The following is a 57,188-nucleotide window of genomic DNA, read 5'->3' as shown; positions in this document are numbered from 1 at the left end:
CGCCTTCACCCAGCAGCTGTTGATGCTGGAGGGCGCCATCGCCGTGCATATCGATGCCAAGGCGGTGCGGCTGCGTGAGGGCGATTGCCTGGATTTCGACGTGATGCGCGCCGTGATCTTCGAGAACGAAACCAAGCAGGACGCGCGCTACGTCATCATCACGCGGCGCGGCGCCTCCTATGGCAAGATGTGAGACCAGGAGATCCTGATGATGCAGATCCGCACCGGCGACACCCATGATCCGCGCGTCATCGCGCTGCTCGATCATCACGTTGCGGCCGCGCGGGCGCAGACCGCGCCGGGCAGCGCCCATGCGCTCGATCTCGCGGGGCTTCGCGCGCCCGAGATCGCGTTCTGGACCGGCTGGGATGGCGAGACGCTGGTCGCCACCGGTGCGTTGAAGACGCTCTCGGCTGACCACGGCGAGGTGAAGTCGATGCACACGCTTCAGACTACGCGGCGACGGGGCTTCGGCGGCCAGATGCTCCGCCACATCATGACTGAGGCTCGTGCACGCGGCATCAGGCGTCTCAGCCTCGAGACCGGCTCGTGGGACTATTTCAAGCCGGCGCACGCGCTCTATCAGGCGCACGGCTTCATCGCCTGCGGCCCGTTCGACGGCTATGTCGAGGATCCCAACAGTCTGTTCCTGACGCTTGACCTGTCGGCGCCGGCGCGCCGGTAGATCAGGAGCCGTCTCCTCGATCTCGTCGAGCGCGCGCTCGGGGGCGATGTCCCGGGCGGCTTCCTCCAGATCGCGGGCCCGGTCGAGGAGCTGTTCCTCAAGGTGGCGGCGACCGGGGATGGCCGACGCTAAATGAGTTGCGCACCTCAAAACACCTCTGCTAGCCTTCAGCCATGGCCGAGACTCTCACCCCGTCTGCGCTGACGCTGAAGGACATCGCCCGCGAGGCCGGCGTCAGTCTCGCGACGGTTGACCGCGTCCTGCACAACAGGCCGGGGGTGCGCCCGGATACGGTCCGCCGCGTCAAGGAAGCCATTGAGCGCAATTCGTTCCAGCCGCATGTGGCCGCCGCCGAGCTCGCCCGCGGCCGCGCCCGCCGCTTCGCCTTCGTGATGCCGTCGGGGCCGAACCCGTTCATGCAGCAGATCGAAGCCTATCTCGGCGAGATGGCGGCCTGGCTCTCGGCCCGCCGCCTCAGCGTCGAGATGGTCCCGACCGACGTGTTCGATCCTTCCGTGCTCGCCGCTTCGCTGGAGGCGCTGTCGGGCCCATATGACGGCGTTGCCGTGGTGGCGCTGGACCATCCCGGTGTCCGCGCCGCGATCAACGACCTCGTCGATGCCGGTGCCAAGGTGGTGACGCTGGTTTCCGACGTGCCGTCCTCGCGCCGCCACCATTATGTCGGGATCGACAACATCGCTGCGGGCCGCACCGCCGGCGCGCTGATCGGGCGCCTGGTCGGCGGGCGGTCCGGCAAGGTCGCGATCGTCGCGGGCTCGCAGGGCCTGCGCGACCACGCCGAGCGCATCTTCGGCTTCAACCAGGTGATGGCGTCTGAATTCCCCGGCCTCGACGTGCTGCCGGTGCTGGAAGGGCGCGACGAGGACGACCGCTCGGAACAGCTGCTGGCACAGCTGCTCGGCAGGCATGCCGACATCGTCGGCCTTTATAACGTCGGCGCCGGCACGCAGGGCGTTGCCAAAGCGCTGAACGACAGGGCGTTGAACGAGGCTGGTCGCGACAAGCTGGTGTTCGTCGGGCACGACGTCACCGCGTTGACGCGCCGATTGCTGCTGCAGGGCGTGATGGACGCCGCGATCTCGCAGAACCCCGGACATGAGGCGCGCGCCGCCGTGCGCGTGCTGCTGGCGCTCGCCCGCGGCGAGCCGATCTTGCGCGAACAGGAGAAGATCAGGATCGACATCGTGATGCGGGACAATCTGCCTTAGCGGCAGGTGGATTTCGAAAAGGCCCGCTGCGGGGCAAGGCGACGCAAGATCGCGCGCCGCAGCATGCGAAAGGGAGGGTGACGTGTATCTCGGAATCGACATCGGCACATCCGGTGTGAAAGCGGTGCTCGTGAGCGAAGCCGGCGCGGTTGTCGCGACGGCGCCGCGCGAGCTTGCGCTGTCGCACCCCGCGCCGCTGTGGTCCGAGCAGGACCCCGATGCCTGGGTCGATGCGACGATCGGCGCAATCGACGATCTCGCCGCGCGCCATTCGCGCGAGGTTGCGCAGGTTCGCGGCATCGGGCTGTCAGGTCAGATGCACGGCGCGACGCTGCTTGGCGAGGACGGCCAGCCGCTGCGTCCGGCCATCCTCTGGAATGACGGTCGCTCGCAGGCCGAATGCGCAGCTCTGGAGCGGCGCTGTCCCTCGCTGCATGCGATCGCCGGCAATCTCGCGATGCCGGGCTTCACCGCGCCGAAGCTGCTGTGGGTGGCGCGGCATGAGCCGGAGATATTCGACCGCGTGGCAAAGGTGCTGCTGCCGAAAGCCTATGTGCGCTATCGCCTTACCGGCGAGATGGTCGAGGATATGTCGGATGCTGCCGGCACGCTGTGGCTCGACGTCGGCCTGCGCCGCTGGTCCGCGTTGCTGCTGCATGCCACCGGGCTCGACCTGCACCACATGCCCCGCCTCGTCGAGGGCAGCGCGGTGAGCGCATTGCTCGCGCCGGACTACGCGCGGCGCTGGGGCATGACCGGGAATGTCGTGGTCGCGGGCGGCGCCGGCGATAATGCGGCCAGCGCGATCGGACTCGGCGCCATTGCGCCGGGCGATGCTTTCCTGTCGCTGGGAACGTCGGGTGTCCTGTTCCGCGTCACCGATCGCTTCGCCGCCGCGCCGACATCGGCCGTGCATGCTTTCTGTCACGCGCTGCCCGGCCTGTGGCATCAGATGGGCGTGATGCTGTCGGCGGCGGCTTCGCTCGCGTGGCTGTCTGGCGTGATGGAGACGCCGGCCACAACGCTATTGGCGCCGCTCGGCGAGCGCGTCGATGCCCCGAGCCCGATCAAATTCCTGCCCTATCTCGACGGCGAGCGCACGCCGCACAACGATGCCGCCGCCAGCGGCGCCTTCATCGGCTTGCGCGGCGCGACCGGCCGGAGCCAGATCGTGCAGGCCGTGCTGGAAGGCGTCGCCTTTGCCGCGCGCGACAATCTGGCGGCGCTGAGCGCAGCGAGCGGGCCGATTGCCGAGGTCGATCTCGTCGGCGGCGGCTCGCGCTCGCCGCTGTGGGCGCAGATCTGCGCCGACGTGCTCGGCATTCCCGTCCACCGGGTCGAGGAAGGCGAGGTCGGCGCCGCGCTCGGCGCCGCGCGGCTCGGACGGCTCGCCGTAACCGGCGAAGATCCCGCGGACGTCTGCACCCGTCCGCGGCGGCTTGCGAGCTTCACGCCCCGTGCATCTGTAACTGCGGCCTATGACGAGGCCTATCGTCGCTGGCGCGCGCTTTATCCCGCATTGAAGGAGCCTGTTTAAGTGAACGTGTCAGCCAAATTCTTCGATGCAAGCGCACCCATAGCCTTCGCTGGCAAGGATGCGGAAAGCGCGCCCGCCTTCCGCTGGTACGACAAGGATCGCCTCGTACATGGTCGCAAGCTCGAGGATCATTTGCGCTTTGCGGTCTGTTACTGGCATTCGTTCTGCTGGCCCGGCGGCGATCCCTTCGGCGGTGAGACCTTTTTGCGGCCCTGGCATCACGGCACCGATCCGATGGCGATGGCGCGGGCCAAGGCCGATATCGCCTTCGAGCTGTTCCGCCTGCTGGACGTACCCTTCTTCACCTTCCACGACGTCGACGCCGCGCCGGAAGGCGCTTCGCTCAGCGAGTCCGTTGCCAATCTCAACGCGATCGCCGATATCTTCGAAGCGAAGATGGCCGCGGCAAAGGTCCGCCTGCTCTGGGGTACCGCGAACCTGTTCACGCATCGCCGTTACATGGCGGGCGCAGCGACCAATCCGGACCCCGACATCTTCACCTATGCCGCCGGCCAGGTCCGGGCCGCACTGGAGGTGACGCACCGGCTCGGCGGCCAGAACTATGTGTTGTGGGGCGGACGTGAGGGCTACGAGACGCTGCTCAACACCGATCTCGAGCGCGAGCTCGACCAGCTCGGCCGTTTCGTCTCCCTCGTCGTCGAGCACAAGCACAAGATCGGTTTCAAGGGCCCGATCCTGATCGAGCCGAAGCCGAAGGAGCCGACCAAGCATCAGTATGATTTCGACGTCGCCACCTGCTACGGCTTTCTCGAACGTTTCGATCTCCTCAACGATGTCAAGCTCAACATCGAGCAGAACCACGCCATCCTCGCCGGCCACTCCTTCCATCATGAGGTCGCGCTGGCCGAGGCGCTCGGCGTGTTCGGCTCGCTCGACATCAACCGCGGCGACGATCTTCTCGGCTGGGACACCGACCAGTTTGCGATGAACGTGCCGGAACTCGCCTTGGTGTTCCACGAGATCCTGAACCGCGGCGGCTTCACCACGGGCGGGCTCAACTTCGACGCCAAGATCCGCCGCCAGTCGATCGACCCCGATGATCTCATCCACGCCCATGTCGGCTCGATGGATGCCTGCGCGCGTGCCTTCCTCGCCGCCGCCGACATGCTCGACGCCGGCGTGCTCACCACACCGCTTGCCAGGCGCTATGAGGGCTGGGCTGGGCCTGAGGGCAGGGCCATTCTCGGCGGTCAGCGTTCGCTCGCCGATCTCGCCGACCGTGCGATGTCTCCCGGCTTCGATCCGCAGCCCCGCTCCGGCCGGCAGGAATATCTGGAATCCCTGGTCAACCGCTATGTCTGAGGAAGGCCGCTGATGACGAGAGCTGACGCGACACCGGTCCTCGAACTCACCGGCATCGGCAAGGAGTTCGGCGCGATCCGCGCGCTGCACGACGTCGACATGCAGGTGTTCCCCGGCGAGGTGGTCGGCCTGATGGGCGACAACGGCGCCGGCAAGTCGACGCTGGTCAAGATCATCGCCGGCAATTTCCGCCCCACTCACGGCGAGATCCGCTTTACGGGCAGCGCGGTCCACTTCAACCGCCCGGTCGATGCCCGCGCCGTCGGCATCGAGGTCGTCTACCAGGATCTCGCGCTCGCCGACAATCTGACCGCCGCCGCCAACGTCTTCCTCGGCCGCGAGCTGAAGCGCAAGTTCGGACCCATCGCGCTGCTCGACCACAAGGCGATGGCGGCGCGGGCACTGGAGCTGTTCGGCGAACTGCGCTCCGAGACGCGCCCCGACGATCTCGTCAAGCAGATGTCGGGCGGCCAGCGCCAGGCGGTCGCGATCGCGCGGACACGGCTCTCCAACGCGCGGCTGGTGATGATGGACGAGCCGACCGCGGCGATCTCGGTGCGCCAGGTCGAGCAGGTGCTCGGCCTGATCCACCGGCTGAAGGAGCAGGGGGTCGCCGTCATGCTGATCTCGCACCGCATGCCCGACGTGTTCGCGGTCTGCGATCGCGTCGTCGTCATGCGCCGCGGCGAGAAGCGGGCCGACAAGCCGATCCACGAGACCTCACCGGAGGAAGTCACCGCCCTCATCACCGGCGCGAAGGAGGCGGCGTGATGGCCGTGCCCTTGGAATCACCGATCAGTTTCACCAATGTCGGCCGGATCAGATGGTGGCAGCGCGGCATCTTCGCCTCCCAGACCGGCTATGTCCTGATCGCGCTGGCGGTGCTGCTGGTGATCATGCATTTCGCCAGCCCTTATTTCTTCACCGAAGGCAACATGCAGAACGTGGCGAAGAATTTTTCCTTCATCGCCATCGCCACGCTCGGCGTCACCTTCGTGATCATCACCGGCGGCATCGACCTCTCGGTCGGCTCGATGATGTGCTTCTCCGCCATGATCACCTCGATGGTCATGACCGAGCTGTCGACGCCCGGCGGGCTCGGCGCCTCGCTGTTCGTGCACATGGCCGCCGACGGCAAGACGGTGGTCGCTAACGTACCCGGTCTGATCCTGTTGATCTCCGTGGCTGCGGGCCTCGGCGTTGCGCTGATTGCGGGTCTCGTCAACGGCTTCTGCATCGCCGTGCTGGGCCTGTCGCCCTTCGTCACCACGCTCGGCATGCTCTCGATCGTGCGCGGGCTCGGCTATGTCGTTTCCAATGGTCGCGGCAGTTTTCCGGGCGGCCCGGACGCCGACTACTTCTACGGGCTCACCTCGGGCGACGTGCTCGGCGTGCCCATGCCCTTCATCTATCTCGTGATCCTCGCGCTGGCGATGGCGGTGGTGCTCCATCACACCTCGTTCGGCCGCCATGTCTTCGCGCTCGGCGGCAACGAGAAGGCGGCGGAGCTCACCGGCATTCCGGTCGTACGGGTGAAGATCGAGGTCTATGTGATCTGCGCGCTCGCCGCGGGCTTGCAGGGCATCATCATCTCCGGTTGGCTGGGATCGGCGCCGGCCAACATGGCGACGTCCTACGAGCTCAACGTGATCGCTGCGGCCGTGATCGGCGGCGCCAACCTTGCCGGCGGCATCGGCGGCCCACTTGGCGCCATCGTCGGCTGCGTGCTGCTGGAAGTGATCCGCAACGGTCTCGTGCTGGCACAGGTCTCCTCCTACTGGCAGCAGACGCTGGTGGGCGTGATCATCATTCTGGCCGTGCTGGTCGACCGGATCCGTTCGCGGATGAGCTGACGTCATGTCATCCCGGGAAGGCAACCAAATGCCGCCTGTCCGCTTCCCGGGCACTTTCGAGGGGATGGGCACCAAACGAGGGTGGAGGAGATAATGAGGAAACTTCTGCTTGCGGGAATCGCCGTTGCGCTGATGGCGACGCCGGCATTTGCTGCGAACTACCGCTTCGTCATCGTGCCCAAGGCGATGAACAATCCGTTCTTCGACTTCGCGCGCGATGGCTGCCAGAAGCGCGCCAAGGAGCTCGGCAACATCGAGTGCATCTATAAGGGACCGGTGGAGCATGAGCCGGCGACGCAGGCCCAGATCATCCAGGACTTCATCACCCAGAAGGTCGACGGCCTCGCGATCTCGGTCGCCGACGTCGCGGCCATGACCAAGTCGATCGAGGCGGCAACCGCCGCCGGCATTCCTGTCATCACTTTTGATGCGGATGCCCCAGGCTCCAAGCGGATCGCCTATATCGGCACCAACAACAAGGAGTTCGGCTTGGCCCTCGGCAAGCAACTGCTGAAGATGCGGCCCGACGGTGGAAAGTACGCCATGGTCTCCGGTGGTCCCGGCGCCAAGAACCTCGCCGAGCGCGTCGAGGGCGTTCGCGAGGCGCTGAAGGGTTCGAAATGGACCGAAGTCGCGGGCTCCCCGACGTTCTGCAACGACGATCCCGCGCTGGCGGTCCAGCAGATGACGGACATGCGCACGGCAACGCCCGACCTCGCCGCGATCGTTCCCATCGGCGGCTGGCCGATGTTCGCCCCCGAAGGCTTCAAGGCCTTCGCTTCCCGCAACAAGAAGGACATCGATTCCGGCAAGTTCACGCTGGTCGTCGCCGACACGCTGAAGATGCAGCTCGAGCTGTTGCGTGACGGCTATGCCAATGCGCTGGTCGGCCAGCGTCCGTTCGAGATGGGCGAGAAGGCGATGGACACGCTGCTCGCGATCAAGAAGGGCGAGAAGGTGCCGGAGATCGTCTACACCGGCCTCGACCTCGTGACCAAGGACAATGTCGCGCAGATGCTGAAGTAGGAGCTCCGCCAGCCCCGTGCTCCTGCGTGCCTCCCCCGCTTGCGGTTCCCGCGAGCGGGGGAGATGATTTGGCGGTTGGAAGAAGACTCCTGGAAGGCAATGGGAATGAAAAGGTCACGGCTCGGCGCTCTCGATGTCACCTCGATCGGCCTCGGTTCCGCCCCGCTCGGCGGACTGTTCGCACCAGTCAGTGACGCCGACGCGGAGGCAACGATCGCGCGCGCCTGGTCTGCCGGCGTCCGCTTTTTCGATACCGCGCCCCTCTACGGTTTCGGCCTCGCGGAGCGGCGGCTCGGTGGATTCCTGCGGCAACAGAAGCGGGACACCTACGCCATCTCGACAAAAGTCGGCCGTCTGCTGCGCGCCCCCGATGATGGCGCCGCCGAGGATGAGCACTACAAGGGCACGCCGCGCGAGCGGCCGGTGTTCGATTTCAGCCATGACGGCGTGATGCGATCGGTTGAGGAGAGCCTGGAGCGGCTTGGGCTCGACCGCGTCGACGTCCTGCTGGTGCATGACCCCGACGACCATTATGACGAGGCCGTCGCCGGTGCCTTCCGCGCGCTGCAGCGCCTGCGCAGTGAGGGCACAGTCAAGGCGATCGGCGCCGGCATGAACCAATCGGAGATGCTGGTTCGCTTCGCCGAGGTCGTGCCGGTCGACTGCTTCCTGCTCGCCGGGCGCTACACGCTGCTCGATCAGGGCGCGCTGGAGGCGCTGTTTCCGCTCTGCCAGGCCAGGAACATCGGCATCCTGCTCGGCGGCATCTACAACAGCGGCATTCTGGCCAATCCGCGAACTGGCGCCAAGTTCAACTATCAGGATGCCGATGCGGCGCTCGTCGCGCGTGCGCTGGAGCTCGATGAACTCTGCCGCAGGCACGGCACGGAGCTGAAAGCCGCCGCGCTGCGGTTCTGCATGGCGCATCCGGCGGTGACGGTCGCCGTGCTGGGGGCGCGCAACGCCGCGGAAGTCGCCGACAACATCGCGATGTCGGAGAGGGCGGTGCCCGCCGCGTTCTGGCAGGAGTTGCGTGCACGAAAGCTCGTCGATGCGCGGGCGCCACTTCCCGGCGGGGCGTAGGACATGATCATCGACGGCCACCAGCATTTCTGGGATCCGGCGCGCGCCGATTATCCGTGGATGGCGGCGGACGAGCTGGCGCCGATCCGTCGCGCTTTCGGTCCTGCCGATCTCGCGCCATTGCTGAAAGCAAACGGCGTCGACGCCAGTATCGTGGTGCAGTGCCGCTCCGCGCTGGGGGAGACCGAGGAATTCTTGCGCATCGCGCATGTGACGCCGTCTGTGGTTGGTGTCGTCGGCTGGGCCGATCTGACCGATGGCGACCTCGGCGAAACGCTCGACGGGCTGCGCGCCTTGCCGGGCGGCGGCAAGCTGGTCGGTATCCGCCACCAGGTCCACGACGAGACCGATCCCGACTGGCTGCTCCGCGAGGACGTCCAGCGCGGCCTCACGGCCGTATTCGCCCGCGAGCTCGCTTACGATTTCCTCGTTCGTGCCCGCGAGCTGCCGGCGGCGATCGCAACCGCGCAGGCCTTTCCGCACGCGCGCTTCGTGCTCGACCACGCCGCCAAGCCACCGATCGCGGACGGTGGAAGCGACGAATGGGCCGACCGCATTGCCGCGTTAGCTGCTTGCGGCAATGTCTGGTGCAAGATCTCAGGGCTCGCGACCGAAGCGGTCTGGAGTGACTGGGATGCGGAACGGCTGTTTCCGTTCGTCGACCACTCCGCAAAATGTTTCGGCGAGGACAGGCTGATCTTCGGCTCCGACTGGCCGGTGTGCCTGCTTGCGGGAAGCTATGGCGAGATCAAGACCGCGCTGGAGGCCTGCCTGGCGCGGCTTGGCCCGCAGGTGCGGGACAAGGCGTTTGGTGTGAATGCGGCGCGGGCATATCGGCTGGTCTCGCGCGTTTAGCGCCTGAGCGCGCGCCTCGTCCCTCGAGACGGCGCTGACGCGCCTCCTCAGGATGAGGCTAAGCGGCATCCGTGTCCCGGAAGCAACCACCGCGCACCCCGTTCCTCATCCTGAGGAGCCCGCCCAAAGCGGGCGTCTCGAAAGATGGCCGCAGGGAATCCTATCTCAAATATGATCGCCCTGCGGGGAACGAGGAGGTAAGGGGCAGCGGAATTCGCCGACCCTACTCCGACATCGGCTTGTCGGAGATATCCCAGTCCTTGCCGGTGAAGGTGGAGATGAACAGCGTCTTCATCGGCGTGTAGTTCTCGGGCGTGTAGCTGTAGGTGACGCCATCGAGGAAATAGGGCGAGTGGAAACCCGCGAGCGTCGATGCCTGCTTCAGCACGTTGGCGCGGGTGAGCTCGTCGCCGCAGCGGCGCAGGATCTCGCCCATGGTCACGGCTTGGCCGTAGCCGGCGAAGGCGATGGTATTGTCGGGGTCGATGCTCGGCAGGTACTTCTTGCGCAGCTCTTCGAACGCCATCACGTCAGGGTCCTTCTCCCATTTCGGCAGGCCGACCTCCTTGTTGTAGCGGATGGCGACGATGCCGGTGCAGTTCTCCAGCCCCGCGGCATTGAGGATCGAGCGTCCAGTCGAGCCGGCCGACAACAACTGCAGTGGCTTCCAGCCGAGCTCGGCGACTTTACGAATCGACTGCGACGACGCCTTGCCGGTGGAGATGTTGTAGAAGACGTCGGCGCCCGATTTCGAGAGATTGATGAGCTGGGAATCGACGGTCGGATCGGTGAGATCGTAGGTCTGCTCCATGATCACCTGCGCGGTGCCGCCGGCATCGGCCAACACCTTCTTGAACGGCCCCAGGAAGTCGCGGCCGAAATCGTCGTTCTGGTAGAGGATGCCGATCTTCGCATTCGGCTTCACGCTGACGACGTGCCGGGCCAGGATGCGCGCCTCGGTCGGATAGAGCGGCAGGCCCGCCATCGTCCATTTGAACTCTTTCGGATTGTTCCACTTCGAGGCGCCGGTGTTGAGCAACAGCTGCGGCACGCCCTTGGAGTTCAGGTATTTGTGCACGGCGGTCTGCGGTGCGGTGCCGAGCGAGCCGTAGAGCGCCAGCACCTCCTCCTGCTCGACCAGCCGCCGCGTCGCCTCGACGCATTTCGGCGCGCTGTAGGCATCGTCCATGGTGAGAAACTTGACCTTGCGTCCGTTGATGCCGCCCTTCTCGTTCAGCATCTGGAAATAGGCCTCGCCGATGCGGCCGAGCACGCCGTAGAGCGAGCCGGGGCCGGAATGCGGCACAGTCTGCCCGATCTTGATCTCGGTGTCGCTGGCGCCCGCGTCGTATTTCTTCTCCGCAGCCCAGACGTAAGGCGCCGGCAATGCGGATGCGGCGATGGTGGCGAGCGCAGCGGCGCTGAAATCGCGCCGCGATGGATTCTTCGTCATTATTTGTTTCTCCCTAGCGAGCGCATTGTGCTGGCATCGCAGCTCGGCTCGCAAGTGGGAAGTCGCAGCTTTGCGACGCAATGACGCTCGAAATCGCTAGGCGCCAGCGCCTAGACTCAAGTTTTCTCGGCAACGACGACGAGGCCGCGCACCGGCTCGTTGTTCTCGTTGCGCGGCGAGGCCGGCTCCAAAGTCAGCAGCTTGAGATCCGCCTTGGCGATGGCACCGCGCACATATTCCGCGGAATGGGCATAGCGCAGGCCTTCGCCAAGCACGACGCCACTGCCGTCATGCGTCTCCAGCGTGAAGGCGAGCACGCCGCCTGACACGAGCACGCGCCTGGCCTCGCTCAGCACCGGTGCGAGATCGGAGAGATAGACGAACGCATCCGCGGCGACGACGAGGTTCGCGCTTGCGTCGGCCTTGCCGCGCAGCCCCTCGATCATGTCGGCGAGTTCGAGCTCGGCATAGAGGTTCGTCGCGCGCGCCTCCTTGATCATGCCGGGCGACAGGTCGATGCCGATGAAATGGTCGACCTGCTTGGCGAACGCGGCGGCCGCAAGACCCGTGCCGCAGCCGAGATCGATGGTGCGCTTGAAGTAGGCGGGCTTTTTGGCGGCGACGCGCGCAGCCAGCACCGCCTTGAAGATCAGCGCGGGCGCGCGATAGCCGAGATCGTTGATCAGCGCGTGCTCGAAGCGCGGCGCGTATTGATCGAACAGCGCCTGCACATAGGCCTTCGGCATCTCCGCCATCTCCGCATCGCCGAGCCGTATCAGGTGCAGGCCGGCGCCGTGCTGGTCTTCGGGATCGGTTCGGCGCGCTTCACGGAAGGCCGCGATGGCCTTGTCGCGCTCGCCGAGCTGCTGACGGATCTCGCCAAGCGTGAACCAGGCCGAGGTGAAATCAGACGCGAGCTCGATCGCCTGCTCCAGGAGATCCGCGGCGGCGGGCAGGTCGCCCTTGAGCTGCAGGTCGCGCGCGAACTCGAAACGGCGGTCGGCCATGAGATCGCCGGAGGTCAGGAACAGGCGCAGGGGCATGGAACTACTCGTCATTGCCGGGCTTGACCCGGCAATCCATCAATAAGAGAACTCTTTAGGAAGATGGATGCGCGGGTCCCGCCCTCACCAAGTGGTTTCGGCGAGCTTGTACATCACCGGGCCGGCGAAGCCTAGCGGAGACGGCAAGCCCGCGCATGACCGCTTAATTTGGAGCGGCCCGTTCCTATATCACTCACATGCGTCCGCAAGACATCCTGCTGCCAACTGCTGCCGGCCTATGCTGCAAGCCCGGCGCCTTCCATATCGACCCAGTCCGTCCCGTGGAGCGGGCCGTGATCACCCACGGGCATTCCGACCATGCCCGCGCCGGCCATGGCGCGGTGCTGGCGACGCAGGAAACGCTCGATATGATGCGCCTACGTTATGGTGAGAATTTTGCCGGATCGACCCAAGCGGTCCGCTATGGCGAGGAGATCCGGCTCGGCGGCGTCACCGTCAAGTTTCACCCGGCCGGCCATGTGCTGGGATCGGCGCAGGTCGCGGTGACGGCTAAGGACACCTGCGTCGTTGCCTCCGGTGACTACAAGGATGCGCCTGATCCGACCTGCACGCCCTTCGAGCTGGTGCCCTGCGACGTCTTCATCACCGAGGCGACGTTCGGGCTGCCGGTGTTCCGGCACGGCGATGCGAGCGACGAGGTGAAGAAGCTGCTCGCCTCGGTCGCATTGTTTCCGGAGCGCGCACACCTTGTCGGTGCCTATTCGCTCGGCAAGGCACAGCGGGTTATCGCGCTGCTCCGTGCGGCCGGCTATGACGCGCCGATCTACCTGCATGGCGCGATGGAGACGATCACGCATTACTATCAGAGCCGCGGCATCGAACTTGGCGAGTTGCGGCCGGCGAAGGGCGTGAAGAAGGCGGCGCTCGCCGGCACCATTACACTGGCGCCACCATCGGCAACGTCCGATCTCTGGACGCGCCGCTTTCCCGATCCCGTCACGGCGTTCGCCTCGGGCTGGATGCGCGTGCGTGCCCGGGCGCGGCAGCGCGGCGTGGAATTGCCGCTGGTGATCTCCGACCACGCCGATTGGGACGGCCTTACCGCGACCATCGCCGCAACTGGCGCCGGCGAGATCTGGGTCACCCACGGCCAGGAAGATGCGCTGGTGCATTGGTGCCAGAGCAAGGGCCTGAAAGCGCGGCCGCTCGATCTCGTCGGCTATGGCGACGAGGAGGAGAGCGAGACGCCCATTCAAGGCGAGGCCGAAGCATGAACCGCTTCGCCGAGCTGCTGGACCGCCTCGCCTACGAGCCCGGCCGCAACAACAAGCTGCGGCTGATCACCGGCTATTTCCGCGAAGTCGGCGATCCCGACCGCGGCTATGCGCTGGCGGCGCTGACCGGCGCACTCAGCTTCAAGCATGCCAAGCCTGGGCTGATCCGCGATCTGATCGCGGCGCGCGCCGATCCGGTGCTGTTCGGATTGAGTTACGACTATGTTGGCGATCTCTCGGAGACGGTGGCGCTGATGTGGCCGAAGGCCGCGCTGGCGGCACACAACAATCCGCCGCCTCCGACACTGACCGAAGTCGTCACCACACTGCGCACGCTCGGCAAGACCGAAATGCCGGCACAGCTGGCGCGCTGGCTCGACGAGCTCGACGAGACCGGCCGCTGGGCGCTGCTCAAGCTCGTCACTGGCGCGATGCGCATCGGCATCTCGGCGCGGCTGGCCAAGACCGCGGCCGCCGCGCTCGGCGACAAGGACCCGCACGATATCGAGCTGATCTGGCCCGGCCTTAGTCCCCCCTATCTCGACCTGTTCGCCTGGCTGGAGGGACGCGGCGAAAAACCCGTCAATCGCGATCCCGCGCCGTTCCGGCCCGTGATGCTCGCGCATGCGATCGAGGAAGGCGATTTCGCCGCGCTCGATCCCGCCGACTACATCGCCGAATGGAAATGGGACGGCATCCGCGTGCAGGCGGTCGCCGGCCGCGACGATCGGGGGCACATCACAGCGCGGCTCTATTCGCGCACCGGCGAGGACATCACCGGCAGCTTTCCGGATCTCGTGCCGTCGCTGCACCTGCCGGGCGCCATCGATGGCGAGCTTCTGATCCTGCGCGAGGGCCGCGTGCAGAGTTTCAACGTCCTGCAACAGCGGCTCAACCGCAAGGTCGTCTCGCCGAAACTGATCAAGGAGTTTCCGATTCACTTGCGCGCCTATGATCTGCTCGGCGACGACGAGGACGATCTGCGCGAGCTGCCTTTCGCGGAGCGGCGCGAACGGCTGGAGACCTTCGTCGCGAAGCTCGACGATGCCCGTATCGATCTGTCGCCCACCGTTCCCTTCGCAAGCTGGGACGCGCTCACCGCCGCACGTGCCAATCCCGCGAGCGCCGGTGCCGGCGAGGATGCCGACGCTATCGAGGGCGTCATGCTGAAGCGGCGCGATGCGCCTTATCTGCCGGGACGGCCGAAGGGGCAGTGGTGGAAGTGGAAGCGCGATCCGCACATCATCGACGCCGTGCTGATGTATGCGCAGCGCGGCCACGGTAAGCGCTCGTCCTATTATTCCGATTACACCTTCGGCGTTTGGACCGAGACCGAGAATGGCGAGGAACTGGTCCCGGTCGGAAAAGCCTATTTCGGCTTCACCGACGAGGAGCTGCTCCAGATCGACCGCTTCGTCCGCCGCAACACCACCGAAAAATTCGGTCCCGTCCGCCACGTCGTGCACGAGGGCGACAAGGGTCTGGTGCTGGAAGTCGCTTTCGAGGGATTGCAGCGCTCGCCCAGGCACAAATCCGGCGTCGCCATGCGTTTCCCCCGCATCAGCCGCCTGCGCTGGGACAAGCCGCCGCGCGAGGCCGACCGGCTGGAGACGCTGGAGCGGATGCTGAAGGCGGAGCCGGAGGAGATTGAGATATGAAACTGTGCTGGGCCGGGACTCGTTTCTCACCCGGTCGGTTGCGCCCCTTGTCCTGCTACCCCGCACTCCGTCCTCATCCTAGGAGCCCGCCTAAAACGGGCGTCTCGAAGAATGGCCGCAGGGAAACACTCGCAATCGCCCCGCGGAGAGGTGGCCCGGCGCACTGCCCGAATTAAACTCCCGTAACCCGATTGACGCCCGGTTGCGGGTTCCCCATGTGCCTCGCCGTGCCTTATAATGGGGTCGAATCCGCCTTCAGGAGTTTGTGATGGTCCAAGACGTCAGAGATTTGCCGGCCGGCCGCAGCGACGGCCTGCACCGCTTTCTCGGCGGCTCGCCGCTGACCGTCGCGTTCCGCCTGGTGCTGCTCTCGATCCTGGTCGGCGTCGTGCTGGCGGCGATCGGCTTCGACCCCTGGAACATCATCCACAGCATCCGCCTCTTGTTCCAGCGTCTCTGGGATCTCGGCTTCGATGCCGTGAACTGGCTGTGGCGCTACTTCCTGCTCGGCGCGGTCATCGTGATTCCGATCTGGCTGCTCTCGCGCGTGTTCGGCGCGCCGCGCGGCCGGTAAGGTGTGATTGAGGGAGTGCGCAGCCGATGCAACTGCGTTTCGTCGGCTGCGGTGACGCTTTCGGCTCCGGTGGCAGGCTCAATACCTGCTTCCATGTCTCGGGACGCGAAGCCAACTTCCTGATTGATTGCGGCGCGTCGGCGCTGCCGGCGCTGAAGCGGCTCGAGATCGATTGCAACGAGATCGACCTGATCCTGATCACGCATTTCCACGGCGACCATTTTGCCGGGCTGCCGTTTGTCTTGCTCGACGCGCAATTCTCACGGCGGACGCGGCCGCTGACGATCGCGGGTCCGCAAGGCATTGCGTCGCGGCTTGCCCAAGTGATGGAAGCCCTGTTCGAGCATTCCTCCAAGACCAAGCAGCGCTTCGAGCTGAACGTGGTCGAACTCGCACCCGAGCAAAGCCGAAGCTTCGGCGCCGTGACGGTGACGCCCTATCCGGTCGTGCACGGCGAATCCGGCGGTCCATTCCTCGCCTATCGCGTCGCGGTCGAGGGCCGCACGCTCGCCTACAGCGCCGATACCGAATGGACGGAGACGCTCATTCCGCTGGCGCATGGCGCGGACCTTTTCATCGCTGAGGCCTACATGTACGAGAAGGTGGTCAAGAACCATCTCAGCCTGAAGACTTTGGAACAGCATTTGCCCGAAATCGGCGCCAAGCGGCTGGTCCTCACCCATATGAGTGACGACATGCTGACGCGTCTGGATGAAATCGAACACCTCGCCGCCGAAGACCGCATGGTGCTCGTGTTCTGACATGCACGCACCGGTTCATCCCAGGATAGGCTCCCGCCAGGTGTTCGCCATCGCGGGTCCCGCGATGGTCGCGAACCTCACGACGCCGCTGATCGGCGTGGTCTCGACCACCGCGATCGGCCGGCTCGACGATGCCGCACTGCTCGGCGGCGTCGCGATGGCCTCCGTCATCTTCGACTGCCTGTTCTGGCTGTTCGGCTTCCTGCGCATGAGCACGCTTGCGTTCACCGCGCAGGCGCTGGGCGCCGGCGAGACGCGCGAGCAGACCGTGATCCTGGTGCGCGGCTTCATCGTCGCGGGCCTGATCGGTGCGGCGCTGATTGCGCTGCAGCTGCCGCTGGGGGGCCTGCTGTTCGACCTGATGGGCGGCAGCGCGGGCGTGACGCAGGCTGCGAAGACCTACTTCATGATCCGGATCTGGTCCTCGCCGTTTGCCTTCGCCAATTACGTCATCCTGGGCTGGCTGGTCGGGCAGGCCCGCGCCAATCCGGCGCTCGCGCTGCAGGTCGTCATCAACCTCATCAACATGGTGGCGACGATCCTGCTGGTGCTGGTTTACGACACCGGCATCGCCGGCGCGGCGATCGCGGCGCTGCTGTCGGAGACGACAGGCTTCGTGCTGGGCGTGATCGTCTGCCGTCGCTATGCGACCGGCGGCTTCAAAGTGCCTCGCGCAACGCTGTTCGATCGCGCCAAGCTGATGCGGCTCTTGGCGGTGAATTCCGACATCATGATCCGCACCGCGGCGCTGATCGCCGTGTTCCTGTTCTTCACCGCCAAGGGCGCGCGCGCGGGCGACGTCACGCTGGCGGCGAACTCCGTGCTCAACAATTTCCTCCTGGTCAGCGCCTTCTTTCTCGACGGCCTCGCCAATGCAGCCCAGCAGCTCTGCGGCCGCACCTTTGGCGCGCGCGATCCAAAAGGCTTTGCGGATTCGATGCGGCTGGTGCTGCTCTGGGGCCTCGGCTTTGCGCTGGTCGTCGCGGTGCTGTTTGCGCTGTTCGGGCCAGCGCTGATCAATGTCATGACGGCGAGTGAGGATGTTCGCCGCGTCGCGCGCGACTTCCTGCCGTTCATCGTGCTTGCGCCCATTCCCGGTGTGTTCGCCTTCGGCTTCGACGGCATCTATGTCGGCGCGACCTGGGCGCGCGAGATGCGCAATCTGATGCTGCTATCGCTGGCGATCTTTTTCGGCGTCTGGCTGGCGCTGCAATCGTTCGGCAATGCCGGCCTGTGGAGCGCGCTGATCGCGTTCTATGTCGCCCGCGGCGGCTTGCAGGGCGCGCGCTATCCGGCGCTCTACGGGGCGACGTTTTCGAAAATCTAGCCGTCGTGTCCCGGACGCGACGCGGCATGAAATTGACGCGACGCAGAGCCGGGACCCAGCAGGTATGGGCCCCGGCTCTGCAGCGCACCGCTGAAGGAGCGCTGCGCTGCGTCCGGGGCACGAGACCGCCTCACATCCTCGGCCAGTCTTCCGCGGTGAGTGTCGCCGCATCCGCGCCGACGATCTCGGACAGCGAATCCCGCCCCGTCCGGAGCAGCGTGGAGGTCAGGTCGCGCTTGATCTCGTCGACAAGGCCGAGACCCTTATAGACCAGCGATGAGTAGAGCTGGATCAGGCTGGCGCCGGCACGGATCTTGGTCAGCGCGGCGCCGCCCGAGTCGACGCCGCCAACGCCGATCAGCGGGAATGCGCCCTCGACGCGCACATAGGTTTCCGCAACCATCCGCGTCGACAGGCGGAACAGCGGTCGGCCGGACAGGCCACCTTGCTCCTTCGCCCGCGACTCCTCACGCAACGTGCTCGGCCGCGCGATCGTGGTGTTCGAGACGATCATGCCGTCGACCCGGCGCGAGCGCGCGACCTGCACCACGTCGTCGAGCTGGGCAAGGCTCAAATCCGGCGCGATCTTGAGCAGCACCGGCGTGTCGCCGGCCTTCTGACGCACCCGCTCGCGCGCGTCGATCACGCGTACGAGCAGGTCGTCGAGCAGTGCGCCTTCCTGCAAATTGCGCAGGCCCGGCGTGTTCGGCGAAGAGACGTTGACGGTGAAATAGCTTGCGACCGGTGCAAAGGTCTCGATCAGCTTGACGTAGTCGGCGACGCGGTCCGGCGAATCCTTGTTGGCGCCGACATTGACGCCGACGATGCCGCCGTGCTGCGCGCGCGCCGCAAGCCGGCGCAGGGCTGCCTCCGCGCCGTCATTGTTGAAACCCATGCGGTTGATGATCGCCTCGTCGCGCTCGAGCCGGAACAGCCGCGGCCGCGGATTGCCTTCTTGCGGTTTCGGCGTCACCGAGCCGATCTCTACGAAGCCAAATCCGAGCCGCAGCAGCGCGTCCGGTACCTCGGCGCTCTTGTCGAAGCCCGCGGCCATGCCGATCGGATTGGGAAAGTTCAGCCCGAAGGCGCGCACCGCGAGCTTGGGATCGTCGGCACGCGGCTTGACCGGTGGCAGGAAGCGCAGGCCCTGGATCGCCAGGCGATGCGCGTCCTCGGGATCGAGCCAGCGCAGCACCGGCAGCGAAAAGGCGTCGAACGCGCGGATCACGGGGCGAGCTCCGGCACATCGTGACCACCGTCGGAGCGCATGTTGAGGTTCAATACCGCGATCACCGCGCCGAGATCGAGCTCGCCATAGAGATGCGGAAAGAGCTCGTCGTTGCGCGAACGTTCCCAGCGCAGCTCGCTGCCCAGCGCATCGCCATCGACCTCGACCAGGAACAGCGCGCGCTGTCCGAAATAGTGCTTGCGCAGGGTTTCGGGAACTTGGGCGGCGGTCGAGAAATGGATGAACCCGTCGCGCGCGTCATCCGCGCTGCCGCGGTAGACGCCCTGCCGTTCCGCCTCGCGCCAGGCCGAGGCCGGACAGATTTTGTAGATCTTGACCACCGCTTACGCAGCCTTGTTTGTTCTTTGAGTCTTTTGGGTTTTTTCGTCTCTCGCGGGTCTTCGAAACCCGGGCGCGACCGTAAAGGCCGGCCCTTCCGAACTCAAGACCTAGAGCCTTTTCCGGTCCGATGAAATCGGAAACGGCGCTCTGGATTCCTGTTTTGACGCGTTTTCGTGACGCGAACCGATAGCCATTTCGATTGAAAACGCTTTCGCCCGCTGCCCCTTGCGCGAAAAACGGAAAACCGGTTGATTTGAGGACAGTTTTCCTGAGTTGCGACGGGCTGGACCTTCCATGGTCAGACAGGCCAAAGCGCAGAGGATGCTGACTCACGGCGAGATCTGGGCCGCGCTGGATCAGCTGGCGGCGCGCGCCGGATTGTCGCCGTCCGGCCTCGCCAAGCGTGCGGGGCTCGATCCCACCACCTTCAACAGGTCCAAGCGCATTACCGCTGACGGCCGCGAGCGCTGGCCTTCGACCGAATCGATCGCAAAGGCGCTGGCCGCCGCCGACGCTTCGATCGACAGCTTTGCGAAATTGATTGAGGACGACCGCGCGGGCGACGGCCGTTCGGTGCCGCTGCTCGGCCTCGCGCAGGCCGGAACGAGCGGCGCTTTCGACGAGGCCGGCCTTCCATCCGGCAGGGGCTGGACCGAAATCGCGCTTCCCACCTCCGAGGACCGCCACACGTTTGCACTGGAGATTTCCGGCCATGCACTTGCGCCTGTCTATCGCGACGGCGACATCGTCCTGGTCTCACCCGGCGCGCCGATCCGCAAAGGCGATCGCGTGGTGGTGAGGAGCAAAGCGGGTGAGATGACGGTCGCGACGCTGAAGCGCCGCACCACAAAGGCGCTGGAGCTCGAGCCGCTCGATGGGACGCAGGCCGATCGCACGATGGCGGCCGGCGATGTCGCGTGGATCGCGCGCATCCTGTGGGCAAGCCAGTGATTGTTTCCCGCCGACGTCGTGATCAGGCGACGACATCAGCCAGGCCGCGTTTTGTCTGCCGCGACCTTGCGACTCACTGCCGCTCTCGCACAGGTTGCGCCCCCTATTGCCGACCAAATTCGTCTCGAGGGGGAAGATGATGAGTCACCGTCACGCATTGAAGGCCCGATCAGCTGGAAAATGGCGAGCCCTGCGTGGCGGGCGAGCTGGTCAAGCGCGGTTGGCCTTACCCCGCACGCCTATCTCGTGCACATCGGGCTCAACGCGGCTTGCCGTCTCCTGAGACACGGTCGTTCGCTGGCGGACAGCGCGCGGCGGCGGGATTTTGCGATCAGGCCGCACTCAACAAGCACTTCAGGCGCTGCTACGGCATCACGCCCCTGCGGTTTGGACAGGCCGCGCGGGCTGGCTGACGCCGCAATTTCAGCAAATACTCCCAGGGAACATACATTTTAAGCGATGCCTGGAGGTTCCGCGATGTCCACGATCGATCATGCCGCAACGACCGGGCGCCGCCGGGTCGCCGTCGTCGGCCTGGGCAGCATTGGCGGCGTCATCGCCGGCGCGCTCGATGCGACCGGCCGGCACGACGTCACCGCCTGCGTCAGACGCGGGATTGCGCGGCTGGTGGTGGAACGTCCCGACCGCACGATCGAAGCGCGGCCACGTATATTGACGGATCCGGCACAGGCCGACATCCATGACTGGGTGCTGCTGTGCACCAAGGCGCAGGATACCGCCTCGAGCTCGCCCTGGCTGCAGCGGCTCTGCGGCGCCAGCACGCATGTCGCGGTCCTGCAGAACGGCATGGGCCACACCGAACGGCTTGCGCCATTCGTCGGAGCGGCGACCGTCGTGCCGACCATCGTCTATTACAATGGTGAGCGGCTTGCGCCCGACCGCGTGCGCTACCGCCGCGCCAGCGACCATGATTTTGCGGTGAGCGATGATGCCGGTGGCCGTGCCTTCGTGGAATTGCTCGAAGGCACGGGAATGCAGATCCTGGTCAGCCCCGACTTCAAGACGATGGCCTGGCGCAAGCTGCTGCTCAACGCGATCGCCAATCCGATCACCGCGCTCACGCTGCAGCGCCAGGGCGTGTTCAGGCGCGAGGACATGGGCTCGCTGGTGCTCTCCGCCCTGGAAGAAGCCGCCGCGGTCGCGCGCGCCGACGGCGCCCGGCTCGCAGACGACGAAGCCTTGAAGCTGCGGGCAATGCTGATGACGTTCCCGCCCGATGCCGGCACCTCGATGTATTTCGACCGGCTGGCGGGGCGGCGCTCGGAGGTGGACGCGCTCACCGGCGCGGTGGTCGCGGCCGGCGAGCGCCACCAGATCGCAACGCCGCTCTGCCGCGTGCTGCTGACCTTGATGCGCGCGGCCGATGCCGCGCCGATCCCTGGGCTGATGGAGAAAGCGAAGTGACCTCACCATCGAAACCGAGACTTCCGGCATTCGATCCGGACGACGTGAGCGAGAGCAATTTCACGAGCTATCCCGAGATGCACCGGATCATGCCGTAGAAGCAGGCCGCATCTACGCGCTCCGCGCCAGCGCGCCGTCGATCATGTTCACCGCGTTCTGCACGCCGTACACGGCGACGAAGGAGCCGAAGCGCGGGCCCTTCTCCTGGCCGAGCAGCACCTGGTAGAGCATGTTGAACCAGTCGAGCGTGACGCCCGGGCGGCCGTCCTTGCCCTTCTTGATCTGATCGAGGAACGGCTCGCGGCGGCCGATCTCATAGACGACGTTCTGGATGTCCTCGGCCGTGGCGTCCTGCGGCAATTGCGATAGCGCATCGCGCAGATCCTGCAATGCCGCGCGCTCGGTCTCGGTTGGTTCGCGGAACTGTTTCGTCGGCGCGACGAAGTCGCGGTAGTAGTTGATGGCATAGCCGACCATCGCATCCAGCTTCGGATGCGTCTGCGGCGTCACGCCGGGACGATAGCGGCCGATGAAACCCCACAGCGTCTCGGCGTTCTCCGCGTTCGACGACGACACCAAGGTGAGCAGCAGCTGGAAGGTGACGGGCATGTCGCCCTTCGGCGGCTTGCCGTTGTGGATGTGCCAGACCGGATTGCCGAGCTGCTGCTTGCCGTCCTGCTTCGGAAAGCCATCGAGGAACTGCTGGTAGTCGTCGACATTGCGCGGGATGACGTCGAAATACAGCCGCTTGGCCGCCTTCGGCTCGCGATACATGAACAGCGACAGCGATTCCGGCGAGGCGTAGCGCAGCCATTCGTCGATGGTGAGGCCATTGCCCTTCGACTTCGAGATCTTCTGGCCCTTCTCGTCGAGGAAGAGCTCGTAGTTGAAGCCCTCGGGCGGCGTGCCGCCGAGCGCCTTCGCGATTGCGCCGGAGAGCTTCACGGAATCGATGAGATCCTTGCCGGCCATCTCATAGTCGACGCCGAGCGCGACCCAGCGCATCGCCCAGTCGGCCTTCCACTGACATTTGACGTTGCCGCCGGTGACGGTCGTCTCGACTTCCTCGTTTGTGTCTGGATCGACATAGGTCACGGTGCCGGCCGCGACGTCGCGGCGGATCATCGGCACCTGCAGCACGACGCCCGTGGTCTTGCTGATCGGCAGGAACGGGGAGTACGTCGCGCGGCGGTCCGGCCCCAGCGTCGGCAGGATGATCGCCATGATCTTGTCGTAGGCAGCGAGCATCTTCAGCAGCGTCGCATCGAAGCGGCCGGACGTGTAGTAGTCGGTCGAGCTCGCGAACTCGTAGTCGAAGCCGAAATGATCGAGGAAGGCGCGCAAGCGCGCGTTATTGTGCGCGCCGAACGACGGGTACTCGTTGGAGAACGGATCCGGCACCCGCGTCAGCGGCTTGCCGAGATGCTCCGCCAGCATCTCCTTGTTGGGGACGTTGTCGGGCACTTTCCGAAATCCGTCCATGTCGTCGGAGAATGCCAAGAGGCGCGTCTTGATCTTGTCCTCGGTCAGCACCCGGAAGGCATGGCGCACCATCGAGGTGCGCGCGACCTCACCGAACGTGCCGATATGCGGCAGGCCCGACGGGCCGTAGCCGGTCTCGAACAGCACCTCGTCCTTCGGGCTTTTCTTCAGCCGCGCGACAATGGCCTTTGCCTGCTCGAACGGCCAGGCGTTGGACTGTTCGGCGAGCGCACGCAGGTCGCTCGGGTTCGCGGCAAGATCGATAACGGACATCAGGGGCCTCCGGGCCGCGGAAAATAGCGATTTCCGGGCAGAATGCAATTTTGTGGGCGGTGTAGCCTCTTGCACCGTCATTGCGAGCGAAGCGAAGCAATCCAGAATCTTTCCGCGGAAACAGTCTGGATTTGCTTCGTCGCAAAGGCTCCTCGCAATGACGGCGGAGAGATCAGCGAAGAAACTAGAACGGGCTCACCGAGAAATACCGCAGCCACAGATCGGTGTAGCGGCCTTTTTCCCAGACGCGGAACATCGCCCAGTTCAAGGCCTGGCGCAGCACGTCGTTGCCCTTGCGCACGGCGATGCCGATGCCTTCGCCGAAGAAACGGCTCTCGACGAAGGGGCCGCCGGAAAAGGCACAGCAATCGCCGGAATCGGTGCCGTTGATCCAGAACGCCAGCGAGATGGCGTCGCCGAAGATGAAATCGACCTCGCCTCTTCGTAAAGCTGCGCGCATCGCGTCGTCACCGGGATAGGCATGCAGCTCGGCATCGGTGAACATCGCCTTGAGATAGGCCTCGTGCGCGGAGCCGGCGATGACGCCGACCTTCTTGCCCTCGAGATATTCGGGCCGGATCTCCGGCATCACCGCATCCTTGCGCGAGACGAAGCGCGCCGGCACCCGGTAATAGGGATCGGTGAAGTCGACGCGGGCGCGCAGCTGCGGGCTCACCGCCATCGAGGCGATGATGGCGTCGCCCCGGTTGGAGGTGAGCGCATCGACCAGCGTCTCGAAACGCCGCATCTGCACCGTGCAGGTGACCTTGATCTCCTCGCACAGGCTGCGGGCGAGATCGACATTGAAGCCGGCCGGATTGCCGTCCGCGCCGGTGAAGTTGAACGGCGGATAGTCGGTCTCGGTCAGGAAGCGGATCACGGTCAGGCGCGACAGGTCCGGCCGCTCCGGTCGCCGACGTGGGTCCCAGAAGCCGGGCACGGCCTGCGGGGCTGCTTGGGGGGCGGCCTGAGGGGGGTCTGTGGCGCTGCCGGAGGCCGCTTGGCTGGCGTCTGGGCCTCGGCAGGCTGGGCTGCGAGCAGGCACGCGGCGGCGGCCAACCCCATCAGCAAGCCACGGGCAGATTTGAACGATTTCGCCTGTTGCGATGAAGCCATCGACCGGAAAGCAATGAATTTCGTTGGGATCGGAGGGCCTTATAGACCATTCGGCTGCGAAGGCGAGTGCCGATTGTGGACTCGGTAAAGGTCTCTTGGTCGTCATGCCCGGGCTTGTCCCGGGCATGACGATGAAGAAGCAGCTGCGGTTGGATCAGGCCCTCAGAGATACCGCTTCAAATCAGCTGCCGCCTCTTCCGGCGTTCGCTTCAGATTGAACGGCGAGACGAAGCGGCCGTCGCGATCCATCAGGTAGACCAGCGCAGTGTGGTCCATGGTGTAGTCGCCGTCCTTGGTCGGGACCTTCTTGGCATAAACCCGGTAGGAGGTGATCACCTTGGCTGTCTCGGCAGGATCGCCGGACAGCCCCTCGAGGTGGGGATCGAAGCTCGACAGATAATCCTTCATCGTCGCCGGTGTGTCGCGCTCGGGATCGACCGAGATGAAGACGGCATTGACCTTATCGGCGTCCTTGCCCATCGCCCGCAGCACTTCCGAGATCTCGAACAGCGAGGTTGGGCAGACGTCGGGGCAATGGGTGTAGCCGAAGAAGATCAGGGTCGGCTTGCCCTTGAGGCTCTTGTCCGTAACGGCTTTGCCGTTCTGGTCGGTCAGCTGGAACGGGCCGCCGATCGCGGCCGGCTGCGCCACCTTGCTGACCCCGCCCATGGCCCAGAACATGATCAGGAGCCCGGCAATGAGGCTTGCGGCAAAGGCAGTCGCGATCACCAGCGGACGGGTGGCGGGGCTCATGGGTGAAAAACTTCCTGTCGCAGGTCAGAAGCAGGCGGCAAAGCCGGTCCTGAGCATTTCGAAGAATACCTGGCTGCCATAGTGGAACCAGAGCGCCAGCGCGCCAATCAGGACGAGACCGCCGATTGCCGCGCCGGCCCACAGCAGCACGGATGACATCCGGCCGGCAGTGGGCGAATTGTCCGATAGTGGATGCGCGGGATGTAGTGGTTGAGCCATGACAACGATCGGGACGAAGGTCCCGGTTCCCAGGCTTTCAGATAGGCCTTGCGCCGCCTGCCGGCAAGACGCTGTCAGCGGCGCAAAGGGACGCCGTCATGCTGCGACGATCAGTGGAGGAACTGGCCCCGAGCGGATTCGAGTTGCTCCGCTTGTGGGAGCGACCGGCGCGACGGCTTGGCCGTCGAGGCCTGCGCATCCAGATAACAGGGCCGGTACATGGCCTCGAGCTGCTTGCCCCTCAGGAAGAGCATGCGTGGGGTAAGCCCGCCCCGCTGGCCGATCCAGCGCCTCACCTGCGAGGGATACATCGCATAGAGCATCTGGGTTGCTTCAGGATTGGTGACGGCGCGGCCGTTGGCGCCGAAATCCCAGGCGGCGTGGAAGCCAAGCGTCGCATGCGAGGTCACGCAGATCCGGTTGTGTGGGATGGCGCCGAGGACGATGGTGCAGGCGGAAGCGCAGAGGCCGTCGATGATGACGGTCTCGCCTGATTGCCTGAGATCCTGGTATCTATCGACGTAGGTTCCAATTCGGCCGCCGCGGTCATCAGCGATCCGAACCACCGCGTGAGAAGCCCCCATGCCCGCGATCAAGAGAACCGCCGCAAGCAATCCCGTCAGAAACTTCATTGTCCCCCGCCCCAGTCGTATTCGAATCTGCGTGTCAGGTGGTGATGCACAGCTAGCGTCTGTTGTAACGAAGGTTTTGTCTAGGCAGGCCGCCCGGCGCAAAACAAATTCAAATCCAGTGTTGCGTCCGCGCTGCACTCCGCCTGTCTCTATCCCAAAGTGGAACACGTTAACGAGGTCTTACGCGCCATACCCTTGATCTCAGTTACAACCGCTGGCTTCAATCCGGGCAATTACAGGGGGGAACTCATGGAAGGGGAAACACATGGCTGAAGAAACCGACATCATCGTGGTCGGCGCGGGACTGTCGGGGCTCGTTGCCGCCACCGAAATCGCCGGCGCGGGCAAGCGCGTGATCGTCGTCGAGCAGGAAGGCGAGCAATCGCTCGGCGGTCAGGCGTTCTGGTCGTTCGGCGGATTGTTCCTGGTCGATTCGCCGGAGCAGCGCCGGCTCGGCATCAAGGACTCGTTTGAGCTCGCGATGCAGGACTGGCTCGGCACCGCCGGCTTCGACCGCGACGAGGATTTCTGGCCGCGCCAATGGGCCGAGGCCTATGTGGCGTTCGCGGCCGGCGAGAAGCGCGGCTGGCTGCGCGCGATGGGCCACCGCATCTTCCCCGTGGTCGGCTGGGCCGAGCGCGGCGGCTACGACGCGATGGGCCACGGCAATTCGGTACCGCGCTTTCACGTCACCTGGGGAACCGGGCCCGGCATCGTCGAGCCGTTCGAGCGCCGCGCACGTGAGGCGACGAAGAGTGGCCGGTTGATTTTCAGGTTCCGCCATCGCGTCGATGCGCTGTCCGTCACCAATGGTACCGTGGATGGCGTCAGTGGCGCCGTGCTCGCGCCAGACGATGTCGAGCGCGGAAAGAGTTCCTCGCGCAACATCGTCGGCCAGTTTGCGCTGAAGGCGCAGGCCGTGATCGTCGCCTCCGGCGGCATCGGCGGCAATCACGAGCTGGTGCGGCAGAATTGGCCGAAGCGGCTCGGCGATCCCCCGAAGTTCATGATCTCTGGCGTGCCCGAGCATGTCGACGGCCGCATGATCGGCATCACCGAAAAGACCGGCGCGCGGCTGATCAACCGCGACCGCATGTGGCACTATGTCGAGGGCATCCAGAACTGGTCGCCGATCTGGCCGCGCCACGGCATCCGCATCCTGCCAGGTCCCTCGTCGATGTGGTTCGACGCGACCGGTACCCGATTGCCGGCGCCGCTGTTCCCGGGCTCCGACACGCTCGGCCAGCTCAAATACATCATGTCGACGGGTTATGATTATTCCTGGTTCATTCTGACTCAGAGCATCATCAAGAAGGAATTTGCGCTGTCGGGCTCGGAGCAGAACCCGGACCTGACCGGCAAGAGCTGGCGCATGACCTTGCGCCGCGCCACCAACAAGGGCGCGCCAGCGCCGGTGGAGGCGTTCAAAAGCCGTGGTGTCGACTTCATCGTACGGGACAAGCTCGAGGACCTTGTTGCGGCCATGAACGAGCTCGCCGGCAGCGATCTGCTCAAACTCGAGCACATCAAAATGCAGATCGAGGCGCGCGACCGCGAGATCGCCAATCCTTACGTCAAGGATGCGCAGATCATGAACATCCATAATGCGCGGCGCTATATCGGAGACAAGTTGATCCGCACCGCCTCGCCGCATCGCATCCTGGATCCCGCGCAGGGGCCGCTGATCGCGGTGAAGCTCAACATCCTCACCCGCAAGACGCTGGGCGGCTTCGAGACCGATCTCGACTCCCGCGTGTTTGGGGAAGAGGGCGGGGTCATTCCGGGCCTCTACGCCGTCGGTGAAGCCGCCGGCTTCGGTGGTGGCGGCGTGCATGGCTATCGCTCGCTCGAGGGCACTTTCCTCGGCGGCTGCCTGTTCTCCGGGCGCAATGCAGGCCGTGCCGCCGCCAAGGCGGTTGGGTGACTGACAAGGCTGGCCGGTGCACGGTGGCGCACCGGCCTCAGCCGCGGCGAACCATCTCCTGCAACAGGCGTTCGGTCAGCGAGAGCTGATCGAGCCGCAGAGACAACAGCTCGTTCAGCTCGGCCATGTGGGCTCGAAGTCGCTCGGCCTCCTCCGGCCTGTCATCGAGATTTCGGATAAGGTCGCCGAGCGCCCCGAGACATTGCTGCATCGTCACGATGGCTTGCCGCAGCGAATCGCAGTCTCTCATGATGTCGGCGACCAGGCTGGTTTGGCGAAGCGGCAACGCGATGACGTTATCGACCGCCCCCGCTAGCGCTTCTTGCGTGTTTCGATCGGCCATCGCGTTCCCTCATGCATCATGGCGGGGTCTTGGTCTCTTCGGGTCAGGCCGCGCGAACCGTGGTCAGGAACTGCTCGACCTCGGAGTGCAATCGTGCGCTGTCCCTCGACAGCATTTGCGCAGAGGCAAGCACCTGGGTCGAAGCCGAACCAGTCTCCGCTGCCCCGTGCTTCACATCGCCGATGTTGGCTGCGACCTGGTTGGTACCTTGCGCCGCCTGCTGGATATTGCGGGCAATCTCCTGCGTCGCCGCTCCCTGCTCTTCGACTGCCGATGCGATCGCCGAAGAAATCTCCGAGATCCTGCCGATTGTTCCGCTGATCTCCTTGATCGCGACCACCGACTCCTGGGTGGCGGCTTGAATGTCGGCGATCTGATGACCGATCTCTCCGGTCGCCTTCGCTGTCTGCTCGGCCAGCGCCTTGACCTCGGACGCAACCACAGCAAAGCCGCGCCCCGCTTCGCCGGCTCGCGCCGCTTCGATCGTGGCGTTCAGAGCGAGCAGATTGGTCTGCCCGGCGATCGTGTTGATGAGTTCGACGACGTCGCCGATGCGGGTGGCCGCCTGCGACAGCCTGTTGACCCGATCATTGGTCCTCTGCGCCTGCTCCACCGCCGCGCCGGCAATTCTGGCGGCGTCCTGCACCTGGCGGCTGATTTCGGTCACTGACGAGCTCATCTCTTCGGTGGCGGAGGCAACCGATTGAACGTTGGTCGAGGCTTCCTCGGAGGCGGCAGAGACGACGCTCGACAGCTCCTGGGTGCTGTCCGCTGCCTTGCTCAGGGTCCGGGCCGCCGCTTCGAGCTCCGTCGCCGAGGACGACAGCGTGTTCACGATGTCGCCGACCGCGTCTTCGAACTGACCCGCGAGCCTGTGCATGTCGGCCTTGCGCTGAGCGGCAGCGCGAGCCTCCATTTGTGCCTGCTCGGCACGCAGACGGTCGGCCTCGATCATGTTGTCTTTGAACACCTGGACCGCATTGGCCATCTCGCCGACCTCGTCGGTGCGGCCCACGCAGGGAACCTTCGTGGAGGTGTCGCCGCCGGCGAGCTTGCCCATGGCAAAGGTCATCCCCCGGATCGGCGCGGCGATTGAGCGGGACGTGAACAATGCGATTGTCCCGCCAAGGCCGACTCCCGCTGCCAACAGCGTCCACAAGACCAGCTTCAGCAGCGAGATGCTCTCCTGCACGCCCAGCGTCTCCTCGGCGAGCATCCGTTTCTGATCGGACTTGATGCCTCCCGAGCGGGTGCCATCGACGCCCTTGGGTCCGTCGAGCAGGTCGAGAATCCTTGCGGCGCGCGGCGCGGCTTCGGTCACCAGCAGATGAACCGGCGCGTTCCAGTCCGGGGACTCGCGAAGCGCGAAGATCCTTTCATGGAGGGGCGCGAACTCGCTTTTCGCCTTTGCGATCCTATCGAAGGACGCCTGCTGCGAGGCGGTGAGCAGATCCTTATGCGCATTGACTCCGGCATAGCCTTTCTCAAAGGCTTCCCATGGCCTCACGAATTTATCCTTGTCGGTCTTTTCGCCCGAAAGCAGGTACATCCGCAGCTGAGCCGTGGCAGCGGCAAAATTGCCCCGCGTATCGGCCATTGCCTTGAGCAATTTCTTCCGTTCCGGCGTCGCTTCCTGTGCCTCCTCCTGATCGATCATCTTCGTGATCTCGGAGAAGATCACGTCTGCGCGCGGGCTGGCCTCGATGACCATGAGCTTGGTCGCGGGATAGGCATCAGGGGTGAAAGCGATCGCTTCGGCCTTGTCCTGCGCCGTGCGAAATTCGGCGAGCAACAGCTTGGCCTGCTCCCACTTCTGCCGGTTCTCCGGATTGGTGAACTGCGCCGCCTGCTCGTCGAATGCGGCTACTGTCCTATCCATTTCCTTCCACATCGACGCGCGATCGAGCTTGCCTTGCGGATTCCCACTGAGCAAATAGCCGCGCAAGGTGGCGAGCGTCGAATAGAGGTTGCCGATCAGCTCGGTACTCGCCAGCGCGACGGGCGTGCGCAGATTCGTCATGCGATTGACCGTCGTGGAAATGCGCCCGACTTCGAATACGGTGTAGCCGACGGAAAGTGCGATGATGGCACAGACTGCAGCAAATCCGGCGATCAACCGGCCACCGATACGCAATCTGAAATAGGACACTGGCAAACACTCCGAAGTTATGGGCTTCAGGCCTAAAGACGTCGCATGAAAATTCCCGCGCGAACAATGCCGCAGACGGGCACGGTCGTTTGACGTGACCGGATTGGGCGATACCCCATCGTGCCGCGCATTGGCGTGCTCGGCTGGCAATGATCCCGGACAGATCGAAGCGCGCGCCGCTCGAGCAATCCGGACGATGATGCAGCGACCCGCTACCCGCTACTACCGTCAGTTTCACGTCCTTTCGATTCTGACTTGGACGTGTGCCGACAAGGTGACCAAAATTGCTTATTGCGGCATTAAGAAAAATTTGTTCGCAAGCTCTCTCAACGCACAAAAATTGCGCGCTACTTCCGCAGCCGGAATCAAAACGCTGGGCTTGCCGGCTTTTTGCGTCTCAATCGACAGAGCGCTGCGCCACCATCAAAACAGGTGCAAAGCATCTCATTCGGCCTGTGCAAATATCGATCGCCACCGCGATTGGCGGCGTGACGATCATCTTGGCCTCACGCCAGGTTTTCCGGCTCCGAAGATGAACTCGATGCCCGCGGACGAGAGCGTGTCGCGAAGGCTCGTCAATGTCTCGTCGGGCAGCCGCAAGAGACCGTTCTGCTCCTCAAGCCGGCGAATCACGGCGGCAGAAATCCCGGTTCGCGCGGCGAGCTGTTTCACCGACCAGTTCAGCATGCCGCGGGCCGCGCGCAATTGCGCGCCGGTCAACCTCGACGTCGAGACGTGCTGGGCCGAGAGCCGCCCCTCGTGCACGTCCGTGGAGATTCCCAACCACTCCCGAATACCGCCATCCGCGTCCGGGACCGGCACAGCCCTGCAATGGTACCAGCGGTAGGAGCCGTCGGACTGGCGCAGTCGATGCTCGACATCGTAGGGCTGTCCCGTTTCGGCGGCGGCCGCCCAGATCCGCAAGGCCGTTTCGCGCTCCTCTTCGGGAAGCAGGTCGAGCCAGCCTTTGCCGAAAAACCGGTGTGCGTCCGGCTGGTTCTCCGCGTTCAAAAGCGCGGTAATCCGGCCGTCCCGGCTGCCGACCCACAGCAGTCCGCCTGCGACCTGCGTCAGCGCCGCGTAGCGATCCGCATCCATCTTGAGAGGCTGCAGCGATCTGCGATGTTCGGTGATGTCGATGGCAACGCCGACCACGCATTCCGGCTCGCCGGCTGAGTTCAAAAAAGTCTCGGACTGGATGCGGAGCCAGCGCAGCGCACGATTCGGCCGGATGATGCGAAACTCGCCGTCGAGCAAAGACCGGTCGAACGCGAATCCGCGTGGATCGCGCTGCGGACGGCGATCCTCCGGATGAATTCGTCTCTCGATTTCCGCATAGCTGGGCGCGACGGTATGGGGATCGAGTCCCAGCAGGCCGTAAAAGCCACGCGACCACTGCATCCGGCCTTCAGCATCGCAGTGCCAGACGCCGGTCCCAAATTTTTCTTCAAAAAGACGAAGTATCTCCGAAGCGTCGAGGTAGCTCTCCAGGTGGCGCAATTCAGCCCCTCGTCGTGAAAATTAAGTCTCAACTAATAATTGCAGTCTATATTACATCGCTCGTTCACGCAGCTCAATTCGCGATTGCTGCATAATATTTGTGCCATCAGGCGGTATATACATGTGGTCGACGTTCACGCCGAAATCTTGAACTTGGTTGGCGTCGAACCGGCTAAACGCCATCGATGATACCGATCATGGCCTGGATGATACGACGCGCCTTGCACGTTGCCCTGTTCTGGTTGGCGGTGATCTGCTGCTTCTCTCCTGCATGGGCGGACACCGTCGATGTTAACGGCGTGAAGCGCTCCTACACCGCGCAATTGCCGGCGAAAAAGCCCGCACCGCTGGTGATCGTGCTGCATGGTAAGACGCAGCGTGGCGCCGACATGGTCGCGCGGACGGCCTGGCCGCAGCTTGCCAGGCGCGAGGGTCTGGCCGTTGTCTTTCCGGACGGACTCAATCACGCCTGGGCCGATGCGAGGACCAAGGCGGGACCCGCGCTGCGCGGCCCACCCGAGGGCACCGACGACGTCGCGTTCATCACAAAACTCGTCGAGAAGCTGGTGGCCGACGGCACGGCCGACCCGAAGCGCGTTTATGTCACCGGCATCTCCAATGGCGGCGCCATGGCAATGACGCTCGCTTGCGCCCGGGCCGATCTGTTCGCGGCCGCTGCGAGCGTGATCATGAATCTCACCGATGAGGCTGCCGTCACCTGCCATCCGTCGCGGCCGCTGCCGATGCTGCTCATGAACGGCACGGCCGACCCGCTGGTGCCCTACGAGGGCGGACACGGATCGAGCTATTTTGCCGCGGACGGGTTCTGGTCGACCGAGGAGACGCTGGCGTTCTGGCGCAGGCTCAATGGCTGCGAGACCGATGATGCCGGGGTGACCGACCTGCCCGACAGGGCGCCCGCAGATCAGTCCACAGTGACACGGATCAGCTCGCGCTGCCCGACTGGGCACGACGTCGTGCTCTATCGCATCAACCATGGCGGCCACCGCATGCCCGGCTTTGCTCCGGATGCCCGCTTCCCGAAGGTCGCGAGGAGCCTGCTCGGACCGCAAAACGGCGACATCGACGGCGCCGAAACGATCTGGGCGTTCTTCAGTCAGTTTCCGTGAACGACGCATGCGTGCCAGGCAATGCATGCGTGTCAGGGGTGGCTCGCCGCAAATCGCTGGGCTAGACAGGGCCGCCATTCCACCAGGAGATCCCCAATGAGCATTCAGCGTTTTGAAACCGGCCCGCGCATGAGCCAGGTCGTCGTGCACGGCAACACCGTCTATCTCGCCGGCGTCGTCGCCAACAAGGCGGCCGGCGAAAGCGTCACGAAGCAAACCCAGGACATCCTGGCGACCATCGACGGCCACCTCGCCAAGGCCGGCACCGACAAATCGAAGCTGCTGTCGGCCACGATCTACATCACCGACATGAAGACCTTCGGCGAGATGAACGCGGTGTGGGACGCCTGGGTGTCGCCCGGCAACACCCCCGCGCGCGCCACCGTCGAGGCCAAGCTGGCGGCCCCGCAATACACGGTCGAGATCATGGTGACCGCGGCGAAGTGATGTCGCGAGAACTTCACGCGCGTTGATGACCTCCGAGGTAATCGATCAACGCGCGTGAACCTTCGATAGTCGGGTCAGCCGGACAATACGGCGCCATCGAAGGAGCACATCATGACTGATCCCAACACCATCGCCTGCCGCTATGTCGAGCTCTGGAACGAACGCACGGCAGGTCGTCGCCGCGAACTGCTCAGCGAAAGCTGGACGACGGATGCGCGCTATGTCGATCCCGTGATGAAGGGTGACGGCCGCGACGGCATCGAGGCGCTGATCGCCGGCGTGCAGCAGCGCTTTCCCGATTTCAAATTCAAGCTGATCGGCGAGCCCGACGGCTACGGCGACCACATCCGCTTCTCGTGGGGACTTGGTCCTGACGGCGCCGACAGCCCGATCAAAGGCACCGATTTTGCCGTGCTGAGGGACGGGCGCATCAGCAGCGTGACCGGATTTCTGGACCAGGTGCCGACCGGGGCGTGAGACCTCTGGCCCTTCTCGCGCAGGCGGGAAGGGCCACCCCTCGACGAATCCGCTCCTGCGGCTTACCTGTCATGCCGTGCCGCCCCGTATTCTCCAAACATCGGCCGAGCCGGCCGCGCTGCTGCCGGATCCCTTCCAGGCGTGGTTCGCAGCCCGCGGCTGGTCGCCGCGCGCGCATCAATTGGCGCTGCTGGAGAAGGCGCGCGACGACCGTTCGGCGCTCTTGATTGCGCCGACCGGCGCCGGCAAGACGCTTGCGGGGTTTCTGCCGACGCTGGTGGAGCTTTCGGCGCAGCCCGCGACACGAGATGCGGGCGCGAAGAAGAGTCTCGTCTCCACCGGGCGCAACGTGCAGCGCAGCGGTGGCCTGCACACACTGTACATCTCGCCGCTGAAGGCGCTCGCCGTCGACATCGCGCGCAATTTGGAGCGGCCGATCGCGGAGATGGCGCTGCCGATCAAGGTCGAGACCCGCACCGGCGACACGCCGGTGTCGCGGCGCCAGCGGCAGCGGCGCTATCCGCCGGACGTGTTGCTGACGACGCCCGAGCAGCTCGCGCTGCTGCTCTCCTCCGACGACGCACCGTTCCTGTTTTCCTCCCTGAAGCGCATCGTGCTCGACGAGCTGCATGCGCTGGTGACGTCCAAGCGCGGCGATCTGCTCTCGCTCGGGCTGGCGCGACTGTGGCGCCTCGCGCCGCAAATGCGCGCGATCGGCCTGTCGGCAACCGTAGCCGAGCCGGAGCAGCTCGCGCGCTTCCTGGTGCCGCAGCCCGAAGCCCGGGAAGTCGCCGCCGACATCGTCATGGCCGGCGGTGCCGCGCCGCCCGTGGTCGAGATGCTCGATACGCGCGAGCGGCTGCCCTGGGCCGGCCACAGCGCGCGCCACGCGCTCCCCGAGATCTACGAGCTGATCAAGGCCAACAAGACCACGCTGGTCTTCGTCAACACCCGCAGCCAGGCCGAGATGCTGTTCCAGCATCTCTGGAGCATGAACGACGATGGCCTTGCCATCGCGCTGCATCACGGCTCGCTCGACGTCGCACAGCGCCGCAAGGTCGAGGACGCCATGTCGGCGGGTCGACTGCGCGGCGTGGTCTGCACCTCCTCGCTCGATCTCGGCGTCGACTGGGGCGACGTCGATCTGGTGGTCAATATCGGCGCGCCCAAGGGCTCTTCGCGCCTGATGCAGCGCATCGGCCGCGCCAATCATCGCCTCGACGAAGCCTCCCGCGCCGTGCTGGTGCCGGCCAACCGCTTCGAGGTGCTGGAATGCCGCGTCGCCATCGATGCGATCGCCGAGAATGCGCAGGACACGCCGCCCTTGCGCACGGGTGCACTCGACGTGCTGGCGCAGCACGTGCTCGGCTGCGCCTGCGGCGAGCCGTTCTTTTCCGACGAGCTCTACGACGAAGTGCGCACCGCCGCGCCTTACGCCGATCTGTCGCGGCAGGATTTCGACGACGTCGTCGATTTCGTCGCCTCCGGCGGCTACGCGCTGAAGACCTATGAGCGCTTCGCCCGCATCAAGCAGGACAAGGAAGGCCGCTGGCGCGTCGCCAATCCCAGGGTGCGGCAGAGCTACAGGCTGAATGTCGGCACCATCGTCGAGGACGACATGCTGAAGGTGCGCCTGGTGCGCTCCCGCGGCGGCGGTACGGGCTCGACCGGCGTGATCGCGCGCGGCGGCAGGCTGCTCGGCGAGATCGAGGAGGCCTTCATCGAGGGCCTCAGCCCCGGCGACACCTTCGTGTTCTCAGGCGAAGTGGTGCGCTACGAGACGCTGGTCGAGGATCAGGTCTATGTCTCGCGTGCGCACGACAAGGATCCGAAAGTGCCCTCCTATATGGGCGGCAAATTCCCGCTGTCGACCTATCTCGCCGAGCGCGTCCGCCGCCTGCTCGATGATGGCCGCGCATGGGGCGGCTTGCCGGAGCAGGTGCGCGATTGGCTGTCGCTGCAGAAGGATGTTTCGCGCGTGCCGGCAGTGCGCGAGCTCCTGGTCGAGAGCTTTCCGCGCGCCAACAAGCACTATCTCGTCTGCTATCCTTTCGAAGGCCGCCTCGCGCACCAGACCCTCGGCATGCTGCTGACGCGGCGGCTGGAGCGCGCCCGCGCGCGGCCGCTCGGCTTCGTCGCCAACGAATATGCCGTGGCGATCTGGGGACTTGGCGACCTCTCCTTCATGATCCGCAACAATCGGATCGACCTCAATGCGCTGTTCGCCCCCGACATGCTCGGCGACGATCTCGAAGCCTGGCTCGCCGAATCCGCGCTGATGAAGCGCACGTTCCGCAATTGCGCGATCATCTCCGGCCTGATCGCGCGGCGCCACACCGGAGAAGAGAAAAGCCGCCGCCAGGTGCTGTTCTCGACCGATCTCGTCTATGACGTGCTGCGCAAGCACCAGGCCGATCACGTCCTGCTCCGAGCCGCACGCGCCGATGCCGCCACGGGCCTGCTCGACCTGCGCCGCCTCGGCGACATGCTGATACGCATCCAGGGCCGCATCACGCACCGGGAACTCGACCACGTCTCTCCGCTGGCGGTCCCCGTGATGCTGGAAATCGGCCGCGAGTCAGTCTATGGCGAGGCTGCAGACGAATTGTTGGCGGAAGCTGCCGACGAACTCGTTAAGGAAGCGATGTCGTAGAGAATTTGCCGGTGAGGCGCGCAATCCCATCCACATCGTCATGCCCGGGCTTGACCCGGGCATCCACGTCTTTGTTGCCGCGGCAAGAACGTGGATGGCCGGGCCTTCGCCGCGCCGAAGCGGCTTCGGCGGCGCAGGCGGGACAAGCCCCGCCATGACGGAGCATGTTGCGCTATCGATTACTTCGACAGGCAGACTGGATGTCGCCGGCATCGCACTCCACACCGATCTCTCCGGGGCGCTGTTCTGGGAAGAGCAGCGCCTGCTGGTCGTCTCCGACCTGCATCTGGAGAAGGGTTCGAGCTTCGCGACGCGCGGCGTGCTGCTGCCGCCTTACGATACCATCGCAACGCTCGGCCGGCTCGCTGCTGTCATCTCCCGCCATGATCCACGTATCGTCATCGCGCTTGGCGACAGTTTTCACGACCGCACCGCGCATGAGCGGCTGTCGGCGGAGGACCGCGACGCCGTCGCCGCACTCCAGACCGGCCGCGACTGGATCTGGATCTCGGGTAATCATGATCCCATCCTGCCGCGCGATCTCGGCGGCACCGTCGCCGGCGAGGTTGCGGTCGGGCCCATCACGTTTCGCCACGAGCCGACCGGGGCGGCCGGCGAGATCGCCGGCCATCTGCATCCCAAGGCGCGCGTCTCCGCGCGCGGCCGCTCGATGGAGCGCCGCTGCTTCGCCAGCGATGGGATGCGTGCCGTGATGCCCGCTTTCGGCGCCTATGCCGGCGGCCTCAGCATCCGCGACGCCGCCTTCGCCAAGATCTTTCCGGAGAACGGCTTTGTCGCCCATATCCTCGGCGACCGCCGCGTCCACGCCATTGCGGCCTCGCGCTGCTATTGAGGAATGGGTCGCGTCCCGGAACAAATTAAGAACACTTTAGCAAGTCTTTGATATATCATTGTGATTCGGCGCATCGCCGACACAATATCTAGCGTCTGTCCGACTTTGCGAGGACTACATGTCCACCATTGCCTTCGACCAGTTTGCCCTCACCCGGATCGCCGATTTCGCGCGCTCGCTGTCGCGGCTGCATCAGGCGGCACGGCGCTACGCCGTCGATGACGACCAGTTCGATCGCGAGTTCAACGCGGTGTGCCAGTCGATCTGGGGCTACACCATCGACGACATCAGCGACGATCTGTTCTCGACCGAGGACCATCTGTTTCTCGACACGCTGGACGAGGCGCATGCCCGCATCTTCGCGGCCGAGCAGGGTTACGACCTCATAGGCGAAGCGGGCATGCTGACCGATTGGTGGGGCTTTTGCTGGATGATCCTAGCCGAGAAGCGCGGCCTCCTGACGCCGGAAAACCGCGCCGCTGCGCGGGCGGCGATCGAGGAGAAATATCTGGCAGCACCGAACGTGATCGGGGTGATCATCGGGAGGTGAGTGCCGCAAACTCCGTCATTGCGAGCGCAGCGAGGCAATCCAGAATCTCTCCGTGGAGGGATCCTGGACTTGCTTCGTCGCAAGCGCTCCTCGCAATGACGGCTCGGATGCAGGTGAGGGCTAATCCAGCCCCGCCCGCTTCGCCGGCTTCTGCGCCGTCGTCTTCGGCACCGACACATCCGGCAGTGGCTCGCGCACGATCTCGGTTGACGTCGGCGCATCTGCCGACACCGTGTCGGCCCGCACCGGCGCCACCTTCATCTCGCCGAGGCGCGCGCGGACCTGGGCCGTGAGGCCGGGATAGGAGGCAACCGGGGTGAAGTCCGCGGCTTGGTCGTTGCCGACGCGGATGCCGGTGTAGGCCACGAGGCCGTCGGTGGTAGCGATCACGTCGCCGGCCTTCAGCGATGAATCCAGCGCGAGATCGACCGGGGCGAGGCCGGCGGGCTCGCGGCCGTTGCAGGTGCAGTCGGCGCGCAGCGCCTTGCGATAGGCGAACGCGTTCTCGCTGTCGGCGTAGCGCTCGCCGGCCTGCGAATAGGCGCCATCGATCGACGAGCCGAAATAGATCTTGGTCGGGCTGGCGGGACAGAACGCCTGACACATCTGTGCGGGCGAGGCGAGGCCGCGCATCAGCGGAAAATATTTTCCGTCGCAACTGCGCACGCAGAAGGCCGGGCCCGAGCCGCCGGCCGCGGCCGCGCGGGTCGGCGGCACATATTGCGGGGTCGCCGCATTCTGCTGGCCGGTGAAGGGGTCGGTGTAGGAACTCGCTTGCTGCGGCACCTCGCGCTGCGGCCGCTGCTGCTGCATTCCGCCGAAGAGGAAGTCGAACAGGCCTTCGGCCGAAACCGGGGCCGGAGCCGCAAGCAGTGGCGCGGCCAGGATGGCGGCCACAGGCATCGCGCGACGCCGCCGGCGCGCATGGGACGAGATTGTACGCAACCGCCTACTCCACCCGACGCTACTGACCGGCTGGAACCCTACGGGTCTCAGCACATGATTCACCATAAAGTGGGATGGTAAATGAGCCGTTGAGCAGAGGCGGTTTCAAGTCGAGGCGGTGACCTCTTTAAGGCCGGGCACAGCTTCCGACGGATGGTTGCTTCCTGGCTACACCCGGGCAAGAAGGCGGAGGAGATTTCGTCACCTAGGCCTTCAAGAACTCCGAGGCCTTGTACAGCGAGCGGAACGGCAAGCCGGCCGCACCGAACGTGTCGGTGGCGCCTTCCTCGCGGTCGACCATGGTCAGCACCAGCACCACATTGGCGCCGGCCTCGCGCACGGATTCCACCGCCTTCATCGCCGAACCGCCGGTCGTGGTGACGTCCTCGACGATCACCACGCGCTTGCCCGCCAGCGTCTCACCTTTGGGCAGGCCTTCGATGGCGAGCTTGGCGCCGTGCTCCTTCGGCTTTTTGCGCACGAAGAACGCCGCGATCGGATGCCCCTTGATCCAGGAGATCTGCGCCAGCGCGCCGGCGAGCGGCACCGCGCCCATCTCGAGCCCGCCGATGAAATCGAGCTGGTCGTCCTTCAGCGCCTCATAGGTCAACTCGGCCAGCAGCGTCGCGCCCTCGGGGTCGAGCATGGTCGGCTTGAGGTTGAAATAGAAATCGCTCTTGCGGCCCGACGCGAGCGTCACCTCGCCGCGGCCGAAGGAGCGCCGGCGGATGATTTCGAACAGGCGGGCGCGGGAGGCGGATTTCGACACGGCGGTCCCTCGAACAGCGTTTTTGGTGGAGGCGGAATTTATCCGCGACGGCCGCGACATTCCAGAGGGGGCGTCTCCCGTCAACAGGGATCGGCCATCCCGGTCCGCCGGTTGTGAGGGCGCAACCTTCTGGAGTAGTTGAGGGCAAGCCTCTTGGGGAAGGAAACGGGAATGACGATCGAGCTCTACACCTGGAACACGCCGAACGGCCGCAAGATCTCGGTCGCGCTGGAGGAGATGGGGCTCCCATACAAGGTGATCCCGGTGAACATCACCAAGGGCGAGCAGATGGCGCCCGAGTTCCTCAAGCTCTCTCCCAACAACAAGATCCCCGCGATCGTCGACCCCGAGGGGCCCGACGGCAAGCCGGTCACCATCTTCGAATCCGGCGCCATCCTGCTTTATCTCGGCGAAAAGACCGGAAAATTCCTGCCGAAATCGCTTAGCCAGCGGATCCCCGTCTACGAATGGCTGATGTGGCAGATGGGTGGCTTCGGCCCGATGCCGGGCCAGGTGCACCATTTCATCGCATTGGAGAATGAGCAGGATCGCGCCTACGGCCTGAAGCGCTTCATGGCGGAGACGCGCCGGCTCTATGGGGTGCTGGACCGCCGCCTGGCCGGTCGCGACTTCGTAGCGGGCGATCTCTCGGTTGCCGATTTTGCCATCCTGGGCTGGGCCTGGCGTCATCCTCGCCACAAGGTTGATCTGGCCGACTTCCCCAACGTCGAACGCTGGTACGACGCTCTGATGGCCCGGCCGGGAGTGAAGCGCGGCATGGACGCGAAGCTGGATTGAGCTGCCGCTTACCCTCCCCTGGAGGGTAGGGGAATCGCATATGGTGCTGGCAGGGTGTTGCCAAGCGGTTGGAACTGGATTCTTTGGGTGTCTCTCGATTCCAGAGGGAGACCTGAATGCGCAAGCTCAAGCGCCTGTTTCGATCGCTCAAGGACCCGCGCGCCAGCAACACCCGACATGATCTTGTGGAGATCCTCGTCATCGCCTTGGCGGCGACGCTGGCTGGCGCCAAGACCTGCACCGAGTTCGAGTTCTTTGGCCAAGGCCGCGAGGAGCTGTTGCGGCGCTTCCTGGAGCTCAGGCACGGCATTCCGAGCCACGATACGTTCAGCAACGTCTTCCGTGCGCTGGATCCGAAGGGGCTGGAAGCGGTTTTGCGCAAATTCAGCAAGAGCTTCGGCATCAAGGGGGTGGTCAGCATCGACGGCAAGGCGCTGCGCGGGGCCTACACGCGGGGCCGGCAGGCCACGCCGCTGCATATGGTCAATGTCTGGGCCGCAGGCACTCGCATGGCGCTGGCCCAGAGAAAGGCTCCCAACCGCAACGAGGTTGCCGGGGCTCTCGAAGTTCTCGCCCTGCTCGATCTGGACGGGGCTCTTGTCACCGCCGATGCCTTGCATTGCCGGCCCGACACCGCGCAGGCCATCCGCGACCGGAAGGGGCACTACGTGTTGGCCATCAAGAGTAACCGTGGCCGGCTCTTCAAGGCCGCCAAGACGTTGGTCGATACAGCCCGAAAGCCCGCGCGAGCGAGTCAACGAAGAGCCACTGCCCACGGTCGCGCCGAGCGCCGGCAGGCCATCGTCGCGCCGGCTCCTCAGTTGGCGAAGCAATACGACTTCCCCGCTATCGCCGCAGTCGGTCGCATCGACAGCTGGCGCGCAAACTCTGGCAAGACCGCCAAGCATACGGTCCGATACTTCCTCGCCTCGCGCCTGCTGTCGGCCAAAAAGCTGCTCGAGGTCGTGCGTGCCCACTGGAGCATCGAGAACAACCTGCACTGGGTTCTCGACGTTCTGTTCGACGAAGATGCCTGCCGCAGCCGCAAAGATCACGCCGCCGAAAATCTCGCCCTCATCCGCAAGCTGGCCATCAATACCCTGCAGGCAACGCCCGGTCCTGCCCGCATCAGCCACAAAATGCTCCAAGCCAGATGGAATAATGACTTCCTTCTCTCCGCCCTCGCCCATATGCGATAGCCCTACCCTGGAGGGGAGGGTAAGAGAGCTCACACCTTCTTCGCTTCCACCGCCATCCGCACCGCGAGCCCGGCCAGCACCGTTCCCATCAGCCAGCGCTGCACCAGCATCCAGCTCGGCCGGTTCGCCAGGAACAGCGCGATCGATCCGGCCGCGAGCGCGATCATCGCATTGACGCTGACGCTGATCGCGATCTGGATCGCGCCCAGCACCACCGATTGCGTCAGCACGCTGCCGGAGGCGGGATCGATGAACTGCGGCAGCAATGCCAGATACAGCATCGCGATTTTCGGATTGAGCAGGTTGGTGACGAATCCCATCGCGAACAATTTGCGCGGGCTGTCGATCGCGAGCTTCCTCACCTGGAACGGCGAACGCCCGCCCGGCTTCACCGCCTGCCAGGCGAGCCACAGCAGGTATCCGGCACCGGCAAAGCGCAGCGCGTCATAGGCGAAGGGAATGGCGAGCAGCAGCGCCGTGATGCCGAACGCCGCGCACAGCATGTAGAACACGAAGCCGAGCGCGACGCCGCCGAGCGAGACGATACCGGCCGCGGGCCCTTGCGTGATCGAGCGCGAGATCAAATAGATCATGTTCGGTCCCGGCGTGAGCACGAGGCCGAGGCAGACGAGGGCAAAGCCGAGCAGGGCGGAGGTGTGGGGCATGGTGAACCAGTGCGGGAGATGGCACGGTTCTAATATGCGAGGCCTTGCCGGGCCATCGCGCAATTGCTCGGAGGACAATTCAGATTCCGTGTCCCGGACGCGGCGCAGCGTGAAAGTTTGCGCCGAGAGCGGCGCCCCAGCTGGTGCGGCGTGGCCCCCGGATCAGCAGCGCACCACGCCGGAAGGGCGGCGCGTTGCGCAGCATCCGGCGAAAGCAGCAATCAATGCGCCTCGTCCCAGTTGTTCGCCGCGCGTGCATCGACATGCAGCGGCACTGACAGCAGCACGGCCGGGAACGGCGCGTCCTGCATGACCTTCTGCACGACGGGGAGCGTCGCCTCGACCTCGTCGTCGGGCACCTCGAAGATCAGTTCGTCATGCACCTGGAGCAGCATCTGCGCGGAGAGCTGCTTCTCGGCGAGTGCATCCTCGACGCGCGTCATGGCGCGGCGGATGATGTCGGCGGCGGTGCCCTGGAGCCGGGCGTTGATCGCGGCGCGCTCGTTGAAGGCGCGCACCGAGGCGTTCGAGGCCCTGATGTCGGGGTAGTGGCACTTGCGGCCGAACAGCGTGGTGACGTAGCCGTGGCTCCGGCAGAAATCGCGCGTCTCGTCCATGTAGGCGCGGATGCCCGGGAAGCGCTCGAAATATTTCTTGATGTAGGCGGACGCCTCCTCGCGCGCGATGCCGAGCTGGTTGGCAAGGCCGAAGGCGGAGATGCCGTAGATGATGCCGAAATTGATCGCCTTGGCGCGGCGGCGGATCTCGCTCGGCATGCCCTTGATCGGCACGCCGAACATCTCTGAGGCCGTCATCGCGTGAATGTCGAGCCCATCCCGAAACGCCTGTTTCAGCACGGGAATGTCGGCGATCTCGGCGAGCAGGCGCAGCTCGATCTGCGAATAGTCGGCGGACACCAGCTTGTGTCCGGGCGTCGCGACGAAGGCGCGGCGGATCTTGCGGCCATCCTCGGTGCGCACCGGAATGTTCTGCAGGTTCGGCTCGTTCGACGACAATCGCCCCGTCGTGGTCGCGGCCAGCGCGTAGGTCGTGTGCACGCGATGCGTCTGCGGATTGACATAGGTCGGCAGCGCGTCGGTGTAGGTCGATTTCAGCTTGGAGACCTGGCGCCACTCCAAAATCTTCTTCGGGAAGTCGTGGCCCTGCTCAGCGAGTTCATCGAGCACCTGGGCGGTGGTCGACCACGCGCCGGTCTTGGTCTTGGTGCCGCCGGGCAGTCCCATCTTGCCGAACAGGATGTCACCGATCTGCTTGGGGCTGCCGACATTGACCGGCTCGCCTGCGATCTCCTGGATCTCGGCCTCGACCCGCGCCGCGGTCTGGGCGAAGTCGCCGGAGAGGCGCGACAAGACCTGGCGGTCGATCGAGATGCCGCGCCGCTCCATGCGTGCGAGCACCGATACCAGCGGCCGTTCCAGGGTCTCGTAGACCGCGCTCATGTGCTCGGCGACGAGGCGCGGCTTCAGCACGCGCCAGACGCGCAGGGCGACGTCGGCGGCTTCCGCCGACAGTGGTGCGGCCTTGTCGATCGGCACCTGGTCGAAGGTGATCTTGCCCTTGCCGCTGCCGAGCAGCTCGTTTTCCTTCAGCATGGCATGGCCGAACCAGCGCTCGGACAGCGATTCCAGCGCATGCGAGCCGCGGCCGGCATCGAGCACGTAGGAGATCAACAGCGCATCGTCGATGTTGCGCAGGGTGATGCCGTGCTGCGCCAGCATCACTGCGGTGAACTTGACGTCGAAGCCGATCTTGAGAATTCCGGCTGATTCCAGCACCGGCCGCAGCGCTTGCAGCGCGTCGTCATGCTTGACCTGGTCCGGCGCGAGGCCGGCATCGAACAGGCCGGCGCCGCCGCCGGACTGCTTGTGCGCCAGCGGCACGTAGCAGGCCTCGTTCGGCGCCAGTGCCAGCGCGATGCCGCAAAGATCAGCCTGCATCGGATCAATCGAGTTGGCTCTCGTCTCGATCGCGACATGGCCGGCATCGTGGATGCGCGCGATGAAGGCGTCGAGCTCCTTCAGCGTCTTGATGGTCTGGTATTTGCCGCGATCGACCGGAAGCTTGCGCAGCGCCTCTTCGCGCGCGGCGGCGAGCGAGATCGGCGCACCCTTCGGGCTCGCAGCCTTGTCCTCCTTCCCCGCCGACTTGTTGCGCTCGACCGGCGCGGTCTGCGCCGGCGTGCCGCTCCCCGGCAGGGGCACGACGTCCGAGGGCGGCAGCGGCGAGAATACGCTCGCGCCCTTTGCGTAGCCGGGATCGGCATCGACGTTGGCAGGATCGATCTGCGAATATTCGGCGACACGTCGCGTCAGCGTCGTGAACTCCATCGCCTTCAGGAACGCGATCAGCTTGCGCGCGTCGGGCTCGTGGACGGCGAGATCGTCCAGCGGCACATCGAGATCGACTTTGTCGTCGAGCAGCACGAGCTGCCGCGAGATGCGTGCCTTCTCTGCGTTCTCGAGCAGCGCCTCGCGCCGCTTGGGCTGCTTGATCTCGCCGGCGCGGAACAACAATTGGTCGAGGTCGCCATACTCGATGATCAGCTGCGCCGCGGTCTTGACGCCGATGCCGGGCACGCCGGGCACATTGTCGGTGGAATCGCCGGCAAGAGCCTGCACCTCGACCACCTTGTTCGGCGGCACGCCGAACTTTTCGATCACCTCGGGGATGCCGATGCGGCGGTCCTTCATGGTGTCGTACATGGTGACGCAATCGGTGACGAGCTGCATCAGATCCTTGTCGGACGACACGATGGTGGCGCTGGCGCCGCGCTCGCAGGCCTGTCGCACATAGGTCGCAATGAGATCGTCGGCCTCGAAGCCGACCTGCTCCAGGCACGGCAGGTCGAAGGCGCGCACGGCCTCGCGGATCAGCGCGAATTGCGGGATCAGATCGTCAGGCGCGGGCGGCCGGTGCGCCTTGTAATCCGGATAGATCTTATTGCGGAAGGTGATCTCCGACTTGTCGAAGACGATGGCAAGATGCGTCGGCCGGTTGTCTTCCGGCATCTCGCGCAGGAGCTTCCACAGCATGTTGCAGAAGCCGAGCACGGCATTGACCTGGAGACCGTCGGACTTGCGGTTCAGCGGCGGCAGCGCGTGATAGGCGCGGAAGATGTAGGAGGAACCGTCGACCAGGAAGACGTGGTCGCCCTTGCCGGCCGCCTTGGCCGCGACCGGTTTGGCAGCAGTGTTGGCAGCAGTCTTGGCAGCAGCGGGTTTGGTGTCGGCCGCAGCTTTGGGCGCGGCCTTGGTGTCAGCTTTGGCAGTGGTCTTCGGGGCTGTTTTGGGCATGGCCGCAATGTATGAATTTTTGGGGGCTTTGACAGCCTTGGGAGGCGGATTTTTGGGGCGCTATCCCCACTGTCGTTCCCCCATGCTCCGCTGTCATTCCCAGCGAAGGCGGGGAATCCAGTACGCCGCGGCCTATCGGTCGATAACAGCTGCCTCTGGAATACTGGGTCGCGCGGTCAAGCCGGGCGACGACAGCGTGCCCGCCTGCAACATCGCTCCCGCCTTCCTCGGCGCGATCCAGAATACATCCGGCCGCTCGAACAGGAAGCGCGCGTTGAGGCGCAGCGCCACCTGCCACATCGCCAGCGCTCCGAGCACGCCGGCGATGGTGACCACCAGCGACACCGTACCGATGTCGGCAATGACGCCGGTGCGCAGCAGCAGCGTTCGTGTCGCCGCCATCGGCAGGAAGAAGGCGAGATAGATCACGATCGAATGCTCGCCGCAGAAGCGGAGGAAGTTGAGCCACTGCACCCGCGCAAGCAGCGTGCCCGTGGTGATGATGGCGCAGGCGCCGGCAAAGCCGAGCACGAGCGAGACGAGCATCCATTCGCTGGCGCCCCATGCGACCAGGCCGGCATTGACCAGCCCCCAGGTCGCGAGCGCCGCGAGCGCAAGCACGGGACGAGTCCGCGCGCGATCCGACAGGGCGAACACGTATGGTGCGAACAGATAACCTGAATAGAAATAGATGAAGCGCGCGCAGAACTCGTCGATGACGGTCCAGCCGGTGGTGATCCGTGCGGTCTCCAGCGCCGCGGCAACGAGCCAGATCGCGAGCGGCGGGACTTTGCGTGTCAGTTTCGTGACGACGAAGAAGATCGGCAACAGATAGATGAACCATAGCGTGCCGAACGGCTCGATGAAGGATTCGAGGTACAGCAGGCCGACCGCGCGCCAGCCGGTCTCCGCGGCAAAGGCCGGCGCCTTGAAGCCGAACTGGATTGTCACCCAGACGACATAAAAATAGGCGAAATGCACCACCTTGCGGTCGAGATAGGTTCGCCAATCCCGATCAATCACCAGAGACAGGAACAAGCCCGAGATCAGGAAGAAATCCGGCATCCGGAACGGCTTTGCAAAGGCCACGGCGACATGCATGAAACCGGTCTGCCCGGCGGCGAGCTCGACCCCCAGCACCGAATGCATCATCACGACCATGACGATGCAGATGCCCTTGGCATAGTCGACCCAGTCGACGCGCGGGCCGAAGGCGCCTTGGAAAGCCCGGCCGCCGCGATTGTGCCCGATCGTGCCATGATGTCCCTTTTCGAGGCGCGTTCCGCCCGTCCCTGTGTGGGCGTGGGGCAGTTTGGAGCCCAGTGGTTTCCGACTTCTTTACCGGTTCAAATCGCGGGCCGGTTTTTGCATGCGGACTGTTCCATGACCTCGAGAAAATGCTAAACCGCCTCGAATTGGGCTTCCGTTAACCAAGCTGGAACAGGATTTTTCATGCGGATTGCGATGATCGGCACGGGCTATGTGGGGTTGGTATCCGGCGCCTGCTTTGCGGATTTCGGCCACGACGTCACCTGCGTCGACAAGGACGAGAGGAAGATCGCCGCGCTCCATCGCGGCGAGATCCCGATCTACGAGCCGGGGCTCGACGAACTGGTGGCGAACAATGTCAAAGCCAAGCGGCTGGATTTCACCACCGACCTTTCCAAGCCGGTTGCCGATGCCGATGCCGTGTTCATCGCGGTCGGTACGCCCTCACGCCGTGGCGATGGGCACGCTGACCTCTCCTACGTCTACGCCGCCGCCCGTGAGATCGCGCAATCGCTGACCGGCTTTACCGTGGTGGTGACGAAATCGACCGTGCCGGTCGGCACCGGCGACGAGGTCGAGCGCATCATCCGCGAAGCCAACCCTGCGGCCGATGTGGTTGTCGCCTCCAATCCCGAATTCCTGCGCGAGGGCGCGGCGATCCGCGATTTCAAGTTCCCCGACCGCATCGTGGTCGGCACCTCCGACGAGCGCGGCCGCAAGGTGATGGGCGACATCTATCGCCCACTGTCGCTGAACCAGGCGCCGCTGATGTTCACCGCGCGCCGCACCGCCGAGATGATCAAATACGCCGCCAACGCGTTCCTGGCGACCAAGATCACCTTCATCAACGAGATCGCCGATCTCTCCGAGAAGGCCGGCGCCAACGTCCAGGAGGTCGCGCGCGGCATCGGTCTCGACAACCGCATCGGCACCAAGTTCCTGCATGCCGGCCCCGGCTTCGGCGGCTCGTGCTTCCCGAAGGACACCAAAGCCTTGATCAAGATCGCGCAGGATTACGACGTCTCCTTGCGCATCGTCGAATCGGTGCTGGCCGTGAACGAGAATCGCAAGCGCGCGATGGCGCGGAAAGTGAGCCAGGCGCTCGGCGGAGGCTTGCGCGGCAAGACCATCGCCGTGCTCGGCCTCACCTTCAAGCCCGATACCGACGACATGCGCGACGCGCCGTCGATCCCGCTGGTAACGGGCTTGATCGACATGGGTGCGAAGGTGAAGGCGTTCGATCCCGTCGGCATGGAGCAGGCCAAGGGCGAGCTGCCCGATATCACCTATTGCGAGGACGCTTATTCCTGCGCGCAAGGCGCCGACGCGCTCGTCATCGTGACCGAATGGGTGCAGTTCCGCGCGCTCGATCTCGACCGGTTGAAAGCAACCATGGCGCAGCCGGTCGTCGTCGACCTCCGCAACATCTACCGCCCCGAAGACATGCAGGCCGCCGGCTTCACTTATGAGAGCGTCGGCCGGCCGTCGGTGCAGGGCTGATCGCTGCACATCCTTGTTGAACGAAACCGTCACGGCCGGGCTTGTCCCGGCCATCCACGTCTTGTTCACTCTCGCCTGAAAGAACGTGGATGTCCGGCACAAGGCCGGGCATGACGACCGGATGCTTCCTTGCCCCGCAGCTTCGACACGCCCCTCCCGATCGATGCCGTGCTCGACGATTTGTCGTGCACGCTGGAGGCCAATAACGCCGCCGTGCTGGTGGCGCCGCCTGGCGCCGGCAAGACCACACGCGTGCCGCTAGCCTTGCTCGATGCGCCCTGGGCCAAGGACAAGAAGATCATCGTGCTGGAGCCGCGCCGCATCGCCGCGCGCGCCAGTGCCGATCGCATGGCCAAATCGCTCGGCGAGCGCGCTGGCGAGACCGTCGGCTATCGCGTCCGCTTCGGCTCGAAGATCTCGCGCGCCACGCGCATCGAGGTGGTGACCGAGGGCATCTTCACGCGCCAGATCCTCGACGACCCCGAACTCTCCGGCGTCGCCGCCATCCTGTTCGACGAATTCCACGAGCGCTCGCTCGATGCCGATCTTGGCCTCGCACTGGCGCGTGATGCGCAAACCGGCCTGCGCGAAGACTTGCGCATCCTCGTGACGTCGGCAACGCTCGACGGTGCGCGGGTCGCCAAGCTGCTGGGAGATGCCCCCGTCGTCGAGAGCGAGGGACGCGCCTTTCCGGTCGAGACGCGCTATCTCGGCCGCAAGGCGGACGCGCCGATCGAGCGCCAGATGGCGGATGCGATCGCCTCCGCGCTCCGGGCCGATAGCGGCTCGGTGCTGGCGTTCCTGCCGGGTGCCGCCGAGATCCGCCGCACCCAGACCTTTCTCGGCGAGCGCGTGCAGGATGCTAGCATCGAGATCGTGCCGCTATTCGGCGCGCTCGATGCCGCCGTGCAGGACCGCGCCATCGCGCCGGCGCCGAAGGGCACACGCAAAGTGGTGCTGGCGACCTCGATCGCGGAGACCTCGCTCACCATCGAAGGCGTGCGCATCGTGGTCGATTGCGGTCTTGCTCGCGTGCCGCGCTATGAGCCCGATATCGGCCTGACGCGGCTCGAGACCGTGCGCGCCTCGCGCGCGGCGGTGGACCAGCGCCGCGGCCGCGCCGGCCGCACCGAACCCGGTGTCTGCTACCGGCTCTGGGACGAGCCGCAGACCGCCTCGCTGGCGCCTTACACGCAGCCGGAAATCCTCAGCGCGGACCTGTCCTCGCTCGTGCTCGATCTCGCGCAATGGGGCGTCAGCGATCCTGCGGCCCTGGCGTTCCTCGATCCGCCGCCGCAGCCGGCCTGGAAGGAAGCAAAGAGCCTGCTGACCGAGCTCAACGCACTCGACGGCGACGGCCGCATTACCGCGGAAGGCAAGAGCCTGCGTTCGCTGGCGCTGCCGCCTCGGCTGGCGCGCATGATCGTGGATTCGCACCGTGTAGGCAGCGGCGAGGCTGCCGCCGAGATCGCCGCCATCATCACCGAGCGCGGCCTTGGCGGCGACAGCGTCGATCTCGAGCACCGCCGCCACCAGTTCCGCCGTGACCGCTCGCCGCGCGCTGCGAGCGCGCGCGATCTGGCGCGCCGCTGGGCCTCGCAGGTCGCGGCGTCGGAGAAAGTGGCGCAGCAGGAGGATCTCTCGACCGGCCTCATGCTCGCTTATGCATTCCCGGATCGCGTCGCGCGCAACCGCGGCAACGGCAGCTTCGTGCTGGCCAACGGCCGTGGCGCTGCCGTCGAGCAGACCTCCTCGCTCGCCCGCGCGCCCTACATCGCGATCGGCGAGATGACGGGGACGGCGGCGAGCGGACGCATCCTGCTCGCGGCGCAAATCACCCAGGACGAGATCGAGCGGCATTTCGCCGAGCATATCGAGACCGCCGATGAGATCTCCTTCGACCGCGGCGCAATGGCGCTACGCGCGCGGCGCAAGCGCGTGCTGCACGCGATGACGCTGTCCGAAGCCACCCTCGCACTGTCGCCTTCCGAGGAAACCGCGCGCATTCTCGCCGATGGATTGATCGCCGCCGGTCTCGACCGGCTGCCCTGGTCGAAGGCCGCCAGGCAGTGGCGTGACCGTGTGATGTTCCTGCGCAAGGCCGAGGGCGACAGCTGGCCCGATCTGTCCGACGGCGGGTTGATCGCGCGACGTGAGGATTGGCTGGTGCCGGCGCTCTACGACAAGGTCGCACTCAAGGATATCTCCGCGGGCGATCTCTCCGACGCGCTGATGGCGCTCTTGCCATGGGAGATGCGCGCGCGGCTCGACCGCGAGGCGCCGACGCATTTCGAAGCGCCGACCGGAAGCATGCTTGCGATCGACTACGAGGCCGAGCAGGGGCCGACCATCGCGGTGCGGCTCCAGGAATTGTTCGGCCTCAACACCCATCCGTCGATCGCCGCCGGCAAGGTGCCGCTGGTGCTGGAATTGCTGTCGCCGGCGCAGCGCCCGGTCCAGGTGACGCGCGATCTGCCCGGCTTCTGGCGCGGCAGCTACGCCGCCGTCCGCTCCGATCTGCGCGGCCGCTATCCGCGCCACCCCTGGCCCGACGATCCCGCGAGCGCAGTGCCGACAAGGCGGGCGAAGCCGCGCGGGACGTGAAATCGTATTAACCCTCCGCTCATCCTTTTCGTCAAAATGACAGGAGCCCCGGCGTGCCTTCGCTCGCGGGCAGACGTGCGGCGTGGTGAAATCGAGCTTTCCGGCTCGGAAGTGGTGTGATGCGTAACATTATGATCATCGCGGCCGTCATGATCGGCCTCGGCACCTTCATGGCCCAGATGGCGGACAAGATGAGCTCCGCCTCAGCAACCTCGGTGCCGCGCACCACGGTCGCGGTTGCGGCGACCGCGCCAGCTGGAGGCCGCAGCCTCGCCATTTCCCGCGACGCGCGCGGACACTTCCAGACCGAGGGCCGGATCGACGGCCAGCGCATCGGCTTCATGATCGATACCGGCGCCTCCGTGGTTGCGCTGAATGAGACTTCGGCGGCCCGCTTTGGTCTGCGTCCCTCGCGCAGCGAGTACAGCGCCACCGTCTCCACCGCCAACGGCACCATCAAGGCCGCGCGCACCCGCATTGCGATGCTCGAGGTCGGCGGCCTCATCGTGCGCGACGTCGATGCCATGGTGCTGCCGGACGAGGCGCTGTCGGAGAACCTGCTCGGCCTCTCCTTTCTGTCTCGCCTCAAGCGCTTCGAATACGCCGACGGCCAGATGGTGCTGGAGCAATAGGCAGAGTCTGTTGCGATCAGGGCGGCTCATTTCAGAAAGATTTCCTGCTCTGCCTGCCCTCGCGGTAACGTTGCTTCGTTACCAAACTGCCGCAATTATCGGCCATAAGCCTTCATTCCCGTCTTTCGTTGCGGCCTTGCATTCGCTAAGGCTGCAGCAAATCCTGCCCCCTTCTTACGAGACCGTCTCAATGTTCCCGAAGCCGAAATCCGTATTGTTGCCCAACACCTACGCCTTCGAATCCGAGCCGATGGTGAAGCCGACGGGCTTTCGCGAATACGACGCGCGCTGGTTGTTCCAGAAGGAAATCAACCTGATGGGTGTGCAGGCGCTCGGCATGGGCTTGGGCGCGCTGATCGCCGAGCTCGGCGTCAGGCAGGAGATCGTCACCGGCCATGATTTTCGCGGCTATTCGGCCTCGATCAAATATGCACTGATCACCGGCCTGATGGCGGCGGGCTGCAAGGTGCACGACATCGGCCTTGCGGTGACGCCGATGGCCTATTTCGCGCAGTTCGATCTCGACGTGCCCTGCGTCGCCATGGTGACCGCCTCGCACAACGACAATGGTTGGACCGGCGTGAAGATGGGCGCCAATCGCCCGCTGACCTTCGGCCCCGACGAGATGACGCGGCTGAAGGAGATCGTGCTCAACGCCGAGTTCAAGAACAAGGCGGGCGGGTCCTATCAATTCCACGAGAACTATCCGGCGCGCTACATCGCCGACCTGACCAATCGCCCGAAGCTTAAGCGCAAGCTCAAGGTCGTCGCCGCCTGCGGCAACGGCACCGCCGGCGCCTTCGCGCCGCAGGTGCTGGAGGCGATCGGCTGCGAGGTGATTCCGCTCGACACCGAGCTCGACCACACCTTCCCGAAATACAATCCGAATCCGGAAGACATGGAGATGCTGCACGCGATCCGCGATGCGGTGCTGCATCACCAGGCCGATGTCGGCCTCGGCTTCGACGGTGACGGCGACCGCTGCGGCGTCGTCGACAATACCGGCGAGGAGATCTTTGCCGACAAGGTCGGCGTGATGCTGGCGCGCGACATGTCGGCGATCCACAAGGAGGCCCAGTTCGTCGTCGACGTGAAGTCGACCGGCCTGTTCGTCACCGATCCCGTGCTGCAGAAGCAGGGCGCCAGGACCGCCTATTGGAAGACCGGCCACTCCTACATGAAGCGCCGCACCAACGAGATGGGCGCGCTCGCGGGCTTCGAGAAGTCCGGCCACTTCTTCTTCAACAAGCCGTTCGGCCGCGGCTATGACGACGGCCTCGTGTCGGCGATCGCGATCTGCGACATGCTCGACCGCGCGCCCGGCAAGTCGATGGCCGACCTGAAGAACGCGCTGCCGAAGACCTGGTCGTCGCCGACCATGTCGCCGCACTGCGCCGACGAGGTCAAATACGGCGTCATCGACAAGGTGGTGAAGCACTTCGAGGGCTTGCAGGCCGAGGGTGCGAAGATCGGCGGCCAGGCGATCCGCGATCTCGTCACCGTCAATGGCGTGCGTGTCACCGTCGAGGACGGCAGCTGGGGCCTGGTGCGCGCCTCCTCCAACAAGCCCGAGCTCGTCGTCGTGGTCGAGAGCCCGGTCTCGGAGCAGCGCATGCACGACATGTTCGAGATGGTGAACAGCGTGCTGCGCACGCATCCGGAAGTCGGCGAGTACAATCAGAAGATCTGAGGTGGGCTCGAGGGGAGCGATCCACGCTTCTCTCTCCGCTGTCATGCCCCGGCTTGATCGGGGCATCGAGTACGCCGCGGCCTCTCGCTTCAACAACGACCGTCTCTGGGATAGTGGATCGCCCGGTCTTCGCCGGGCGATGACAGCGTCTGTGTGGTGCGACCTACGCCGCCACCACTGCCGGGATCGGCAGCGCGGTGACCGACTTGATCTTCTCCATCGCGAAGCGCGAGGTGACGTTCTTCAGCGGCACGGCGCTGATCAGCTTCTTGTAGAACACGTCATAGGCCTGCATGTCCGCGACCACGACGCGCAGCATGTAATCGACGTCGCCGGCCATGCGGTAGAACTCCATCACCTCGGGCATGGCGCTGACGGCTTCGGCGAACCGCTTCAGCCACGCGTCGGAATGGTCGGAGCTTTCGACCGACACGAACACGGAGATGCCGAGCCCGATCTTGTTCTGATCGACGAGGGCGACCCGCTTCAGGATGACCCCGTCGGCTTCCAGCCGCTGGATTCGCTTCCAGCAGGGGGTCGAGGACAGGCCAACGCGGTCGCCGATCTCGGCGACGGAGAGGGACGCATCTTCCTGGAGGACCATCAGAATCTTGCGGTCGATGGCATCGAGGCGGCGGCTGGTCTCGGGGATCTGGACGGCGACATCAGTCATTTGAAGAACTTTGTTCCATTTCAGGGGCAGATTCCCGTGATATAGAGAAAATCCTTCCACGGCAAGCCTATAATCTGCGCGTGGCAGTGGAATTGCTCCAGGGGTGCTCACGTAAAAACTCTTCAACTTCAAGGCGTTGTGGGGCGGCGAGGCCGCCGCCATGGCGGGTGCATTTCAGCGCTGCGGCGGCCGCGGCGAATCGCAGCGCTTCCCGCACTCCCTTACCCTCGGCGAGGCAAAGCGCGAATGCGCCATGGAAGACGTCGCCGGCGCCCAGCGTATCGACGGCCTGGACCGGGAAGGCCGGAGTCTCCTCAAGGGCGCCCGCCTCGTCCAGCCAGATCGTGCCATGCGGGCCGCGGGTGGCGGCGAGGAAGGCCGGCGTCAGGGCGGAGAGGCGCTTCAACGCCTCGCCGTCGCCGGTGATGCCGGCCGTCTCCTGCACCTGTTCGCTGGCGAACAGCAGGTGCGATGCGGCGGCGAGCAGCTCGTCCTGCAACGACATCGCGCGGTCGACGCCAACGATGATGGGAATGCCGCGCCGCTGTGCCTCGGTGCAGAGATCGATGCTGAAGGTGCCGCAGCGACTCTCGATCAGCACCGCCCGGCAATCGCCCAGCAGCTCGTCAGCGTCGGGCAGCTTCACGCGCCACAGGCCGGGATCGCGATAGATCGTGAGCGTGCGCTCTCCCGAGGGCTCGATCATGATCGCGGAGACCGGCGTCGCCAGGCCCGGCATGCGCACGATGTGCGTGGTGTCGATCCCCTCCTGCGCCATCTGCGCGAGAATGAAGTCGCTCGACGTCTCCCGCGCATCGCCCATGGGACCTGCAAAGGCGACGCGGCCGCCAAGTCGTGCCATCGCGATGGCGGCGTTGAGGGCATTGCCGCCGCAGATCTCCGCGAGATGCGTGGCGTTCGCCTTGCTGCCGCGCGCCGGCACGGCCTCGACGCGAAAGGTGAGATCGCGCACGGGAATGCCGATGCAGACGACGCGCGGCGCGCTCCCGGATAGCGACATCGCCGGTCAGCTCTTGTCGTGTACCCAGCGGCCGAGCAAATGATGGGCGATGGCGAAGGGATGCGGACCGGCGAGCCCGTCCGGATGCGTCCGCGTCAGCATCTTCGCCGCCTCCTCGCGCGTGAACCAGCGCGCGTCCTCCAGCTCCATGCGGTCGACCACGACGTCCTCGTTCAGCGCCCGCGCGCTGCAGCCGATCATCAGCGACGACGGATACGGCCAGGGCTGCGTCATGTAATACTGCACGTCGGTGCAGCGAATGCCGGACTCTTCCAGGATCTCGCGACGTACCGCGTCCTCGATCGTCTCGGCGGCCTCGACGAAGCCGGCGAGGCAGGAATACATGCCGGGCGGAAAATGCTTCTGGCGGCCGAGCAGGCATTTGTCGCCGGAGGCGACCAGCATGATCACGACCGGGTCGGTGCGCGGAAAATGCTCGGCCTTGCAGGCCGGGCAGTCGCGTTTCCAGCCGCCTTCCTTCATCGCGGTACGCGTGCCGCAATTGGCACAATAGCCGTGGCGCTGATGCCAGCTCACCATCGATTTCGCCATCGCGATCGCCGACAGCTCCTGCGGCGGAAGCGCGCCTTGCATCGCCATGCCGCGCAGCTCGGTCACGGTGTAGTCCTCGCGGCCGATCAGCTTCTCGGCGGCGGCCTGCGACAGGCCCATGCCGAACACGGCCGCGCCGTCGCGCAGGCCCAAAAAGATCGTGCCGGGATTGGCGCCGCATTTCAGCGCCTCGTCGATCGAGAGCAGTGCGCGCACCTTGTCGCCCTCGCGCTTCACCAGCAGCGAGTCGCGATAGACCACATAGGCGCGCGAGGATGGCTTCTGTTCCAGCGCGAACAGCTTCTCGTCATCGCGGCGCAGATGCGCGGCGCGGTCGAGAATGTTGGTGACGAAGGCCGGCTGCCCCAGCGGAAACGCGTCGAATGCTGACATTTCTTGTTCTTTCAACCCAACCAGATCTTGCGGCGAAGCGCGCTGATGAAATTCTGAACCTCGGCGGCGTCGTGGGCCAGCGGCGGCATCACGCCCCATACCGGTCGCGGCCAGGCCGCGTCACTGGTCCGCCGCGCGATGATGTGGACGTGCAGCTGTGGCACGAGATTGCCGAGCGCGGCGATGTTGAGCTTGTCGCATTTGGTGATCTCCTTCAGCGCGCGCGAGACGCGGGAGATCTCCGTCATCAGCTGCGCCTGCTGCACCTCGTCGAGATCGATGATCTCGACCGCGTCGGCGCGCCGCGGCACCAGCAGCAGCCATGGATAATGCGCGTCCTTGATGACCAGCACCTTCGACAGCGGCAGATCGCCGATGTCGATGGTGTCCTCTTTCAGGCGGGAGTGCAGCGACCAGGCGGGTTCGGGCATATGCGTTTCCGGATGGCCCGATGGGATCGGGCTTATCGGGTCCGACCATACGATAGCGATTCCGATAGGGGAAGGATCCGGGCTCCGCTCTAGCCGCATACTCGGTCGTCGCCCCGGACAAGCGCGCCTCAGGCGCGCGCAGATCCGGAGCCCATAACCAAAGGGAGTGGTTGTTATGCGCGCTGCCAGCTCCGAGCCTTCGCCAAATTCGATTCTGTGGCTATGGGTTCCGGGTCTGCGCTGGCGCTTGCCCGGGACGATGGCGGAGATTGTAGCGCGAGCGGCGACCTACACCTCCGCCAGCACCCGCGCATTGGCGCGAATCGAGGCTTCGCTGACGCGGATGCCGAGACCCGGTCCATCCGGCACCACGACATGGCCGTTGCGATTCGCGACGCGCTCCTCCAGCACGTCGTCGGTCAGCACGTGATGCGGCATGTAGAATTCGCAGCCGAGCGAGATGCCCGGCGTTGCCGCAATCAGCTGCGTGCCGGCGGCGAGCCCAATGCCGCCCTCCCACAGCGTGCCGCCATAGCCGGGCAGGCCCGCGATGTCGGCGATCGCCATGATCGCCTGGGCCTCGAACAGGCCGCCGGCCTTCATCAGCTTGATCGAGACCGCGTCGGCCGCCTCGCGGCGCACCA

Annotated in this window: 51 protein-coding genes and 1 pseudogene (2 of these 52 running past the window's edge); 30 read left to right on the top strand and 22 right to left on the bottom strand. The window is 65.2% G+C overall.

What is annotated here, in order from left to right; genetic code table 11:
* The 10 genes from BRAD3257_RS37810 to BRAD3257_RS37765 form a co-directional block, all read left to right on the top strand.
* Positions 1-193 carry the final stretch of a helix-turn-helix domain-containing protein gene (locus BRAD3257_RS37810; protein WP_122406064.1) on the top strand. The gene continues 389 nt to the left of window position 1, outside the view, so the window shows 193 of its 582 coding nt (coding positions 390-582); its start codon lies beyond the left edge, outside the window; its stop codon occupies positions 191-193.
* Positions 194-211: 18 nt separating this feature from the next.
* Entirely contained in the window at positions 212-685 is a 474-nt protein-coding gene (locus BRAD3257_RS37805) for a GNAT family N-acetyltransferase (protein ID WP_162500661.1), read from the top strand.
* A 173-nt stretch (positions 686-858) separates the two neighbouring features.
* On the top strand, positions 859-1,914 hold the full coding sequence (locus BRAD3257_RS37800; RefSeq protein WP_122406062.1) for a LacI family DNA-binding transcriptional regulator: 1,056 nt from the start codon (positions 859-861) through the stop codon (positions 1,912-1,914).
* An 82-nt stretch (positions 1,915-1,996) separates the two neighbouring features.
* Entirely contained in the window at positions 1,997-3,451 is a 1,455-nt protein-coding gene (gene xylB / locus BRAD3257_RS37795) for a xylulokinase (protein WP_122406061.1), read from the top strand.
* On the top strand, positions 3,452-4,774 hold the full coding sequence (xylA, locus tag BRAD3257_RS37790; RefSeq protein WP_122406060.1) for a xylose isomerase: 1,323 nt from the start codon (positions 3,452-3,454) through the stop codon (positions 4,772-4,774). It abuts the gene before it with no gap.
* A gap of 12 nt (positions 4,775-4,786) precedes the next feature.
* Positions 4,787-5,545 carry an ATP-binding cassette domain-containing protein gene (locus BRAD3257_RS37785; RefSeq protein WP_122406059.1) on the top strand — a complete coding sequence of 253 codons (759 nt, stop codon included), beginning with the start codon at positions 4,787-4,789 and terminating at the stop codon, positions 5,543-5,545.
* Entirely contained in the window at positions 5,545-6,627 is a 1,083-nt protein-coding gene (locus tag BRAD3257_RS37780; protein ID WP_162500497.1) for an ABC transporter permease, read from the top strand. The genes BRAD3257_RS37785 and BRAD3257_RS37780 overlap by 1 nt, the downstream gene beginning before the upstream one ends.
* A 93-nt stretch (positions 6,628-6,720) precedes the next feature.
* Positions 6,721-7,653, top strand: a complete 933-nt coding sequence (locus BRAD3257_RS37775; RefSeq protein WP_162500496.1) for a sugar-binding protein — start codon at positions 6,721-6,723, stop codon at positions 7,651-7,653.
* Positions 7,654-7,758: 105 nt separating this feature from the next.
* Positions 7,759-8,736, top strand: a complete 978-nt coding sequence (locus BRAD3257_RS37770; RefSeq protein ID WP_122406056.1) for an aldo/keto reductase — start codon at positions 7,759-7,761, stop codon at positions 8,734-8,736.
* A gap of 3 nt (positions 8,737-8,739) precedes the next feature.
* On the top strand, positions 8,740-9,591 hold the full coding sequence (locus BRAD3257_RS37765) for an amidohydrolase family protein (protein ID WP_122406055.1): 852 nt from the start codon (positions 8,740-8,742) through the stop codon (positions 9,589-9,591).
* A 223-nt stretch (positions 9,592-9,814) separates the two neighbouring features.
* On the opposite strand, the gene BRAD3257_RS37760 is transcribed toward BRAD3257_RS37765, so the two are convergent.
* Both BRAD3257_RS37760 and BRAD3257_RS37755 read right to left on the bottom strand, forming a co-directional pair.
* Entirely contained in the window at positions 9,815-11,044 is a 1,230-nt protein-coding gene (locus tag BRAD3257_RS37760) for an ABC transporter substrate-binding protein (protein ID WP_122406054.1), read from the bottom strand.
* Positions 11,045-11,160: 116 nt separating this feature from the next.
* Positions 11,161-12,087: a class I SAM-dependent DNA methyltransferase gene (locus tag BRAD3257_RS37755; protein ID WP_122406053.1), complete on the bottom strand. Its 927-nt coding sequence runs from the start codon at positions 12,085-12,087 to the stop codon at positions 11,161-11,163.
* A 197-nt stretch (positions 12,088-12,284) separates the two neighbouring features.
* Here BRAD3257_RS37755 and BRAD3257_RS37750 point away from each other — a divergent pair, with 197 nt between their 5' ends.
* From BRAD3257_RS37750 to BRAD3257_RS37730, 5 genes are all read left to right on the top strand, one after another.
* Positions 12,285-13,322, top strand: coding sequence for a ligase-associated DNA damage response exonuclease (locus tag BRAD3257_RS37750; protein WP_122406052.1), 1,038 nt, complete (start codon positions 12,285-12,287; stop codon positions 13,320-13,322).
* Positions 13,319-14,980, top strand: a complete 1,662-nt coding sequence (locus BRAD3257_RS37745; RefSeq protein ID WP_122406051.1) for a cisplatin damage response ATP-dependent DNA ligase — start codon at positions 13,319-13,321, stop codon at positions 14,978-14,980. The genes BRAD3257_RS37750 and BRAD3257_RS37745 overlap by 4 nt, the downstream gene beginning before the upstream one ends.
* 268 nt (positions 14,981-15,248) lie before the next feature.
* The gene (locus tag BRAD3257_RS37740) at positions 15,249-15,554 is read left to right on the top strand and encodes a DUF6460 domain-containing protein (protein WP_122406050.1); all 306 of its coding nucleotides are present in this window, start codon (positions 15,249-15,251) and stop codon (positions 15,552-15,554) included.
* A 26-nt stretch (positions 15,555-15,580) separates the two neighbouring features.
* Positions 15,581-16,315: an MBL fold metallo-hydrolase gene (locus BRAD3257_RS37735; RefSeq protein ID WP_122406049.1), complete on the top strand. Its 735-nt coding sequence runs from the start codon at positions 15,581-15,583 to the stop codon at positions 16,313-16,315.
* Position 16,316: 1 nt separating this feature from the next.
* Positions 16,317-17,642, top strand: a complete 1,326-nt coding sequence (locus tag BRAD3257_RS37730; protein ID WP_122406048.1) for an MATE family efflux transporter — start codon at positions 16,317-16,319, stop codon at positions 17,640-17,642.
* Between the two features lie 130 nt (positions 17,643-17,772).
* On the opposite strand, the gene BRAD3257_RS37725 is transcribed toward BRAD3257_RS37730, so the two are convergent.
* Positions 17,773-18,870 carry a quinone-dependent dihydroorotate dehydrogenase gene (locus BRAD3257_RS37725; RefSeq protein ID WP_122406047.1) on the bottom strand — a complete coding sequence of 366 codons (1,098 nt, stop codon included), beginning with the start codon at positions 18,868-18,870 and terminating at the stop codon, positions 17,773-17,775.
* On the bottom strand, positions 18,867-19,211 hold the full coding sequence (locus BRAD3257_RS37720; RefSeq protein ID WP_122406046.1) for a DUF952 domain-containing protein: 345 nt from the start codon (positions 19,209-19,211) through the stop codon (positions 18,867-18,869). The genes BRAD3257_RS37725 and BRAD3257_RS37720 overlap by 4 nt, the downstream gene beginning before the upstream one ends.
* A 295-nt stretch (positions 19,212-19,506) precedes the next feature.
* Between BRAD3257_RS37720 and BRAD3257_RS37715 the strand changes: the two genes are divergently transcribed.
* Complete coding sequence (locus BRAD3257_RS37715) at positions 19,507-20,163, top strand: S24 family peptidase (protein WP_122406045.1); 657 nt, start codon at positions 19,507-19,509, stop codon at positions 20,161-20,163.
* A gap of 477 nt (positions 20,164-20,640) precedes the next feature.
* Positions 20,641-21,588, top strand: a complete 948-nt coding sequence (locus tag BRAD3257_RS37705) for a 2-dehydropantoate 2-reductase (protein ID WP_122406044.1) — start codon at positions 20,641-20,643, stop codon at positions 21,586-21,588.
* A gap of 111 nt (positions 21,589-21,699) precedes the next feature.
* Here the strand turns inward: BRAD3257_RS37705 and BRAD3257_RS37700 are convergent, their stop codons facing one another.
* From BRAD3257_RS37700 to BRAD3257_RS37680, 5 genes are all read right to left on the bottom strand, one after another.
* On the bottom strand, positions 21,700-23,343 hold the full coding sequence (locus BRAD3257_RS37700) for a lysine--tRNA ligase (protein ID WP_122406980.1): 1,644 nt from the start codon (positions 23,341-23,343) through the stop codon (positions 21,700-21,702).
* Between the two features lie 184 nt (positions 23,344-23,527).
* Positions 23,528-24,388 carry a transporter substrate-binding domain-containing protein gene (locus tag BRAD3257_RS37695; RefSeq protein ID WP_347338416.1) on the bottom strand — a complete coding sequence of 287 codons (861 nt, stop codon included), beginning with the start codon at positions 24,386-24,388 and terminating at the stop codon, positions 23,528-23,530.
* 233 nt (positions 24,389-24,621) lie between these two features.
* On the bottom strand, positions 24,622-25,212 hold the full coding sequence (locus BRAD3257_RS37690; RefSeq protein ID WP_122406043.1) for an SCO family protein: 591 nt from the start codon (positions 25,210-25,212) through the stop codon (positions 24,622-24,624).
* A 24-nt stretch (positions 25,213-25,236) separates the two neighbouring features.
* Positions 25,237-25,431 carry a hypothetical protein gene (locus BRAD3257_RS37685; protein ID WP_122406042.1) on the bottom strand — a complete coding sequence of 65 codons (195 nt, stop codon included), beginning with the start codon at positions 25,429-25,431 and terminating at the stop codon, positions 25,237-25,239.
* A gap of 110 nt (positions 25,432-25,541) precedes the next feature.
* Positions 25,542-26,063: a hypothetical protein gene (locus BRAD3257_RS37680; protein ID WP_162500495.1), complete on the bottom strand. Its 522-nt coding sequence runs from the start codon at positions 26,061-26,063 to the stop codon at positions 25,542-25,544.
* A gap of 265 nt (positions 26,064-26,328) precedes the next feature.
* On the opposite strand from BRAD3257_RS37680, the gene BRAD3257_RS37675 reads away from it, so the two are divergent.
* On the top strand, positions 26,329-27,987 hold the full coding sequence (locus tag BRAD3257_RS37675) for an FAD-binding dehydrogenase (protein ID WP_122406041.1): 1,659 nt from the start codon (positions 26,329-26,331) through the stop codon (positions 27,985-27,987).
* Positions 27,988-28,024: 37 nt separating this feature from the next.
* On the opposite strand, the gene BRAD3257_RS37670 is transcribed toward BRAD3257_RS37675, so the two are convergent.
* From BRAD3257_RS37670 to BRAD3257_RS37660, 3 genes are all read right to left on the bottom strand, one after another.
* Positions 28,025-28,330 (bottom strand): hypothetical protein, encoded by a 306-nt coding sequence (locus BRAD3257_RS37670; RefSeq protein ID WP_122406040.1) that lies wholly within the window; start codon positions 28,328-28,330, stop codon positions 28,025-28,027.
* A 43-nt stretch (positions 28,331-28,373) separates the two neighbouring features.
* The gene (locus tag BRAD3257_RS37665; RefSeq protein WP_122406039.1) at positions 28,374-30,479 is read right to left on the bottom strand and encodes a HAMP domain-containing methyl-accepting chemotaxis protein; all 2,106 of its coding nucleotides are present in this window, start codon (positions 30,477-30,479) and stop codon (positions 28,374-28,376) included.
* 495 nt (positions 30,480-30,974) lie between these two features.
* Entirely contained in the window at positions 30,975-31,979 is a 1,005-nt protein-coding gene (locus tag BRAD3257_RS37660; RefSeq protein ID WP_122406038.1) for a PAS domain-containing protein, read from the bottom strand.
* 206 nt (positions 31,980-32,185) lie between these two features.
* On the opposite strand from BRAD3257_RS37660, the gene BRAD3257_RS37655 reads away from it, so the two are divergent.
* From BRAD3257_RS37655 to BRAD3257_RS37630, 6 genes are all read left to right on the top strand, one after another.
* Positions 32,186-33,109 carry a CE1 family esterase gene (locus BRAD3257_RS37655; RefSeq protein ID WP_122406978.1) on the top strand — a complete coding sequence of 308 codons (924 nt, stop codon included), beginning with the start codon at positions 32,186-32,188 and terminating at the stop codon, positions 33,107-33,109.
* A gap of 96 nt (positions 33,110-33,205) precedes the next feature.
* Positions 33,206-33,556 (top strand): RidA family protein, encoded by a 351-nt coding sequence (locus BRAD3257_RS37650; RefSeq protein WP_027575148.1) that lies wholly within the window; start codon positions 33,206-33,208, stop codon positions 33,554-33,556.
* 111 nt (positions 33,557-33,667) lie between these two features.
* Entirely contained in the window at positions 33,668-34,033 is a 366-nt protein-coding gene (locus tag BRAD3257_RS37645; protein ID WP_122406037.1) for a nuclear transport factor 2 family protein, read from the top strand.
* Positions 34,034-34,109: 76 nt separating this feature from the next.
* Entirely contained in the window at positions 34,110-36,686 is a 2,577-nt protein-coding gene (locus tag BRAD3257_RS37640) for a ligase-associated DNA damage response DEXH box helicase (RefSeq protein ID WP_122406036.1), read from the top strand.
* A gap of 154 nt (positions 36,687-36,840) precedes the next feature.
* Positions 36,841-37,539, top strand: a complete 699-nt coding sequence (pdeM, locus tag BRAD3257_RS37635; protein WP_122406035.1) for a ligase-associated DNA damage response endonuclease PdeM — start codon at positions 36,841-36,843, stop codon at positions 37,537-37,539.
* Positions 37,540-37,657: 118 nt separating this feature from the next.
* Positions 37,658-38,089: a hypothetical protein gene (locus tag BRAD3257_RS37630; protein ID WP_122406034.1), complete on the top strand. Its 432-nt coding sequence runs from the start codon at positions 37,658-37,660 to the stop codon at positions 38,087-38,089.
* Positions 38,090-38,209: 120 nt separating this feature from the next.
* Here the strand turns inward: BRAD3257_RS37630 and BRAD3257_RS37625 are convergent, their stop codons facing one another.
* Complete coding sequence (locus BRAD3257_RS37625; protein ID WP_122406033.1) at positions 38,210-38,992, bottom strand: DUF2865 domain-containing protein; 783 nt, start codon at positions 38,990-38,992, stop codon at positions 38,210-38,212.
* A 247-nt stretch (positions 38,993-39,239) separates the two neighbouring features.
* The gene (gene pyrE / locus BRAD3257_RS37620) at positions 39,240-39,803 is read right to left on the bottom strand and encodes an orotate phosphoribosyltransferase (protein WP_028176382.1); all 564 of its coding nucleotides are present in this window, start codon (positions 39,801-39,803) and stop codon (positions 39,240-39,242) included.
* Positions 39,804-39,974: 171 nt separating this feature from the next.
* On the opposite strand from pyrE, the gene BRAD3257_RS37615 reads away from it, so the two are divergent.
* Positions 39,975-40,601 carry a glutathione S-transferase family protein gene (locus tag BRAD3257_RS37615; RefSeq protein ID WP_122406032.1) on the top strand — a complete coding sequence of 209 codons (627 nt, stop codon included), beginning with the start codon at positions 39,975-39,977 and terminating at the stop codon, positions 40,599-40,601.
* A gap of 116 nt (positions 40,602-40,717) precedes the next feature.
* A complete protein-coding gene (locus BRAD3257_RS37610) occupies positions 40,718-41,800 on the top strand; it encodes an ISAs1 family transposase (protein WP_122406031.1) in 1,083 nt (360 codons plus the stop codon).
* Between the two features lie 29 nt (positions 41,801-41,829).
* Here BRAD3257_RS37610 and BRAD3257_RS37605 read toward each other — a convergent pair whose 3' ends face one another.
* From BRAD3257_RS37605 to BRAD3257_RS37595, 3 genes and pseudogenes are all read right to left on the bottom strand, one after another.
* Entirely contained in the window at positions 41,830-42,465 is a 636-nt protein-coding gene (locus tag BRAD3257_RS37605) for a LysE family translocator (RefSeq protein ID WP_122406030.1), read from the bottom strand.
* A gap of 221 nt (positions 42,466-42,686) precedes the next feature.
* Positions 42,687-45,779 carry a DNA polymerase I gene (gene polA, locus BRAD3257_RS37600; RefSeq protein WP_122406029.1) on the bottom strand — a complete coding sequence of 1,031 codons (3,093 nt, stop codon included), beginning with the start codon at positions 45,777-45,779 and terminating at the stop codon, positions 42,687-42,689.
* Positions 45,780-45,980: 201 nt separating this feature from the next.
* Positions 45,981-47,038 (bottom strand): annotated as a pseudogene (locus tag BRAD3257_RS37595) (acyltransferase family protein); the annotation flags it as partial.
* Between the two features lie 193 nt (positions 47,039-47,231).
* Here BRAD3257_RS37595 and BRAD3257_RS37590 point away from each other — a divergent pair.
* From BRAD3257_RS37590 to BRAD3257_RS37575, 4 genes are all read left to right on the top strand, one after another.
* The gene (locus tag BRAD3257_RS37590) at positions 47,232-48,548 is read left to right on the top strand and encodes a UDP-glucose dehydrogenase family protein (RefSeq protein ID WP_122406028.1); all 1,317 of its coding nucleotides are present in this window, start codon (positions 47,232-47,234) and stop codon (positions 48,546-48,548) included.
* Positions 48,549-48,677: 129 nt separating this feature from the next.
* Positions 48,678-51,152 carry an ATP-dependent helicase HrpB gene (hrpB, locus tag BRAD3257_RS37585; protein ID WP_162500493.1) on the top strand — a complete coding sequence of 825 codons (2,475 nt, stop codon included), beginning with the start codon at positions 48,678-48,680 and terminating at the stop codon, positions 51,150-51,152.
* Between the two features lie 119 nt (positions 51,153-51,271).
* Positions 51,272-51,784: a TIGR02281 family clan AA aspartic protease gene (locus BRAD3257_RS37580; protein ID WP_162500492.1), complete on the top strand. Its 513-nt coding sequence runs from the start codon at positions 51,272-51,274 to the stop codon at positions 51,782-51,784.
* Between the two features lie 190 nt (positions 51,785-51,974).
* Positions 51,975-53,474: a phosphomannomutase/phosphoglucomutase gene (locus tag BRAD3257_RS37575; protein ID WP_122406026.1), complete on the top strand. Its 1,500-nt coding sequence runs from the start codon at positions 51,975-51,977 to the stop codon at positions 53,472-53,474.
* 163 nt (positions 53,475-53,637) lie between these two features.
* Here BRAD3257_RS37575 and BRAD3257_RS37570 read toward each other — a convergent pair whose 3' ends face one another.
* The 5 genes from BRAD3257_RS37570 to BRAD3257_RS37550 form a co-directional block, all read right to left on the bottom strand.
* The gene (locus BRAD3257_RS37570; protein WP_122406025.1) at positions 53,638-54,147 is read right to left on the bottom strand and encodes an Lrp/AsnC family transcriptional regulator; all 510 of its coding nucleotides are present in this window, start codon (positions 54,145-54,147) and stop codon (positions 53,638-53,640) included.
* Positions 54,148-54,214: 67 nt separating this feature from the next.
* Entirely contained in the window at positions 54,215-55,168 is a 954-nt protein-coding gene (locus BRAD3257_RS37565) for a sugar kinase (RefSeq protein ID WP_122406024.1), read from the bottom strand.
* Positions 55,169-55,174: 6 nt separating this feature from the next.
* Positions 55,175-56,113 (bottom strand): NAD(+) diphosphatase, encoded by a 939-nt coding sequence (gene nudC, locus BRAD3257_RS37560; protein WP_122406023.1) that lies wholly within the window; start codon positions 56,111-56,113, stop codon positions 55,175-55,177.
* Positions 56,114-56,124: 11 nt separating this feature from the next.
* Positions 56,125-56,544 carry an HIT domain-containing protein gene (locus tag BRAD3257_RS37555; RefSeq protein ID WP_162500491.1) on the bottom strand — a complete coding sequence of 140 codons (420 nt, stop codon included), beginning with the start codon at positions 56,542-56,544 and terminating at the stop codon, positions 56,125-56,127.
* Between the two features lie 288 nt (positions 56,545-56,832).
* A protein-coding gene (locus tag BRAD3257_RS37550; protein WP_122406021.1) for a muconate cycloisomerase family protein crosses the window boundary here: on the bottom strand, positions 56,833-57,188 show its 3' end. The gene runs 772 nt beyond the window's last position; the window shows 356 of its 1,128 coding nt (coding positions 773-1,128); the start codon falls outside the window, past its right edge; the stop codon is at positions 56,833-56,835.

The sequence above is a fragment of the Bradyrhizobium vignae genome (assembly GCF_900324035.1).
In the GTDB taxonomy this organism is placed as follows: domain Bacteria; phylum Pseudomonadota; class Alphaproteobacteria; order Rhizobiales; family Xanthobacteraceae; genus Bradyrhizobium; species Bradyrhizobium vignae.
The sequence above is the reverse complement of the archived record's forward strand: the minus strand, read 5'-3'. Positions and strand labels throughout refer to the sequence as shown.

Coding starts and splice junctions, on each gene's coding strand:
- BRAD3257_RS37805 (WP_162500661.1), top strand. CDS start 212: ATGCAGATCCGCACCGGCGACACCCATGATCCGCGCGTCATCGCGCTG.
- BRAD3257_RS37800 (WP_122406062.1), top strand. CDS start 859: ATGGCCGAGACTCTCACCCCGTCTGCGCTGACGCTGAAGGACATCGCC.
- BRAD3257_RS37785 (WP_122406059.1), top strand. CDS start 4,787: ATGACGAGAGCTGACGCGACACCGGTCCTCGAACTCACCGGCATCGGC.
- BRAD3257_RS37780 (WP_162500497.1), top strand. CDS start 5,545: ATGGCCGTGCCCTTGGAATCACCGATCAGTTTCACCAATGTCGGCCGG.
- BRAD3257_RS37775 (WP_162500496.1), top strand. CDS start 6,721: ATGAGGAAACTTCTGCTTGCGGGAATCGCCGTTGCGCTGATGGCGACG.
- BRAD3257_RS37770 (WP_122406056.1), top strand. CDS start 7,759: ATGAAAAGGTCACGGCTCGGCGCTCTCGATGTCACCTCGATCGGCCTC.
- BRAD3257_RS37765 (WP_122406055.1), top strand. CDS start 8,740: ATGATCATCGACGGCCACCAGCATTTCTGGGATCCGGCGCGCGCCGAT.
- BRAD3257_RS37760 (WP_122406054.1), bottom strand. CDS start 11,044: ATGACGAAGAATCCATCGCGGCGCGATTTCAGCGCCGCTGCGCTCGCC.
- BRAD3257_RS37755 (WP_122406053.1), bottom strand. CDS start 12,087: ATGCCCCTGCGCCTGTTCCTGACCTCCGGCGATCTCATGGCCGACCGC.
- BRAD3257_RS37750 (WP_122406052.1), top strand. CDS start 12,285: ATGCGTCCGCAAGACATCCTGCTGCCAACTGCTGCCGGCCTATGCTGC.
- BRAD3257_RS37745 (WP_122406051.1), top strand. CDS start 13,319: ATGAACCGCTTCGCCGAGCTGCTGGACCGCCTCGCCTACGAGCCCGGC.
- BRAD3257_RS37740 (WP_122406050.1), top strand. CDS start 15,249: ATGGTCCAAGACGTCAGAGATTTGCCGGCCGGCCGCAGCGACGGCCTG.
- BRAD3257_RS37735 (WP_122406049.1), top strand. CDS start 15,581: ATGCAACTGCGTTTCGTCGGCTGCGGTGACGCTTTCGGCTCCGGTGGC.
- BRAD3257_RS37730 (WP_122406048.1), top strand. CDS start 16,317: ATGCACGCACCGGTTCATCCCAGGATAGGCTCCCGCCAGGTGTTCGCC.
- BRAD3257_RS37715 (WP_122406045.1), top strand. CDS start 19,507: ATGGTCAGACAGGCCAAAGCGCAGAGGATGCTGACTCACGGCGAGATC.
- BRAD3257_RS37705 (WP_122406044.1), top strand. CDS start 20,641: ATGTCCACGATCGATCATGCCGCAACGACCGGGCGCCGCCGGGTCGCC.
- BRAD3257_RS37700 (WP_122406980.1), bottom strand. CDS start 23,343: ATGTCCGTTATCGATCTTGCCGCGAACCCGAGCGACCTGCGTGCGCTC.
- BRAD3257_RS37690 (WP_122406043.1), bottom strand. CDS start 25,212: ATGAGCCCCGCCACCCGTCCGCTGGTGATCGCGACTGCCTTTGCCGCA.
- BRAD3257_RS37685 (WP_122406042.1), bottom strand. CDS start 25,431: ATGGCTCAACCACTACATCCCGCGCATCCACTATCGGACAATTCGCCC.
- BRAD3257_RS37680 (WP_162500495.1), bottom strand. CDS start 26,063: ATGAAGTTTCTGACGGGATTGCTTGCGGCGGTTCTCTTGATCGCGGGC.
- BRAD3257_RS37675 (WP_122406041.1), top strand. CDS start 26,329: ATGGCTGAAGAAACCGACATCATCGTGGTCGGCGCGGGACTGTCGGGG.
- BRAD3257_RS37670 (WP_122406040.1), bottom strand. CDS start 28,330: ATGGCCGATCGAAACACGCAAGAAGCGCTAGCGGGGGCGGTCGATAAC.
- BRAD3257_RS37655 (WP_122406978.1), top strand. CDS start 32,186: ATGATACGACGCGCCTTGCACGTTGCCCTGTTCTGGTTGGCGGTGATC.
- BRAD3257_RS37650 (WP_027575148.1), top strand. CDS start 33,206: ATGAGCATTCAGCGTTTTGAAACCGGCCCGCGCATGAGCCAGGTCGTC.
- BRAD3257_RS37645 (WP_122406037.1), top strand. CDS start 33,668: ATGACTGATCCCAACACCATCGCCTGCCGCTATGTCGAGCTCTGGAAC.
- pdeM (WP_122406035.1), top strand. CDS start 36,841: ATGACGGAGCATGTTGCGCTATCGATTACTTCGACAGGCAGACTGGAT.
- BRAD3257_RS37630 (WP_122406034.1), top strand. CDS start 37,658: ATGTCCACCATTGCCTTCGACCAGTTTGCCCTCACCCGGATCGCCGAT.
- BRAD3257_RS37625 (WP_122406033.1), bottom strand. CDS start 38,992: ATGCCTGTGGCCGCCATCCTGGCCGCGCCACTGCTTGCGGCTCCGGCC.
- BRAD3257_RS37615 (WP_122406032.1), top strand. CDS start 39,975: ATGACGATCGAGCTCTACACCTGGAACACGCCGAACGGCCGCAAGATC.
- BRAD3257_RS37610 (WP_122406031.1), top strand. CDS start 40,718: ATGCGCAAGCTCAAGCGCCTGTTTCGATCGCTCAAGGACCCGCGCGCC.
- BRAD3257_RS37605 (WP_122406030.1), bottom strand. CDS start 42,465: ATGCCCCACACCTCCGCCCTGCTCGGCTTTGCCCTCGTCTGCCTCGGC.
- polA (WP_122406029.1), bottom strand. CDS start 45,779: ATGCCCAAAACAGCCCCGAAGACCACTGCCAAAGCTGACACCAAGGCC.
- BRAD3257_RS37590 (WP_122406028.1), top strand. CDS start 47,232: ATGCGGATTGCGATGATCGGCACGGGCTATGTGGGGTTGGTATCCGGC.
- BRAD3257_RS37580 (WP_162500492.1), top strand. CDS start 51,272: ATGCGTAACATTATGATCATCGCGGCCGTCATGATCGGCCTCGGCACC.
- BRAD3257_RS37575 (WP_122406026.1), top strand. CDS start 51,975: ATGTTCCCGAAGCCGAAATCCGTATTGTTGCCCAACACCTACGCCTTC.
- BRAD3257_RS37570 (WP_122406025.1), bottom strand. CDS start 54,147: ATGACTGATGTCGCCGTCCAGATCCCCGAGACCAGCCGCCGCCTCGAT.
- BRAD3257_RS37565 (WP_122406024.1), bottom strand. CDS start 55,168: ATGTCGCTATCCGGGAGCGCGCCGCGCGTCGTCTGCATCGGCATTCCC.
- nudC (WP_122406023.1), bottom strand. CDS start 56,113: ATGTCAGCATTCGACGCGTTTCCGCTGGGGCAGCCGGCCTTCGTCACC.
- BRAD3257_RS37555 (WP_162500491.1), bottom strand. CDS start 56,544: ATGCCCGAACCCGCCTGGTCGCTGCACTCCCGCCTGAAAGAGGACACC.